Annotated in this window: 53 protein-coding genes, 1 other RNA gene, 2 pseudogenes and 1 other annotated feature; of the genes and pseudogenes, 17 read left to right on the top strand and 39 right to left on the bottom strand. The window is 55.1% G+C overall.

All coding sequences use genetic code 11. The annotated features are described in order from the left end of the window. Positions 1–43: 43 nt before the first annotated feature. The 6 genes from htpG to GM298_RS11205 form a co-directional block, all read right to left on the bottom strand. A complete protein-coding gene (gene htpG / locus GM298_RS11230) occupies positions 44–1,918 on the bottom strand; it encodes a molecular chaperone HtpG (RefSeq protein WP_045286616.1) in 1,875 nt (624 codons plus the stop codon). A 110-nt stretch (positions 1,919–2,028) separates the two neighbouring features. Further along, positions 2,029–2,634 (bottom strand): recombination mediator RecR, encoded by a 606-nt coding sequence (gene recR, locus GM298_RS11225; RefSeq protein ID WP_006809843.1) that lies wholly within the window; start codon positions 2,632–2,634, stop codon positions 2,029–2,031. Continuing rightward, positions 2,634–2,966, bottom strand: coding sequence for a YbaB/EbfC family nucleoid-associated protein (locus tag GM298_RS11220; RefSeq protein WP_266154118.1), 333 nt, complete (start codon positions 2,964–2,966; stop codon positions 2,634–2,636). Before GM298_RS11220 ends, recR begins: the two co-directional genes overlap by 1 nt. A gap of 54 nt (positions 2,967–3,020) precedes the next feature. Continuing rightward, positions 3,021–4,946 carry a DNA polymerase III subunit gamma/tau gene (gene dnaX / locus GM298_RS11215; RefSeq protein ID WP_047957906.1) on the bottom strand — a complete coding sequence of 642 codons (1,926 nt, stop codon included), beginning with the start codon at positions 4,944–4,946 and terminating at the stop codon, positions 3,021–3,023. Further along, positions 3,627–3,691, bottom strand: a sequence feature (DnaX frameshifting element). It overlaps the preceding gene by 65 nt. Before the next feature lie 88 nt (positions 4,947–5,034). Then, on the bottom strand, positions 5,035–5,586 hold the full coding sequence (apt, locus tag GM298_RS11210) for an adenine phosphoribosyltransferase (protein ID WP_000127359.1): 552 nt from the start codon (positions 5,584–5,586) through the stop codon (positions 5,035–5,037). A gap of 150 nt (positions 5,587–5,736) precedes the next feature. Continuing rightward, on the bottom strand, positions 5,737–6,114 hold the full coding sequence (locus tag GM298_RS11205; protein WP_095449314.1) for a DUF454 family protein: 378 nt from the start codon (positions 6,112–6,114) through the stop codon (positions 5,737–5,739). Positions 6,115–6,164: 50 nt separating this feature from the next. On the opposite strand from GM298_RS11205, the gene priC reads away from it, so the two are divergent. Together priC and rsmS are read left to right on the top strand one after the other, a co-directional pair. Next, positions 6,165–6,692, top strand: coding sequence for a primosomal replication protein N'' (gene priC / locus GM298_RS11200; RefSeq protein WP_266154117.1), 528 nt, complete (start codon positions 6,165–6,167; stop codon positions 6,690–6,692). A 14-nt stretch (positions 6,693–6,706) separates the two neighbouring features. Beyond that, positions 6,707–6,880, top strand: coding sequence for a pleiotropic regulatory protein RsmS (rsmS, locus tag GM298_RS11195; RefSeq protein ID WP_032672412.1), 174 nt, complete (start codon positions 6,707–6,709; stop codon positions 6,878–6,880). A gap of 32 nt (positions 6,881–6,912) precedes the next feature. Here the strand turns inward: rsmS and mscK are convergent, their stop codons facing one another. Together mscK and acrR are read right to left on the bottom strand one after the other, a co-directional pair. Continuing rightward, positions 6,913–10,269 (bottom strand): mechanosensitive channel MscK, encoded by a 3,357-nt coding sequence (gene mscK / locus GM298_RS11190; RefSeq protein ID WP_059385619.1) that lies wholly within the window; start codon positions 10,267–10,269, stop codon positions 6,913–6,915. A gap of 113 nt (positions 10,270–10,382) precedes the next feature. After that, a complete protein-coding gene (gene acrR, locus GM298_RS11185; RefSeq protein ID WP_025756150.1) occupies positions 10,383–11,036 on the bottom strand; it encodes a multidrug efflux transporter transcriptional repressor AcrR in 654 nt (217 codons plus the stop codon). 141 nt (positions 11,037–11,177) lie between these two features. Between acrR and acrA the strand changes: the two genes are divergently transcribed. The 6 genes from acrA (at position 11,178) to GM298_RS11155 (ending at position 18,023) form a co-directional block, all read left to right on the top strand. Next, entirely contained in the window at positions 11,178–12,371 is a 1,194-nt protein-coding gene (acrA, locus tag GM298_RS11180) for a multidrug efflux RND transporter periplasmic adaptor subunit AcrA (protein ID WP_262784073.1), read from the top strand. A gap of 22 nt (positions 12,372–12,393) precedes the next feature. Further along, entirely contained in the window at positions 12,394–15,540 is a 3,147-nt protein-coding gene (gene acrB, locus GM298_RS11175; RefSeq protein WP_047957901.1) for a multidrug efflux RND transporter permease subunit AcrB, read from the top strand. 511 nt (positions 15,541–16,051) lie between these two features. Beyond that, positions 16,052–16,426, top strand: a complete 375-nt coding sequence (tomB, locus tag GM298_RS11170) for an Hha toxicity modulator TomB (RefSeq protein ID WP_008499288.1) — start codon at positions 16,052–16,054, stop codon at positions 16,424–16,426. A 33-nt stretch (positions 16,427–16,459) separates the two neighbouring features. After that, positions 16,460–16,678 (top strand): HHA domain-containing protein, encoded by a 219-nt coding sequence (locus tag GM298_RS11165; RefSeq protein ID WP_008499287.1) that lies wholly within the window; start codon positions 16,460–16,462, stop codon positions 16,676–16,678. Positions 16,679–16,886: 208 nt separating this feature from the next. After that, positions 16,887–17,438, top strand: coding sequence for a maltose O-acetyltransferase (gene maa / locus GM298_RS11160; RefSeq protein WP_047957900.1), 552 nt, complete (start codon positions 16,887–16,889; stop codon positions 17,436–17,438). A gap of 117 nt (positions 17,439–17,555) precedes the next feature. After that, complete coding sequence (locus tag GM298_RS11155) at positions 17,556–18,023, top strand: YlaC family protein (RefSeq protein WP_266154116.1); 468 nt, start codon at positions 17,556–17,558, stop codon at positions 18,021–18,023. Here the strand turns inward: GM298_RS11155 and GM298_RS11150 are convergent. Then, positions 17,995–19,455, bottom strand: coding sequence for a PLP-dependent aminotransferase family protein (locus tag GM298_RS11150; RefSeq protein WP_266154115.1), 1,461 nt, complete (start codon positions 19,453–19,455; stop codon positions 17,995–17,997). The genes GM298_RS11155 and GM298_RS11150 overlap by 29 nt on opposite strands. Before the next feature lie 101 nt (positions 19,456–19,556). Here GM298_RS11150 and GM298_RS11145 point away from each other — a divergent pair, with 101 nt between their 5' ends. Continuing rightward, a complete protein-coding gene (locus tag GM298_RS11145; RefSeq protein ID WP_025756156.1) occupies positions 19,557–20,267 on the top strand; it encodes a GNAT family N-acetyltransferase in 711 nt (236 codons plus the stop codon). Here the strand turns inward: GM298_RS11145 and ykgO are convergent. Next, the gene (gene ykgO, locus GM298_RS11140) at positions 20,264–20,404 is read right to left on the bottom strand and encodes a type B 50S ribosomal protein L36 (protein WP_003859006.1); all 141 of its coding nucleotides are present in this window, start codon (positions 20,402–20,404) and stop codon (positions 20,264–20,266) included. The genes GM298_RS11145 and ykgO overlap by 4 nt on opposite strands. A 2-nt stretch (positions 20,405–20,406) precedes the next feature. Beyond that, positions 20,407–20,667: a type B 50S ribosomal protein L31 gene (locus tag GM298_RS11135; protein ID WP_259565834.1), complete on the bottom strand. Its 261-nt coding sequence runs from the start codon at positions 20,665–20,667 to the stop codon at positions 20,407–20,409. 219 nt (positions 20,668–20,886) lie between these two features. Here GM298_RS11135 and GM298_RS11130 point away from each other — a divergent pair, with 219 nt between their 5' ends. Then, positions 20,887–22,452, top strand: a complete 1,566-nt coding sequence (locus GM298_RS11130; protein ID WP_266154114.1) for an EAL domain-containing protein — start codon at positions 20,887–20,889, stop codon at positions 22,450–22,452. Here the strand turns inward: GM298_RS11130 and GM298_RS11125 are convergent. Next, positions 22,445–22,717 carry a metal/formaldehyde-sensitive transcriptional repressor gene (locus tag GM298_RS11125; protein WP_045285236.1) on the bottom strand — a complete coding sequence of 91 codons (273 nt, stop codon included), beginning with the start codon at positions 22,715–22,717 and terminating at the stop codon, positions 22,445–22,447. The two genes, GM298_RS11130 and GM298_RS11125, sit on opposite strands and share 8 nt — an antisense overlap. A gap of 136 nt (positions 22,718–22,853) precedes the next feature. On the opposite strand from GM298_RS11125, the gene GM298_RS11120 reads away from it, so the two are divergent. Further along, positions 22,854–23,675: a nickel/cobalt efflux protein RcnA gene (locus GM298_RS11120; RefSeq protein ID WP_266154113.1), complete on the top strand. Its 822-nt coding sequence runs from the start codon at positions 22,854–22,856 to the stop codon at positions 23,673–23,675. 35 nt (positions 23,676–23,710) lie between these two features. Here GM298_RS11120 and GM298_RS11115 read toward each other — a convergent pair whose 3' ends face one another. From GM298_RS11115 to GM298_RS11105, 3 genes are all read right to left on the bottom strand, one after another. Beyond that, complete coding sequence (locus GM298_RS11115; protein WP_266154112.1) at positions 23,711–26,797, bottom strand: beta-galactosidase; 3,087 nt, start codon at positions 26,795–26,797, stop codon at positions 23,711–23,713. 103 nt (positions 26,798–26,900) lie between these two features. Further along, entirely contained in the window at positions 26,901–27,971 is a 1,071-nt protein-coding gene (locus tag GM298_RS11110; RefSeq protein ID WP_266154111.1) for a LacI family DNA-binding transcriptional regulator, read from the bottom strand. Between the two features lie 77 nt (positions 27,972–28,048). Beyond that, complete coding sequence (locus GM298_RS11105; RefSeq protein WP_025756161.1) at positions 28,049–28,660, bottom strand: YczE/YyaS/YitT family protein; 612 nt, start codon at positions 28,658–28,660, stop codon at positions 28,049–28,051. Between the two features lie 86 nt (positions 28,661–28,746). On the opposite strand from GM298_RS11105, the gene GM298_RS11100 reads away from it, so the two are divergent. Next, positions 28,747–30,168: a PLP-dependent aminotransferase family protein gene (locus tag GM298_RS11100; RefSeq protein ID WP_259565499.1), complete on the top strand. Its 1,422-nt coding sequence runs from the start codon at positions 28,747–28,749 to the stop codon at positions 30,166–30,168. Between the two features lie 81 nt (positions 30,169–30,249). Here the strand turns inward: GM298_RS11100 and GM298_RS11095 are convergent, their stop codons facing one another. From GM298_RS11095 to ffs, 6 genes and pseudogenes are all read right to left on the bottom strand, one after another. Continuing rightward, a complete protein-coding gene (locus tag GM298_RS11095) occupies positions 30,250–30,465 on the bottom strand; it encodes a hypothetical protein (protein WP_023334722.1) in 216 nt (71 codons plus the stop codon). Beyond that, positions 30,462–30,713 (bottom strand): hypothetical protein, encoded by a 252-nt coding sequence (locus tag GM298_RS11090; protein ID WP_025756163.1) that lies wholly within the window; start codon positions 30,711–30,713, stop codon positions 30,462–30,464. Before GM298_RS11090 ends, GM298_RS11095 begins: the two co-directional genes overlap by 4 nt. Positions 30,714–31,119: 406 nt before the next feature. After that, on the bottom strand, positions 31,120–31,728 hold the full coding sequence (locus GM298_RS11085) for a hypothetical protein (protein ID WP_266154110.1): 609 nt from the start codon (positions 31,726–31,728) through the stop codon (positions 31,120–31,122). After that, positions 31,725–32,341 (bottom strand): annotated as a pseudogene (locus tag GM298_RS11080) (N-acetylmuramidase domain-containing protein). The gene GM298_RS11085 and the pseudogene GM298_RS11080 overlap by 4 nt, the downstream one beginning before the upstream one ends. A gap of 168 nt (positions 32,342–32,509) precedes the next feature. After that, positions 32,510–32,773, bottom strand: a complete 264-nt coding sequence (locus tag GM298_RS11075) for a hypothetical protein (RefSeq protein WP_229235364.1) — start codon at positions 32,771–32,773, stop codon at positions 32,510–32,512. A gap of 162 nt (positions 32,774–32,935) precedes the next feature. Beyond that, positions 32,936–33,032: signal recognition particle sRNA small type (gene ffs / locus GM298_RS11070), an RNA gene on the bottom strand. Between the two features lie 84 nt (positions 33,033–33,116). On the opposite strand from ffs, the pseudogene GM298_RS11065 reads away from it, so the two are divergent. Beyond that, a pseudogene (locus GM298_RS11065) lies at positions 33,117–33,514 on the top strand (MGMT family protein). Positions 33,515–33,547: 33 nt separating this feature from the next. On the opposite strand, the gene GM298_RS11060 reads toward GM298_RS11065, so the two are convergent. Further along, the gene (locus GM298_RS11060; RefSeq protein WP_025756165.1) at positions 33,548–34,075 is read right to left on the bottom strand and encodes a YbaY family lipoprotein; all 528 of its coding nucleotides are present in this window, start codon (positions 34,073–34,075) and stop codon (positions 33,548–33,550) included. A 203-nt stretch (positions 34,076–34,278) separates the two neighbouring features. Between GM298_RS11060 and tesB the strand changes: the two genes are divergently transcribed. Beyond that, positions 34,279–35,139, top strand: a complete 861-nt coding sequence (tesB, locus tag GM298_RS11055) for an acyl-CoA thioesterase II (RefSeq protein ID WP_045285231.1) — start codon at positions 34,279–34,281, stop codon at positions 35,137–35,139. A 167-nt stretch (positions 35,140–35,306) separates the two neighbouring features. Here tesB and amtB read toward each other — a convergent pair whose 3' ends face one another. From amtB to GM298_RS11030, 5 genes are all read right to left on the bottom strand, one after another. Further along, entirely contained in the window at positions 35,307–36,593 is a 1,287-nt protein-coding gene (gene amtB / locus GM298_RS11050) for an ammonium transporter AmtB (RefSeq protein WP_025756166.1), read from the bottom strand. A gap of 35 nt (positions 36,594–36,628) precedes the next feature. Beyond that, a complete protein-coding gene (gene glnK / locus GM298_RS11045) occupies positions 36,629–36,967 on the bottom strand; it encodes a P-II family nitrogen regulator (protein WP_008503304.1) in 339 nt (112 codons plus the stop codon). Positions 36,968–37,187: 220 nt separating this feature from the next. Then, positions 37,188–38,969 (bottom strand): SmdB family multidrug efflux ABC transporter permease/ATP-binding protein, encoded by a 1,782-nt coding sequence (locus GM298_RS11040; RefSeq protein ID WP_266154109.1) that lies wholly within the window; start codon positions 38,967–38,969, stop codon positions 37,188–37,190. Continuing rightward, positions 38,962–40,734, bottom strand: coding sequence for a SmdA family multidrug ABC transporter permease/ATP-binding protein (locus GM298_RS11035; RefSeq protein WP_095449299.1), 1,773 nt, complete (start codon positions 40,732–40,734; stop codon positions 38,962–38,964). Before GM298_RS11035 ends, GM298_RS11040 begins: the two co-directional genes overlap by 8 nt. A gap of 30 nt (positions 40,735–40,764) precedes the next feature. Then, the gene (locus GM298_RS11030; RefSeq protein WP_008503307.1) at positions 40,765–41,223 is read right to left on the bottom strand and encodes an Lrp/AsnC family transcriptional regulator; all 459 of its coding nucleotides are present in this window, start codon (positions 41,221–41,223) and stop codon (positions 40,765–40,767) included. Between the two features lie 115 nt (positions 41,224–41,338). On the opposite strand from GM298_RS11030, the gene GM298_RS11025 reads away from it, so the two are divergent. After that, positions 41,339–42,385 (top strand): PLP-dependent cysteine synthase family protein, encoded by a 1,047-nt coding sequence (locus tag GM298_RS11025; protein ID WP_126800436.1) that lies wholly within the window; start codon positions 41,339–41,341, stop codon positions 42,383–42,385. Between the two features lie 41 nt (positions 42,386–42,426). Here GM298_RS11025 and cof read toward each other — a convergent pair whose 3' ends face one another. Continuing rightward, positions 42,427–43,245 (bottom strand): HMP-PP phosphatase, encoded by an 819-nt coding sequence (cof, locus tag GM298_RS11020; protein WP_266154108.1) that lies wholly within the window; start codon positions 43,243–43,245, stop codon positions 42,427–42,429. A gap of 101 nt (positions 43,246–43,346) precedes the next feature. On the opposite strand from cof, the gene GM298_RS11015 reads away from it, so the two are divergent. Beyond that, entirely contained in the window at positions 43,347–45,047 is a 1,701-nt protein-coding gene (locus GM298_RS11015; protein WP_266154107.1) for an SgrR family transcriptional regulator, read from the top strand. 65 nt (positions 45,048–45,112) lie between these two features. Then, the gene (gene queC / locus GM298_RS11010) at positions 45,113–45,808 is read left to right on the top strand and encodes a 7-cyano-7-deazaguanine synthase QueC (RefSeq protein WP_025756172.1); all 696 of its coding nucleotides are present in this window, start codon (positions 45,113–45,115) and stop codon (positions 45,806–45,808) included. A gap of 2 nt (positions 45,809–45,810) precedes the next feature. Here the strand turns inward: queC and GM298_RS11005 are convergent, their stop codons facing one another. The 11 genes from GM298_RS11005 to bolA all read right to left on the bottom strand — a co-directional run bounded on the left by GM298_RS11005 (position 45,811) and on the right by bolA (position 56,885). After that, positions 45,811–46,140 carry an addiction module antidote protein gene (locus GM298_RS11005; RefSeq protein ID WP_025756173.1) on the bottom strand — a complete coding sequence of 110 codons (330 nt, stop codon included), beginning with the start codon at positions 46,138–46,140 and terminating at the stop codon, positions 45,811–45,813. After that, positions 46,112–46,477, bottom strand: coding sequence for a type II toxin-antitoxin system RelE/ParE family toxin (locus tag GM298_RS11000; RefSeq protein WP_025756174.1), 366 nt, complete (start codon positions 46,475–46,477; stop codon positions 46,112–46,114). The genes GM298_RS11005 and GM298_RS11000 overlap by 29 nt, the downstream gene beginning before the upstream one ends. Positions 46,478–46,525: 48 nt before the next feature. Beyond that, a complete protein-coding gene (locus tag GM298_RS10995; RefSeq protein WP_025756175.1) occupies positions 46,526–46,924 on the bottom strand; it encodes a YbgC/FadM family acyl-CoA thioesterase in 399 nt (132 codons plus the stop codon). Between the two features lie 97 nt (positions 46,925–47,021). Beyond that, a complete protein-coding gene (locus tag GM298_RS10990; protein WP_266154106.1) occupies positions 47,022–47,402 on the bottom strand; it encodes a helix-hairpin-helix domain-containing protein in 381 nt (126 codons plus the stop codon). 147 nt (positions 47,403–47,549) lie between these two features. Further along, positions 47,550–49,421 carry a peptidylprolyl isomerase gene (gene ppiD / locus GM298_RS10985; protein ID WP_025756177.1) on the bottom strand — a complete coding sequence of 624 codons (1,872 nt, stop codon included), beginning with the start codon at positions 49,419–49,421 and terminating at the stop codon, positions 47,550–47,552. Between the two features lie 212 nt (positions 49,422–49,633). Beyond that, positions 49,634–49,906 (bottom strand): nucleoid-associated protein HU-beta, encoded by a 273-nt coding sequence (hupB, locus tag GM298_RS10980; RefSeq protein ID WP_002444653.1) that lies wholly within the window; start codon positions 49,904–49,906, stop codon positions 49,634–49,636. A 210-nt stretch (positions 49,907–50,116) separates the two neighbouring features. Further along, complete coding sequence (gene lon, locus GM298_RS10975; protein WP_023334706.1) at positions 50,117–52,471, bottom strand: endopeptidase La; 2,355 nt, start codon at positions 52,469–52,471, stop codon at positions 50,117–50,119. Between the two features lie 182 nt (positions 52,472–52,653). Continuing rightward, positions 52,654–53,928 (bottom strand): ATP-dependent protease ATP-binding subunit ClpX, encoded by a 1,275-nt coding sequence (clpX, locus tag GM298_RS10970; RefSeq protein WP_008503316.1) that lies wholly within the window; start codon positions 53,926–53,928, stop codon positions 52,654–52,656. A 127-nt stretch (positions 53,929–54,055) separates the two neighbouring features. After that, a complete protein-coding gene (gene clpP / locus GM298_RS10965; protein ID WP_008503317.1) occupies positions 54,056–54,679 on the bottom strand; it encodes an ATP-dependent Clp endopeptidase proteolytic subunit ClpP in 624 nt (207 codons plus the stop codon). Positions 54,680–54,938: 259 nt separating this feature from the next. Continuing rightward, complete coding sequence (gene tig / locus GM298_RS10960; protein WP_008503318.1) at positions 54,939–56,237, bottom strand: trigger factor; 1,299 nt, start codon at positions 56,235–56,237, stop codon at positions 54,939–54,941. A gap of 330 nt (positions 56,238–56,567) precedes the next feature. After that, positions 56,568–56,885: a transcriptional regulator BolA gene (bolA, locus tag GM298_RS10955; protein WP_013095855.1), complete on the bottom strand. Its 318-nt coding sequence runs from the start codon at positions 56,883–56,885 to the stop codon at positions 56,568–56,570. Positions 56,886–57,036 lie beyond the last annotated feature (151 nt).

Genomic DNA, 57,036 nt, shown 5'->3' with positions numbered 1-57,036 from the left:
TCTCACCTTTGGGGAGAGGGCTGGGTGAGGGGCAGGTGTTTAGCTACGCCAGCAGCAGCGCATTCACACGTTTAATGAACAGGTTAGGATCTTCCAGCGTGCCGCGTTCGGCCAGCAGAGACTGGTCCAGCAGCAGCTCAACCCACTCAGCAAAGCGGGCTTCGTCCTGGGTATCCGCCGCGCGTTTCACCAGAGGATGATCCGGGTTCAGCTCGAAAATATATTTCACTTCCGGCACCGCCTGGCCCGCAGCCGCGAACAGCTTCGCCATCTGGGTGCTCATTTCATCGGCATCGGTGGTGACAATGGCCGGAGTGTCGGTCAGACGGTGAGTGAAACGCACCTCTTTTACGCGCTCGCCCAGCAGCGTTTTCACGCGCTCAATGAACGGCTCCAGCGCCTTCTCGGCTTCTTTCGCATTTTCATCCACTTCATCTGCCAGCTTGTCGATGGACTCGTCTGCCTTCGCAACAGACTGGAACGCCTTACCGTCGAACTCGGTCAGGTAGTTCATCATCCATTCGTCTATGCGGTCGGACAGCAGCAGTACTTCGATACCTTTCTTGCGCAACAGCTCCAGGTGCGGGCTGCTCTTCGCTGCGGCGTAGCTATCGGCGGTGATGTAGTAGATCTTCTCCTGCCCTTCTTTCATGCGGGAGATGTACTCTTCCAGCGACACGGTCTGCGCGGAGGAGTCGGTATGCGTAGAGGCAAAGCGCAGCAGTTTAGCGATGGTTTCAACGTTCGCCATGTCTTCAGCCGGGCCTTCTTTCAGCACCAGACCGAACTGTTTCCAGAAGGTCTGATATTTTTCCGCATCGTCTTTCGCCAGTTTTTCCAGCATCTGCAGCGCACGTTTGGTCAGGGCGTTGCGCAAGTTACGGGTGACGGTGCTGTCCTGCAGAATTTCACGGGAGACGTTCAGCGGCAGATCGTTGGAATCTATCAGGCCGCGCACAAAGCGCAGGTAGTTCGGCATGAACTGCTCGGCGTCGTCCATGATGAAGACGCGCTGCACGTACAGCTTCAGGCCATGCTTGTGATCGCGGTTCCACATGTCCCACGGCGCCTGCGCCGGGATGTACAGCAGGCTGGTGTACTCCTGCTTACCTTCCACGCGGTTGTGGCTCCAGGTCAGCGGGTCGGTAAAGTCGTGGGCGATATGCTTGTAGAACTCGTTGTACTCGTCGTCCTTGATTTCAGCCTTGTTGCGCGTCCACAGCGCCTGCGCCTTGTTGATTTTCTCCCAGGAAACGATGGTTTCACCGTCTTTCTCTTCCTGTTTTTCAATCTCAACCGGCAGCGCGATGTGATCGGAGTACTTGCTGATGATGGAGCGTACGCGCCAGTCGTTCAGGAAATCATCTTCCCCTTCACGCAGGTGCAGGGTGATTTCGGTCCCGCGATCCGCTTTGGTGATGTCATCAACGGTGTATTCGCCTTCACCTTTCGATTCCCACAGCACGCCATTCTCCGCGCTGTCGCCCGCCGCGCGGGTGCGCACGGTGACTTTGTCCGCCACGATGAACGCCGAGTAGAAACCCACACCGAACTGACCGATCAGTTGGCTGTCTTTCGCCTGGTCAGAGCCCATGGACTCGAGGAACGCTTTGGTGCCGGATTTGGCGATGGTCCCGAGGTGGTCGATCACCTCGTCGCGGTTCATCCCGATGCCGTTATCGGCGATGGTCAGAGTGCGGTTCTCTTTATTGAAAGAGACGCGCACGCGCAGCTCACCGTCGCCTTCGTACAGATCCGGGTTAGACAGTGCGCGGAAGCGCAGCTTGTCCGCCGCATCGGAGGCGTTGGAAATCAGCTCACGCAGAAAAATTTCTTTGTTGGAATACAGGGAATGGATCATCAGGTGCAGAAGCTGTTTTACTTCTGACTGGAAACCACGGGTTTCTTGTCCTTTCATCTATGTCGACCTCAACAATGCCATTTAATGGGGTTTTAAAACGTTGAGGGAGAGATGGGGATAAGGGGGGAAATTTTCAAGCGAAGGCGGCAAACGCCACCTCCGTTTGGTCAGAAAATAATCTTGTGACGTCCTGCCAGAGAGTGGGACAGCGTAGTGCCGTCCACCATCTCCAGCTCGCCGCCGACCGGCACGCCGTGAGCGATGCGGCTGGCGTCAACGCCATACTGCGCGCACAGCTCGGCGATGTAGTTGGCAGTAGCTTCTCCTTCCACCGTGGGGTTGGTGGCGAGGATCACCTCTTTGATCGTTTCGGACTCAAGACGCTGTTCAAGGCGGTCAAGACCGATATCGTCCGGGCCAATACCGTCCAGCGGGGAGAGATGCCCCATCAGCACGAAATAGCGGCCAGAAAACTGCCCGGTTTGTTCGATGGCGTAGATGTCCGCCGGACTCTCCACCACGCAAATCTGACCGTTTTCCTGACGACGCGGGTTCGTGCAGATGTTACAAACATCCTGCTCGGTAAAGGTACGGCAATCCGCACAGTGACCAATTTCTGACATGGCGCGGGTTAAAGCCTGCGCCAGGCGCATCCCGCCGCTGCGGTCGCGCTGCAATAGCGTAAACGCCATGCGCTGCGCTGACTTCGGGCCAACGCCCGGCAGGCAGCGCAGTGCTTCCATTAACTGCGTGAGCAGCGGACTGGTTTGCATCAGAATGGCATCTTGAAGCCAGGCGGCAGTTGCATACCGCTGGAAACGGAGGCCATTTTATCTTTCTGAGTTTCGTCGATACGGCGCGCAGCATCGTTAAACGCGGCAGCAACCAGATCTTCCAGCATCTCTTTGTCGTCTTCGAGCAGGCTCGGGTCGATTTCAACGCGACGGCAGTTGTGCGCACCGTTGATGGTCACTTTGACCAGACCGGCACCGGATTCACCCGTGACTTCCAGCTGAGCGATCTCTTCCTGCATCTTCTGCATTTTTTCCTGCATCTGCTGAGCCTGCTTCATCAGGCCACCCAGACCGCCTTTTCCACCAAACATAGGCTTCTCTCTTCTTTCACGTTTAAGGATTACAACCGTAAGTCAGACTCACGATCAAATGGGGCGAATACTCTCTTCATCCAGATCGGCGTCGAAGAACCGGCGCAGGGTCTGAATGTTGTTATCCGCAATAATCGCCTCGCGCGCCTGCGCGAGCTTCTCTTCATAAATGGCCTGGCGCCACTCCAGCGGCGTTTTCACCGCCGGATTATCATCTTCAATGATAGTCAATTCAACCGGTGAACCCTGTAAAGCGGCCAGCGCCTCGGCCAGCGCCTTTTGCGCACCGGGTGAATTCAGGTGGCGTTGACCCGGACGCAGGTGCAAACGCACCTGATTGCCGTCCTGCTCTTTCCAGGCATTCAGCGCGACCTGCTCGACCAGCTTCGGCAACTGGAGCTGGCTGACCTCAGCGGCCCAGGCGTCGCGCGCAATAGCCTCTTCGGCAAGCTTCGCGGCCAGCTCCGGCGTTTTTTCATGCTCCAGCGCCTTTTTCAGCGCTTTCGGCGTGGCAACCACTTCCTTGACCGTTTCGACAACGGTGGTCGCCTTCCAGCGGTAAGCCTCTTCTTTCACCGGGGCTTTCTGCTCGAGCGCGGACGGTGCCGGACGCGACTGTACGCGCTCCGTTACCGAGGCCAGTCGTTCAAGCGCGGCGTTGTTCACCGGCCGCGCTCTTCCTGGCGCTGCCGGTTCACTCTTTTTTGGTTTGGTTACTCCCTGGGCACGCTGCAGTTGGCTGCGTGCGGCAAGCACCGAACTGGTGGCGTCCGACAGCGGCACGTTCTGCGCCGGCGGTGTCGGCTGCGGCGGTACCTGCTGCGGCGACATCACCGCCGTTGGGGCGACCGGGGCGAAAGACTGCCGTGGCGCCTCAGGCTCCGGCAGCGGCATGCGCGGGTGGAACGCCAGCGCGCGCAGCAACGTCATTTCAACGCCCATTCTCGGGTCCGGCGCGAACGGTAACTCTTTACGGCCAATCAGCAGCGTCTGGTAGTAGAGCTGCACGTCGGCAGGCGGCACGGTGCGGGCTAGTTCACGCATCCGCTGTTCAATGGCGGCCATATCGGCGCCAATGGCCGACGGAGAAAGCTGCAGCATTGCCACGCGGTGCAGCAGGCTAAGCATCTCAACCAGCAGCCCTTCCCATTCAATACCCCGTGCGGCTGCGGCATTCACCAGCGACATTACGCGTTCACCGTTGGCGGCAATCATCGCCTCAATAAGCGAAAGCGCCTGATCGTCATCCAGCGTACCGAGCATGGTGCTGACCGCGTCAGTCGAGAGCTTGCCGTCACCGCTGGCAATCGCCTGGTCGGTGAGGCTTAACGCATCACGCAGGCTGCCGTCTGCCGCGCGGGCCAGCAGCTGCAGGGCGCGCGGTTCGTGGACAATCTTCTCTTCGTCAAGAATGTGCTCAAGCTGCGTGCGGATCTGCTCAACGTCCAGCGCCTTCAAATGGAACTGCAGGCAGCGGGACAAGATGGTGACCGGCAGCTTTTGCGGATCGGTGGTCGCCAGCAGGAATTTCACGTGCGCAGGCGGCTCTTCCAGCGTTTTCAGCAGGGCGTTGAAGCTGTGGCGGGACAGCATGTGCACTTCATCGATCAGGTAGACCTTGAAGCGGCCGCGCGCCGGGGCGTACTGGACGTTGTCCAGCAGGTCGCGGGTATCCTCAACTTTGGTGCGTGAGGCGGCGTCGATCTCGATCAGATCGACAAAACGCCCCTGCTCGATCTCCCGGCAGTTATCACACACGCCGCAGGGGGTGGCAGTGATCCCGGTTTCGCAGTTGAGACCTTTTGCCAGCAAACGGGCAATAGAGGTCTTACCGACGCCGCGGGTGCCGGAGAAAAGATAAGCGTGATGGATGCGACCTAGCGACAAGCCGTTCGCCAGGGCCGTCAGCACATGCTCCTGACCGACAACGTCAGCAAAGGTTTGTGGTCGCCATTTACGGGCTAACACCTGATAACTCATGGGCAGGCTCTGCAACGCTGGAAGGTGAATTTATGGAGGGGAATGCTATCACAACCTCACCCATTGAGCGAGGTTGTGAAAACCGGGATTAATGACCCGGGAAAGGCACCAGGCTGTAGCTGGTAATGCCCTGTTTTTCCAGGCGCTGCTCACCGCCGAGATCGAACAGGTTGATGATGAAGGCCGCGTCGGTCACTTCGCCACCCAGACGACGAATCAGCTTCACCGTTGCTTCGATAGTGCCGCCGGTTGCCAGCAGGTCGTCAACCACCAGCACTTTGTCGCCAGGCTTGATCGCATCAACGTGGATCTCCAGCTGATCGGTGCCGTACTCCAGCTCATAGCTCTCGGCGATGGTTTCACGCGGCAGCTTGCGCGGTTTACGCACTGGCACAAACCCAACGCCCATCGCCAGCGCAACCGGTGCGCCAAACAGGAAGCCGCGGGCTTCAGTACCTACTACTTTGGTGATCCCGGCGTTTTTATAACGCTCGACCAGCAGTTCAATGCTGAGCGCGTACGCTTTCGGGTCTTCCAGCAAGCTGGTGACATCACGGAAAAGAATGCCAGGCTTTGGATAGTCCTGGATGCTTTTGATGCTGTTTTTCAGATATTCAAGCTGCTGTGCAGTTGCGGTCATCGGTTTTGCCTAAATGAAACAGTGTTACTCACGGCGCGCAACGAGTCGGCCAAGGCAACAATTGTTTAACCTTTGACCAGGCGCACCTGTGCTCGAAAACGGTCGAATTTACTGGCTGCGCGTGATAATTGCAACAGCCATGATGAGGCTTCAGTGCTTTTGTTGCTTTTCATCAACCACGGGGATCCGCCACATGAAGATGAGCAGACAGGTGAGAATGACCAGCAACAGGATCCGCACCCACAGCATTTTCACCAGCCATAATGATATCGCGAAGGTGATGAGGATCACCGCAATCGCGCGCGGCTTCGCACCGGGCGGCATGGCCCGGTGTTTTTGCCAGTGCCGCAGATAGCCGCCAAACCACGAGCGATACAGCAGCCAGTGGTGAAAACGCGGTGACGAGCGGGCGAAGCACCAGGCCGCCAGCAGAATAAACGGCGTGGTTGGCAGCAGGGGTAAAACCACACCCAGCGTGCCAAGCACTACCGCGAGCCAGCCAATGATGATTAAAATAGTACGCTGCATAATGCGAATCGTTATCAAACTGAATGGCTACTTTACCACTGGAGAGCGCCTTGAAAACAGACTTGCTTCTGGAGATGCTGCAAAAACAGCTGACCACCCTGCGAGCCGAGGCCACCCCTCTGCTGGGGCACGCCACGCTGAAGCCGCGCTTTGACCGGCAGCTTTTTCGTACCCGCAGCACGGTAATCGAGGAGTATATTGCGGAAGCGCAGACGAATCTCGACGAGTTGCGCCATGCCGTTGAGCGTGAACAGCCTGAACAGGTGGCGTGGCTCGCTGAGCATCTCACTGAGCAGATTACCGCCCTGCACCGCGAAATTGCCGCCTGGCCGCTGCGCGCCTGGGACAGCGCCTCGCCGGGGCTCGGCAAATGGCAGCGAAAGCGGCTGGAAAATCAGGAGTTTGAACGCCGGCTGTTTGAGATGAAGCGCGAACGCGAAGTGCGGCTGAACAACAGCGAAACGCTGGAAGAGCAGCAGCTATTGATGCGCGAGATTGGCGCGCTGGAAGGTCGCATCGTCCGCTGCCGTCAGGCGCTGGAGGAGATTGAGCACGTCATTGAACGTTTGACCCGTTAACAGGAGCCATACTTATGTCACTGGAAAATGCACCCGATGAGGTCAAACTGGCCGTCGATTTGATTATGCTGCTGGAGAATCATGAGATCCCTGCAGAAACGGTACTGAAGGCGCTGGAGATTGTGCGTCGGGATTTTGAGGGAAAACGTTCCCCTCACCCTACCCTCTCCCCAGAGGAGAGAGGGTAAAAGCAGCCCGCACCAGATTATTCCCTCTCCCTTCAAGGGAGAGGGTTAGGATGAGGGTCGTCTCCCTTAATCTCGCGCTTCACTTCCGTATGCTCATCACCTTTTTCATTACGCAGGTGAACCTCAAGCTGGTTGAAGGCGATATTTATATCGTTTTCACGACACAGGCGATCGATAGAACGGTTCAGCTCATCCACCGTGTAGCTGCGGTCACGCAGTTCACGCACGTATAAACGCAGCTCGTGATCCAGCGTGCTCGGCCCAAAGGTGGTGAAGAACACCGCCGGGGCCGGATCGTGCATCACTTTCGGATGTTCCGAAGCCGCCTTGAGCAGCACCTCTTTCACCTTCTCCAGATCCGATCCATACGCCACGCCCAGGCGGATCACCACGCGCGTCACCGTGTCGGAGAGCGACCAGTTGATCAGACGCTCGGTCACAAACGCTTTGTTCGGGATGATCACCTCTTTACGATCGAAGTCGGTGATGGTGGTAGCACGAATACGGATCTTGCTGACCGTACCGGAGAAAGTGCCGATGGTGACGGTATCGCCGATACGCACCGGACGTTCGAACAGGATAATCAGGCCAGAGACAAAGTTACCGAAGATCTCCTGCAGACCAAAACCCAGACCGACCGAGAGCGCGGCCGCCAGCCACTGCAGTTTGTCCCACGACACGCCAAGCGAGCCAAAGACCGTCATCGCCCCCACAATAATGATGACGTAGTTGAGGATCGTGGTAATGGCGTACGAGGCCCCCTGGCGCAGATTCAGACGCGACAGAACCAGCACTTCCAGCAGGCCCGGCAGGTTGCGAATCAGCGCCCAGGCCACGACCGACGACACCAGAGCAAACAGCAGGCTACCCATGGTCACGCTTTTCATGACCGCCGCACCGGCTTCGGTTCCGTTGTATTGCCAGAGGGTAATACTGTCGAGATAGGCGAAAACGGTAATAAGATCGGACCAGATTGCCCAGAACATCACGGCGAACAGCGCGATCATCACCAGCATGGTGATACGCAGCGTCTGCTGGTTAACCTGCTCCAGCGCGATGGTCGGCTCTTCCTGTGGCTCAGCCCCTTCGGCCCCCTCTTTCACCTGATGCTGACGACGCGCGATGGCGCGGCGATAGGCAATGCGACGGGCCGCTACGCTCAGGCCGCGCAGCACGGTCTGGTAGAGCAGGTTCCAGACGATCACCAGATAGACCGTTTCAATCCAGCGTCCGGACAGGCGCAGCGTGGTATAGAAGTAGCCCGTCGCCGTAAGCACCATCAGCGCCAGCGGAATGATCGCCAGCACCGTCACGGTGGCCAGACGAATATTGTGGGACTCTTTATCACGCCAGCTGTCGCGGCACATCGGCCACATCAGGATAGCAATCAGCAGCAGGTTCAGCAGTATGACCAGCTGGCCCAGCACATCATCCATCAGATGCAGCGGGGAAAGTTCAGAGACAACCGACCAGAAGTGCAGCGGCAGGAGCGCCAGGCTGATGCGCACAATTTGACGACGCCAGTGGCTGGTCAGCTGGGCAGGCATGTTGAAATGACGCACGGCCACGCCGTCTTTTTCCAGCACCTTCCAGCACACGCCGAACACCAGCCAGAACAGCGCCAGTTTTTTACTGAACGCCCACAGCAGATCGCTGACGTTAAGCTGCATGGTGAGCAGGATCAGGCCCACCGCCAGAATAATCAGGCATACCGGCAGGGCACGAATGAGGTCGATCAGAATCGCTTTTGGCGTATGCAGCTGGCTATCGTTTCGCAGTTGCCCCACTTCAGACGCCAGTTTGGCCTGGTATTTTTTCAGCCAGCCCAGACGCCAGCGAATCAGACCCGCGATCAGTAGCAACGGTAACCCCGCCAGGAAGGCAATCATCACCGCAGGCCAGGCTTTCTCCCAGTTCACGGTGATTTTCATGCTCTTGATCTGCGTTTTCAGCGTCTCCGGGAAGGATTTCACCCAGTCCCAGTCCATCGGTTTGTTGCTGTTTACCCAGAAAATCTGCTGGGTCAGGATCTCCTGCAGGCTTTTCGAGACGCTCACCAGCTGCTGCTGGTTGATTTGCAGGTTAATGGCCATCATTAGCTGGTTGCCCAGCTGTTTGTTGAGCTGGTCCAGCAGCTCGCGACGCATATCAACAACCTGGAGCAGCGCATCGTGCACTTCAGGATTCACGTCACTGGAATGGCCCTCTTCAATTTTGGCGACAAAGGCATCGCTCTGGAACAGGGCATCGCGCTGCTGGTTAACGTCGAATTGTTCCAGACGTAAATCCGCAATGCGGTTGGTCATGTCCTCCAGCTCATCGGCGGACGGGAGCGTCTGCTGCTGCTGGTAGAGAATACGCGACAGCAGGAGGCTGCCTTTGAGGACCGCGATCTGCTCTTTGATATTGCGTTCCGCCTGCAGCGCACGATCCAGCCAGTTTTTAACTTTGATATTTTGCTGAACCAGCGAGTTGCCGTTTTCTGTCGCCAGTATCAGGCGCTGACTAAGCTGATGGTTAGCCTCAAGCTCCTGCTTCACCAGCGGGTTCGCCTGGATGCGGGCGGTTTCGTCAGGTGAGACGGCCTCCTGGGCGGTTTTTTCCGTCAGCGTCAGACGCTTGCTGTTAACCGCCTCCTGCAACAGCTGAAGCTGGTGTTCCAGGCGATTAATATTTGCGGTGACGTAATCACGCTGCTTCTGCAGCGTATCCTGCAGCACCGTGTTCCCTTCCAGGCTTTTACGCTGCTGTTCGATCTGCGCATTGAGCAACGTCTGCTGCACCAGCAGCAGGGTTTGCTGGGTCGGGCGCAGTGTGCCTTCCCCCACCGTCGTGCCATTCAGACGGTTGCGGATTTGCTGCAGCTGCTGAGACGCGGCGTACATCGCGTTTTGCACACGCTCGGGCTGGGTCTGCAGGGAGACCAGCTGGCTGTTATAGGTTGCGAGATCGGATTGCGCGGTTTGCAGGTCGTCGAGTAACTGCGCAACGCGCGATTCCAGCTGACGCAGGGAGAGCGTCGAGAGCGTTTTGCGCGTTTCGTCGTCGTTATCGACGTCACTCAGGGCATTCAGCGATTCCGTCGCTTTACGCATATTTTCAGGGGCCTGCGCCACCTTCTGACGAAGCTGGGCGGTTTCGGCTTTAACACGCTCAATTTTATCCAGCGTTTCCAGCGTTTCCGTCAAATCCTGCTGGGTAAGCTTATCCTGAGGCGAGAGGTCTTTCTGTTTGTTCAGGGTGTCGAGTTGCGACTGAACATCGGCACGCGAGGGGATATCATTGCTGTTATCGGCGCGGGCCCATGTCAGCGGCGCCGTAGCGAAGAAAAACAGCATCGCAAAGAGCAATGCAAAAACAGGATGTTGCGAGCGATTGATGGGCAGCATAATTGTGAATGATGTCAGAAGATGACCGAAAATAGTCCGGCGTGAAGAATATCACGCTCGCCTGAAGCAGAATAGCGCGAACGTTATCCTCTGAGATAAATCCTGGAAAGGCCTCAGGCAGTTAGCGGAGGCGCATCGCTGCGCAGCGTCGGACAGAGCTGTAGCATTTCCAGTAAAATCGCGACGTAGCTGCGGGCTTCCGCTTTGAGGTCAAAGGATTGCGGCGCAAAGAGCCAGTTTTCCATCAGACCGGAAATGTAGCTACGCATCAGGATAGCCGCCCGGCGGGTGAACAGATTGGCCGGTAACAGTTTTGCCTCCATGCACAGCCGCAGGTTGTGCTCAATACGGTCATAGCTCTCCAGGCTAAGGCTGCGCTGCGCCTGCTGCACCACCGCCATCTCGCCCACGAACTCGCATTTATGGAAGATAATTTCCATCATTAGCCTGCGACGTTCTTCAACTACCGTCGCTTCAAGGATATATACTAATATTTCTCTTAATACTGAGAGTGGATCGTCAGGGAATTTTGCCCGATACTCACTCTCGAGATCGCTAATGCTGGACTCTGAAAGCTCCCAGATTTCACTGAACAGATCTGACTTGTCTTTAAAATGCCAGTAAATCGCTCCCCGCGTCACACCGGCAGCCTGAGCAATTTGAGCCAGCGAGGTGGATGACACCCCCTGCTGGGAAAACAAACGTATTGCCACATCCAGAATGTGTTGTCGGGTTTCCAGCGCTTGTTGTTTGGTTTTTCGTGCCATAGGTGAGTGAATTTACAGGAGTCAGATTTACATACATTTGTGAATGTATGTACCATAGCATGACGATAATATAAACGCAGCAATGGGTTTTTGGACTCAGGACCATTGATCAATTTGAAATCGGACACTCGAGGTTTACATATGAACAAAAACAGAGGGTTAACGCCTCTGGCGGTCGTTCTGATGCTCTCAGGCAGCTTAGCGCTAACAGGATGTGACGACAAACCGGCTCAACAAGGAGCTCAGCAGGCGCCAGAAGTAGGCGTCGTGACGCTCAAATCTGAACCTCTACAAATCACCACCGAATTACCTGGCCGTACAAATGCTTACCGCATTGCGGAAGTGCGTCCTCAGGTTAGCGGCATTATCCTGAAACGTAACTTTACTGAAGGCGGTGATGTGCAGGCCGGTGAGTCTCTGTATCAGATTGATCCCGCAACCTATCAGGCAAATTATGAAAGCGCCAAAGGCGACCTGGCGAAAGCGCAAGCCGCGGCCAAAATTGCCCAGTTGACGCTGAACCGTTACCAGAAACTGCTCGGTACCAAGTACATCAGCCAACAGGATTACGATACTGCCCTGGCGGATGCCCAGCAGGCGAACGCGGCTGTGGTGGCAGCGAAAGCGGCCGTTGAAACCGCGCGCATCAACCTGGCCTATACCAAAGTGACCTCCCCTATCAGCGGTCGTATTGGTAAGTCTTCCGTGACGGAAGGAGCGCTGGTGCAGAACGGTCAGACCACGGCGCTGGCGACCGTACAGCAGCTTGACCCGATCTACGTTGACGTTACGCAGTCCAGCAACGACTTCCTGCGTCTGAAACAGGAGCTGGCTAACGGCACCCTGAAACAGGAAAACGGCAAAGCCAAAGTGGAGCTGATTACTAACGACGGTATCAAGTTCCCGCAGGAAGGTACCCTGGAGTTCTCTGATGTGACGGTCGACCAGACCACCGGTTCCATCACCTTACGTGCGATTTTCCCGAACCCTGACAAAAATCTGCTGCCAGGAATGTTTGTTCGCGCACGTCTGGAAGAAGGAACGAATCCAACCGCCCTTCTGGTTCCACAGCAGGGTGTGACCCGTACGCCACGCGGCGATGCGAGCGCACTGGTTGTTGGGGCAGATGACAAAGTCGAAATGCGCAATATCACCGCAACCCAGGCGATTGGCGATAAATGGCTGGTGACGGAAGGTCTGAAAGATGGCGATCGCGTGATTGTTACTGGTTTGCAAAAAGTTCGTCCTGGCGCGCAGGTTAAAGCACAGGAAGTGAAATCTGACGATAAACAACAAGCTTCGGCCGCTGGCCAGTCAGAACAAACCAAGTCTTAACTTAAACAGGAGCCGTTAAGACATGCCTAATTTCTTTATCGATCGCCCCATATTTGCGTGGGTGATCGCCATTATCATCATGCTGGCTGGGGGACTTGCGATCCTGAAGCTGCCTGTCGCGCAATATCCAACGATTGCGCCACCGGCGGTGACAATTTCCGCAACCTATCCAGGGGCTGATGCGAAAACGGTGCAGGACACCGTCACGCAGGTTATCGAACAGAACATGAACGGTATCGATAACCTGATGTACATGTCCTCAAACAGTGACTCCACCGGTACCGTGCAGATCACCCTGACCTTCGAATCAGGTACGGATGCTGACATTGCGCAGGTTCAGGTGCAGAACAAGCTGCAGCTGGCGATGCCATTGCTGCCGCAGGAAGTGCAACAGCAGGGCGTGAGCGTTGAGAAATCGTCCAGTAGCTTCCTGATGGTTGTCGGCGTTATCAACACCAACGGCACCATGACGCAGGAGGATATTTCCGACTACGTAGGCGCCAACATGAAGGACGCCATCAGCCGTACCTCCGGTGTGGGTGACGTGCAGCTGTTCGGTTCCCAGTACGCGATGCGTATCTGGATGGATCCGAACAAACTGAACAACTTCCAGTTGACCCCGGTTGACGTGATTAACGCCATTAAAGCGCAGAACGCCCAGGTGGCAGCCGGCCAGTTAGGCGGCACGCCGCCGGTGAAAGGCCAGCAGCTTAACGCCTCGATCATCGCGCAAACCCGTCTGACCTCCGCTGATGAGTTCAGCAAAATTCTGCTGAAAGTGAATCAGGACGGCTCGCAGGTTCGCCTGCGCGACGTGGCGAAAGTTGAGCTGGGCGGTGAGAACTACGACATCATCGCGAAGTTCAATGGTAAACCAGCTTCGGGTCTGGGTATCAAACTGGCGACAGGCGCTAACGCCCTGGACACCGCCACGGCGATCCGTGCAGAACTGAAGAAAATGGAACCGTTCTTCCCGTCAGGTCTGAAGATCGTTTATCCGTACGACACCACACCGTTCGTTAAAATCTCGATCCACGAAGTGGTGAAAACGCTGGCAGAAGCAATCATTCTGGTCTTCCTGGTAATGTATCTGTTCCTGCAAAACTTCCGTGCAACGCTTATCCCCACTATCGCCGTTCCGGTCGTTCTGCTGGGGACATTTGCCATCCTCGCGGCCTTTGGCTTCTCGATAAACACCCTGACGATGTTCGGGATGGTGCTCGCCATCGGCTTGCTGGTGGATGACGCCATCGTGGTGGTAGAAAACGTCGAGCGTGTCATGGCGGAAGAGGGTCTGCCGCCGAAAGAAGCGACCCGTAAATCAATGGGTCAGATCCAGGGCGCGCTGGTCGGTATTGCGATGGTTCTGTCTGCGGTATTTATCCCGATGGCCTTCTTCGGGGGCTCTACCGGTGCGATTTACCGTCAGTTCTCGATTACCATCGTCTCGGCGATGGCGCTGTCGGTGCTGGTGGCGTTGATCCTGACGCCTGCGCTGTGTGCCACGATGTTGAAGCCGATTCAGAAAGGCGGCCATGGCGAGCACAAAGGATTCTTCGGCTGGTTTAACCGCATGTTTGATAAGAGCACGCACCACTACACCGACAGCGTGGGTAACATCCTGCGCAGCACCGGTCGTTATCTGCTGCTCTATATCATCATCGTGGTAGGCATGGCTTTCCTGTTCGTTCGTCTGCCAAGCTCGTTCCTGCCGGATGAAGACCAGGGCGTGTTCCTGACGATGGCACAGCTTCCGGCGGGTGCGTCGCAAGAGCGTACCCAAAAAGTGCTGGATGAAGTGACGGACTACTACCTCACCAAAGAGAAAGCCAACGTTGAGTCCGTGTTTGCGGTTAACGGCTTTGGTTTTGCGGGTCGTGGTCAGAACACCGGTATCGCCTTCGTCTCTCTGAAAGACTGGGCGGAACGCCCGGGTAAAGAGAATAAAGTTGAGGCCATTACCGGCCGTGCAATGGGCACCTTCTCGCAGATTAAAGATGCGATGGTCTTCGCCTTCAACCTGCCAGCGATTGTTGAACTGGGTACCGCGACCGGTTTCGACTTCCAGCTGATCGACCAGGGCGGTCTGGGTCACGAAAAACTGACGCAGGCGCGTAACCAGTTGTTTGGTGAAGTCGCGAAACATCCTGACCTGCTGGTCGGCGTGCGTCCAAACGGCCTGGAAGATACGCCGCAGTTCAAAATCGATATCGACCAGGAGAAAGCTCAGGCGCTGGGCGTGTCCATCAGTGACATCAATACCACGCTGGGTGCAGCCTGGGGCGGTAGCTACGTTAACGACTTCATCGACCGCGGTCGTGTGAAGAAAGTGTACGTGATGTCAGAAGCGCAATACCGTATGTTGCCGAACGATATCAATAACTGGTTCGTGCGTGGCAGCAACGGTCAGATGGTGCCGTTCTCGGCGTTCTCTACGTCGCGCTGGGAGTATGGTTCACCGCGTCTGGAACGCTATAACGGTCTGCCATCTATGGAGATCCTGGGTCAGGCCGCGCCGGGCCGAAGCACCGGTGAAGCCATGAACCTGATGGAAGAACTGGCAAGCAAACTGCCTTCGGGTATCGGCTATGACTGGACCGGTATGTCCTATCAGGAACGTCTGTCCGGTAACCAGGCCCCTGCTCTGTACGCCATTTCACTGATTGTGGTCTTCCTGTGTCTGGCGGCACTGTATGAGAGCTGGTCGATTCCGTTCTCGGTTATGCTGGTGGTGCCACTCGGGGTTATCGGTGCGCTGCTTGCGGCGACGTTCCGTGGACTGACCAACGACGTGTACTTCCAGGTAGGCCTGCTGACAACCATTGGCTTGTCGGCGAAGAACGCGATACTTATCGTCGAATTCGCCAAAGATCTGATGGAGAAAGAAGGCAAAGGTCTGATTGAGGCGACGCTGGAGGCGGTTCGTATGCGTCTGCGCCCTATCCTGATGACGTCCCTGGCGTTTATCCTCGGCGTACTGCCGCTGGTTATCAGCTCCGGTGCGGGCTCCGGCGCGCAGAACGCGGTTGGTACAGGGGTTATGGGCGGTATGATCACCGCGACCGTACTGGCTATCTTCTTCGTACCGGTGTTCTTCGTGGTGGTTCGCCGCCGCTTCAGCCGTAAGAATGAAGATATTGAGCACAGTCATTCGGTAGAACCTCACTGATACCGGTTCCACATGATAAAAAGGCCGCATTCGCGGCCTTTTTCATTTTCAGAAAAAATCATAAATTACGCTTATTGTCGTTCCATTTATTTTCTGCCATCTTAATTAGACATATCATAATTAACGGATAACTTAATCGGTGAATTCAGGATTTTTTTAATTTCATTTCCCCGCTTAAGTTGTTAGGAATATTCCTAATAAGAAGTTCTGACAAAGAGAACTCCGGAACTGAACTTTTCTCGTTGTTTACGCTAAGCCAATGAAAGGTAAGGAAGCGATAAAAAGCCAGTGTTAATTGGGTTCAAAAAGTTCTCTTCTGGAGGAACAATTGCGTTAACGCTCGCAGTCTGCAGTTTTATTTGTAATTTTTCGTAATAGCGCGATGAAATCCTGATGAGAGTGGCTTATAGTTAGAGTTATCAGGAACACCGCACCCGTGTGGCTAAGTATGTTGTATCCATCCCGACAATGATGTTCGGTGAGTAAGAAATCACTCAGAAGGGGATGCGCTATGGACGAGTACTCGCCAAAAAGGCATGATATCGCGCAGTTGAAATTTCTCTGCGAATCCTTGTACCATGACTGCCTTGCCAACCTTGATGAAAGCAACCATGGCTGGGTAAACGACCCAACGTCTGCCATCAATTTACAGTTGAATGAGCTGATAGAGCATATCGCAACCTTCGCACTTAATTATAAAATTAAGTACAATGAAGATAATAAGCTCATTGAGCAAATTGATGAATACCTGGATGACACCTTTATGTTGTTCAGCAGTTACGGCATTAACGCCCAGGATTTGCAAAAATGGCGTAAATCGGGAAACCGGCTATTCCGCTGTTTCGTCAACGTGAGCAGAGCTAACCCGGTTAGTCTTTCCTGTTAAAATTATTACAATTACTAATACTAAGGTGAATTTATGTCTGATAAACCACTCACTAAGATCGATTATTTGATGCGCCTGCGACGTTGTCAGTCAATTGACACCCTCGAACGCGTCATTGAAAAGAATAAATACGAGCTTTCTGATAATGAACTGGCGGTATTTTATTCAGCCGCTGACCATCGTCTTGCTGAGCTGACCATGAATAAGCTGTATGACAAAATCCCAACGTCGGTATGGAAATTTGTCCGTTAATCATTGAAAGGTGTCTGTAGAGTTCTACGCCACGTTCTGAACGATATTTACCTGTCCCGTTAGACCTCCTGTGCGTATGCCAGGTCTCCGTGTAAAACGTGTTCATCAGCAACAATGTTGTGACTACAGTCACACCAGCTTGTCGGGAACGTTCCCCTTCTGGTCTGTTCCGATTACCCTGCGGTAATGACATCCAGAGAGGTTTCCCATGAGCTTAGAAAAACAGAAGATGATTGCCGGTGAACATTACCGCCCCGGTGATGAGACGTTACGGGCCGACCGACTGCGAGCCCGCCATCTGATTTATCGCTATAACCACACCGCGCCGGATGAAAAAACAGAACGCCAGAACATTCTGGCGGAACTTCTGGGGCAAAGCGAAGGGGCTTATATTGAACCGAGCTTCCGCTGTGACTATGGATATAACATTTATCTCGGCAAAAACTTTTACGCTAACTTCGATTGCGTGATGCTGGATGTCTGCCCCATTCATATTGGCGATAACTGCATGCTCGCACCGGGTGTGCATATTTATACGGCTACCCATCCCCTGGACGCGGAAGCGCGTAATAGCGGCGTGGAGTTTGGAAAACCCGTCACCATTGGGAATAATGTCTGGCTCGGTGGTCGGGCGGTCATTAACCCTGGCGTCACGATAGGGGATAATGTGGTGGTGGCCTCCGGTGCCGTCGTGACGAAAGACGTTCCGGCTAACGTCGTCGTGGGCGGTAACCCGGCAAAAATCATCAAAACGCTGTGAGGGTCTGGGGAGCCAACTGTTATGGTCTTTTAGCGCCAGACTGTTACTTTTTTCAGCCTGATGGCTCCCCTAAAATTGGCGGTCACCCTGTATTGTCAACTCTCATGAAGGCAAAAAATGACCGAGATACAGCGCCTGCTCATCGCCACCATCGACGATCTTAACGTCCGCGAAAAGCGCGATAATCGCCCGCGCTTTAGCATTAGCTTTATCCGCAAACATCCTGGCCTGTTTGTCGCCATGTATGCCGCCTGGCTGGCGACGCTTATTGTGATGCTCCAGTCCGAAACGCTGGTGGACTCCGTCTGGCTGCTGGTGGTGCTGTTTGTCGTCTTTAATGCCTTTTTCTTTTTTGACGTGAACCCACGCTACCGTTACGAAGATATCGATGTCCTCGATTTCCGGGTCTGCTACAACGGCGAATGGTACAACACGCGTTTCGTACCAGGGGAGCTTATCGACAGCATCATGCGCTCTCCGGCAGTGGAAACCGTGCAAAAAGAGAAGCTGCAGAAAATGGTCTCCACTAAAGGCCAGCTCTCTTTCTACGATGTTTTTACCCTTTCCCGCCCTGCTGCTGCGTAATGAGCGCCTGAATACGTCGGATCCCCGACACAAACTGCGAAGCAGAGGTATTGCCGTAACCTAACACCAGACCGGTTTTCCCCTGCTTCGCCTCCAGGTAATACCCGCTCAACGCAGCGGGTGCCAGCTGAAACGCCCTCGCCTGCTCCACCAGCTTCTGGTCGTCAATCCCGTCTATCGCCAGCGTCAGATGCATGCCGCCTTCACCCGCCAGAATGCGGTGCGGGGTATGAAGCTCTGTAACCAGCACTTCCCGCAACTGGCGGTAGCGTTTGCGATAGAGCCGACGCATGGCGGCGAGATGGCGGGCATAATGACCCTCTTCAATAAACAGCGCCAGGGTACGTTGCTCCGCGCGATGCCCTCCGCGCAATAGCGAGCCAATGGCCGGACGAGCCGCTGTCGCCAGCGCTGGCGGCAACACCATGAATCCCATTCTGAGCGACGGAAACAGCGTCTTACTGAACGTTCCCAGATAGACCACGGGAGCATTCGCCACCATTCCCAGCATCGCCGGTACGGGCTCACCGGCATAACGGAATTCGCTGTCGTAGTCGTCCTCAATAATCCAGGCGTTATGCTCTCTGGCCAGCGCCAGCAGGGCCAGACGCCGCCGGGCACTGAGCACGCTCCCGTAAGGAAACTGATGTGAGGGTGAGGTAAAAATTAACGCGGGAGAAGGCGCATTCAGTCCCTCCCAGCACATTCCCTCGTCATCCACCGGAATGCCCCTCATCGTCAGGCCGGTTTTAACAAACGCGCTTTTTGCCCCACTGTAGCCGGGGTTTTCTACCCAGGCGATATCCCCCGGCTCGCTCAACAGCATCGTGCACAGGTTGACGCCCTCAAGCGCGCCTTCAGTGATCACTATCTGGCTGGCGTCACAGTCAATGCCGCGGGACAAGGCAAGGTGCCGGGCAATCGCTGCCCGCAGCGACGGCTCGCCGGCGGGGTCGCCGTAGCCTAACAGGGCGCTTCCCTCCTCCCGCATCACGCGGTCATACAACCGCCGCCATAGCGGCAGAGGGAAATAGTTAATGGCGGGTGTCCCCGGCGTAAAGGCAAGAACCGGGGTATCCCGCGGCACCGGTGGAGGCAGCAGGCTGACCCGTCTGGCAAGCGTGATGGCAGGGTCCGGCAATGACCTCGGGACAGCACGCTGAGCAAACAGTGTTACCCGCGTTCCCTGGCGATTACGCTGCAGATACCCTTCGAGGGTGAGCTGGTCCAGCGCCGCATTGACGGTATTGCGGGAAAGGGAGAGCTGCCGGGCCAGCGTGCGCGAACCGGAAAGCTGGCAGCCGGAGAGGAGTCTTCCGCTCAGAATGGCCTCCCGCAAAGCCAGATAGAGCGTACGCTGGAGCGTCTCCTCGCCACGTTTTTTCAGCGCTGCATTGAGCAAGGTATACAGTTCATCACCCGGAATATTCATCTCACCTCCTCGTGGCACCATCAAAACATAACCTGGTGGTTCTTTTTAAGGAACCAGCAATTCATTAGTCTGGAACTCTTTTCAACGTCACGGAGATGAAGATGAAGACAATCAATCAGTTTGGGCAGCCCGTGGGCGAACCGCTTATCGACTGGCAACCCCGTCCACATCCGTCCCGGGTGGTACTTCAGGGTCGTTACTGCCGGCTTGAGCCGCTGCGGGTGGAGCATGCTAACGCGCTGTTCTGCGCGTATGCGCAGGCCGAAGATACCCGCAGCTGGACGTGGCTGCTGCGTGAGCCCGATGCCACCGCAGAGGCGTTCGCCGGATGGGTCGCGAGCGTGAGTGAGTTATCCGATCCCATGCACTTTACCGTCATCGATAACCAGACCCAATCTCCGGTCGGCACGCTGGCCCTGATGCGGATCGATCCTAAAAACGGCGTTGTGGAAGTGGGGCACGTTCACTTCTCTCCCCTGTTAAGCCGCACGCCTATGTCAACAGAAGCGCAATATCTGCTGATGCAGTATGTTTTCGATACCCTCGGTTACCGGCGTTATGAATGGAAATGCAATAGTCTGAACGAACCGTCCCGCAAAGCGGCCCTGCGTCTGGGTTTTCAGTTTGAGGGGCGTTTTCGCCAGGCGCTGGTGACAAAAGGACATAACCGGGACACCGACTGGTTTTCAATTCTCGACAAAGAGTGGCCGGCGCTGGCAAGCGCCTTTGAAGGCTGGCTTGCCACCGACAATTTTACTGCCGATGGCAAACAGAAAAGATCCCTGGAAAGCTGGCGAGAAACACGCGTCTAGCGTCTTTTTTTACGTCCCTGAACCGCCTTAAAACGCGGATTAGATTTGCAAATCACATATAAGCGTCCCTTGCGTTTGACTATCTGGCAATCCGGGTGACGCTGTTTTGCGCTACGTAATGAGTTAAGTACCTGCATGATTAGCCCCGCTTCGCATTGATAAAACCGCCATAACGCTTACGGAAGCGCGCTGCGCTGCCATCCGTGGAGAACGTTTTCTGCTTGCCGGTATAAAACGGGTGCGATTTTGACGAGACATCAAGGGTGACGTACGGATACGTTTCACCATCGAGCTCAATTTCACGGTCGGTGCTAATGGTTGAGCCAATTTTAAAATATTCATTGGCGCTGGTGTCGTGGAAGACCACGATACGATAAGCAGGATGGATATCTGGTTTCATCATAAACCTCATATGTTTTGTTATAACATAACAAAATAATATCCAGGCCAGGCTGTAAAAACAACCCCTCTATCAGGGTGATATTTTCGGGTTTCCCTGACATAAAATGAAAACCATGCCACCCACGTGCTATAACTATATCATTTCGCGGTAAAAACTTTCTCTTCAGGCAGGGAACTCAGTGCTCAGGAGCGGGCATACGAGGAAGGAAACGACAGCATGAAAACCCGACATCTGGTCAGTCTGGTGACCGGCATACTTATCTTTTCTGTGCTGGCCCCCATTTGCCTGAGCATCTGGCTGGCTCATCGCCAGGCAGAAGATAAATTTGTCGATGCCCTGGATAACTATGCCTCACGCGTGCTGATACGCACCGACAGGGTCGTGGATCAGGCGAAAGAAGCGCTCGATCACCTGCAGGCCTTTGAGGGCGTGCCGTGTAGCCCGTTGCAGTTAAGGGAGATGCGACGGGTCGCTTTCTCGTGGCGATATATCCAGGAAGTGATTTATATCGACAGCCTCAAACCGCTCTGCTCCTCCCTGGAGCAAACCAGTCATGCATCCCCTTTCCCGCCGCCGATGCGCATTACCGAAGATGGTTACAGTGCATGGCTGACCACCCAAAACGATCTTGGGTTTAATCACTACATGGCTGTGCTGGGTAAAGGGCATTATCTGGTCATGGTCGATCCGGCTTCGCTGGTGGATGTGATCCCTTTCGGTGAGATAGCGATTGATGCCGCCCTGGTCGGAAGTGCAACACGCCGCATCTTCGCCAGCAGCAATACGCTCGATCCGCACATCCGGGACATGATCAAGGGTCAGGAGATGACCAGCGTACAGTACGACGGTTCGATGTATGTGATGAAGCCCGTCCCCGAACTGGGGTTTACCGTTGTCGCATGGGCGACGCTCAAACCGCTGGCTGAAACCTGGCACCGGCAGCTGCTGTTCTGGCTGCCCTTCGGCATCCTGATAAGCCTGCTTGCCGCGCTTTTTGTCCTGCGGATACTGCGTCGCATCCAGTCGCCGCGCAATCGCCTGCTTGACGCCATTAACAGCCGCGATTTTGTGGTTCACTATCAGCCCATCGTGGCGCTGTGTAGCGGGAAAATTGTTGGCGCAGAAGCGCTGACGCGCTGGCCCCAGCCAGACGGAAGCAGTCTTTCTCCTGATATCTTTGTGCCGCTGGCCGAGCAAACGGGGCTCATTTCGCAGCTGACGCAGTTGGTCATCGAAAAAGTATTTGAAGACATGGGCCACTGGCTGCATCTGCACGGCGACCAGCACATCTCCATTAACCTTGCCCCCGCCGATTTGATCTCCGGCACGCTGCCGCCGCTGCTGAGCCACTTGCTGAATAAGTGGCAAGTCCATCCCAGACAGATCGCCCTTGAGTTAACCGAGCGTGGCTTTGCCGATCCTCAAATTAGCGCGCCGGCTATCGCCGCATTCCGCCGGGCGGGCCATCCTGTCTATATTGATGATTTTGGAACGGGCTACTCCAGCCTGAGCTATCTGCAGGACCTTGATGTCGACACGCTCAAGATTGATAAATCATTCGTGGATGCGCTGGAGTATAAAAACGTGACGCCGCACATTATTGAAATGGCGAAATCGCTGAAGCTGGCGATGGTCGCGGAGGGAGTCGAAACCGCAGGGCAACTCGCCTGGCTGCACCGACACGGCGTGCAGTATGGACAGGGGTGGTACTACAGCAAAGCGCTGCCCAAAACGGAATTTATTCTCTGGGCAGAACACAACCTCGAAACGTACGCTACTTAAGATAAGATTTGATCACCTGCAACACCACGCCAAGATCGGCTTCACGCTGCGCTTCTTCGGGCTCTTTCACCACGTGATCGGTTAAATGCCCTTCGATCACCTGCATCATCATGCCGTTAACCGCGCCACGGATCGCCGCCAGCTGCTGTAGCACCTCGGCGCATTCGTGATCGCTGTTCAGCATTTTCTCCAGAGCATTACTCTGCCCCTGAATTTTCTTCAGGCGGTTCAATAACATTTTCTTGTCGCGAACGGTATGTGACATCGGACGATCCCTTCTCTTCTTTGGCATTCAAAGCATATCACGCTCTACTCCCCCTGAGTATTTTTCTACTGGGGGGTAGTATTAATCTACTGGGGGGGAGTACTATCTGAGCACGCTTTCCACTCCGGAATTTCCCATGAACGATTTTGCTTCACTTCTGCAGCAGGGCAATGCCTGGCTGTTTGTTCCCAGCGCTATTCTGCTCGGCGCGCTACACGGCCTGGAGCCGGGCCACTCAAAAACGATGATGGCGGCCTTTATTGTGGCCATCCGCGGCACGCTGAAGCAGGCGGTGCTGCTCGGTCTGGCAGCCACACTTTCCCATACGGCAGTAGTCTGGGTTATTGCCATGGCCGGATTATGGTTTGGTCGGGGCTGGGATGCGCATACTTCAGAGCCGTGGTTCCAGCTGATCTCGGGAGTCTTGATCGTCCTGATCGCCCTGTGGATGGCATGGCGGACCTGGAAAGAGAGCCAGCCGCACGATCATCATCATCACCACCATCATCACGACCATGACCATGACCATGACCACCAGCATGATCACCACCACGAACATCCGCTGGTTGATGAGGAGTGGCAGGACGCTCACCAGCGCGCCCACGCGCAGGATATTAACCGGCGCTTCAGCGGCCAAAACGTCACCACCGGACAGATCGTGGTGTTTGGCCTGACCGGCGGGCTCATCCCCTGCCCGGCATCCATCACCGTTCTTCTCATCTGCCTGCAGCTCAAGCATTTTGCCCTTGGCGCGACGCTGGTCTTCAGCTTCAGTATTGGTCTGGCGATCACCCTGGTCGCTTCCGGCGCGATTGCCGCCTTAAGCCTCAAACATGCGACAAAACGCTGGCCCGGGTTTAGCGAACTTTCCCGAAAAGCGCCGTGGATCTCCGCTGCGCTGATTACTGTTGTAGGGATTTACATGAGCCTGCACGGCCTGAGCGGGATTCTGGGGTAAGCAGGCGGCCACGCCCTGTGGCCGCCTCTCACGGGTCAGTTAAGCGTCTGCCGCCAGCTGAAGGTATAACGCAGCTGGCGTTGCTGGAGAATAAATTCCGGCGAGACGCTGGGGCTCCAGGAGTCGTCGCCACCCACGCCCATATGGAATGCATCAAGATTGAGCCAGCATCCGGGCTCTGCACGCAGCAGATGCTGATGGGTTGTCTCTCGCAGCTGCTGCTGGCTGTAGCGGCTCACCGAGAAATGGAAGCGGCCATCCAGCTGATGCGTTCCCAGCACCAGCTCGCGGGTATCACAGCGCAAGCCATTTTCCGTCGGGAAGATATACGGCGTATGCATGGCCTCCAGGGGCACTCTCCAGCGCCCCTGCTGTGCCGCCAGCTTTCGGTCCGGATAGTTTTCATGCGGGCCCAGCCCCAGCCAGCGAACGTTGTCCGGCGTTTCGGCGAGATGCACGCACAGGCCAACGCGCGCGGGTTCCGGGATATCGGACGCAATATCCACCTGAATATCGCCGTGCAACCTCCCCTGGCTGTCCACTCGCCACACCTTACGGCTCAGGAACAGCGCTTTTCCGCGATATTCCCAGGCATGCAGCGTCGTCACTACAGCCTCATTGGCACGCTGCTCGCCTTCACAATGCAGCACCCGCGGGGTTAAATCGTACATTCCCGCCGCCTTCCAGCGCTCAACCCATGCATCAGGATCAATTCGCGTGGCCTCGCTTACGCCGATATCATTATCCAGCGGCGCGCGGGTAAAGTTATCCCTCAGCGGTGAACGCAGCGTTTCAACGCCATTGTTCAGCCACTGCGTCAGGTTTCCTGAAGCACGATCGAAAAGCCATCGCTGCTGCCGGTGCGTCAGGATCAGCATGGCGTCGCTTTGCGTCAGCACCGGCGGCTCACCCACCGGGTCAGACTGTGCAATAAACAGCGGCGTCGGGAGCTGCCACTGCGCCCAGGCACAGCGATGGTTGGCAGGTGACCACGGCGTCGCCCGCGGCTGATAAACCTCAACGTTCAGCCAGACTTCACCCGGTTCAGCCTTTATCTCTGGCAGGGCGATCTCCAGACGCTGAGCGCCTTCAGGCGCCATCGCGAGCGTCACCTCGCCCGAAGCCAGCACCTCCCCGTCCCGGGCAACCGTCCATCTCAGCACCTCGTTATCGGTGTGACGGAACAGGTAGCCGCTTTGCACCTCTATCACCAGCGGAGAGGTGCTGACCCGCGTAAAGGTGAAGAATTGCTGTGCGCGTTGCGCCTCATACAGCGCCGGATGCGGTGTACGATCGGGGAACACCAGCCCGTTCAGGCAGAACTGCCGGTCATTCGGTTTATCGCCAAAATCACCGCCATAGGCCCAGAAGGCGTTGCCCTTTTCATCTTTCTTCGTCAAAGCCTGATCGACCCAGTCCCAGACAAACCCACCCTGCAGGCGAGGATGGCTGCGAAACGCCTGCCAGTATTTCGCGAACCCGCCGAAGCTGTTACCCATCGCATGTGCGTATTCGCAAAGGATCAGCGGCCGCGTTTCATCCGGCATGCCGATCCATTTCTTGATCGACCATTTCGGCACCGCCGGGAAAGGCTGATCCTGATCGACACGGGCGTACATCGGACAGACGATATCCGTCGCCGCTGTATTCGCCCCACCGCCTTCGTATTGTACCGGGCGCGTCGGGTCCGTGGATTTCACCCAGCGATACAGTGCGTCGTGGTTTGCGCCGTGCCCGGACTCATTGCCCAGCGACCAGATGATAATGGAGGGGTGATTACGATCGCGCTGCACCATGCGGGTCACACGCTCGCTCATGGCGGGCAGCCAGCGCGGATCGTCAGTAAGACGGCTCATCGGCACCATGCCGTGGGTTTCTATATTGGCTTCATCAACAACGTACAGGCCATAGCGATCGCACAGCCGGTACCACAGGGGGTGGTTCGGGTAGTGCGAGCAGCGCACGGCGTTGAAGTTGTGCTGTTTCATCAGTTCGATATCGCGACGCATCGTCGCTTCGTCCATCACCTGGCCGTTTTCCGGATGATGCTCGTGCCGGTTAACCCCGCGGATCAGCAGGGGTTTACCGTTGAGTTTCAACAGGCCGTTGCTGATTTCAACCCGGCGGAAGCCAACGTCGCAGGCTTCACTCTCCAGCACGTTGCCCTGCGCATCGCGAAGCGCGATCGTCAGGCGATAGAGTTCCGGCGTTTCCGCACTCCATAACGCGGGGGACACCACGGGGATTACCGCCGTTAACCGCTCGGCCCAGTTTCCGCGTTCATCCACAATGGCAGAGCCAGGCTGTTGGGTGACGCTTGCACAGCGCTCACCGTTGCGCCACAAGCTAATCGCCACGTCGCACGCCGCGAAGTCAGCGCCCGCCAGCGCGACCTCCACGTTCAGCACCGCGCGGTCCAGATCCGCGTTCAGGTCGGTAACAACATGGTAATCCGCAATGTGCGTCTCAGGCTTATGCAGCAAGGACACATCGCGGAAAATACCGCTCATGCGCCACATGTCCTGATCTTCCAGATAACTGCCGTCGCACCAGCGCAATACCATGACCGCGAGGCGGTTCTGCCCGGGGCGTAATGCCGTTGTCAGGTCAAATTCAGCGGGCAGTCGACTGTCCTGCGAATACCCTATCCACTGCCCGTTGCACCACAAATGAAACGCCGCGTTCACGCCGTCAAAAATAATGCGGGTTTGCCCGGCCTGTAAGACATCCATGTCAAATGTGAGCGAGTAACAACCGGTAGGATTTTCTTGCGGAACAAAAGGCGGGTTAACCGGTATCGGATAAGTCACATTGGTGTAGACGGGTGTGTCAAATCCCTGCATCTGCCAGTTAGACGGCACGGGCATGGCCACAGCATCTGCGCAATCTTCGGTGACCCATGCCTGAGGAACCTGCTCGGGGGCAGCAAAGTAGCTGAACCGCCACATCCCGTTGAGGCAGCGCCTGCTGACAGATCCGGCGTCATCCCGGGCGGATTGTTCATCACGCCAGCTGTATAACGGCGTGTGTGCCGCCAGACGGTTCCACTGGGTAACCCCCGGGTTTTCCCAGTCACGTCGGGCGAGAATGGCACTGAGGGTCAGCGATGAAGAATGGGACATAGTAACCTCTTTGCGAAGCGCTCACAATTTTAGTTAACATGCCCTGGCATCCGATAACGGTAAAGCGATCGTTTGCGGGGTAGCGAGTCAGATCACAAAAGTCTTACTTGCGGGCCAGCTGCTCCGCCAGTAGTGCCAGGCTTCTGAGCTGTTGCGCCAGCGTCTCGTGCTCCGCCTGCAGGGGGGTGTGGCGCGCGCTGGAGTGGCGGGTCACCAGCGTCACCGGCAGCTGAACCTGCCAGCACGCTTCGTCCCCGGTAGGCGCCAGCAACCACTCCACGCTGCGTTCGCCTGCCTCGCGAAACGCCTGGCGAATGGTCGTCAACGGTGGGGAAAACCAGGCGCTGTCCGCCGTATCGTCGAACCCGACCACGGATATCTGACCCGGGATCGCGATCCCTTTTTCCGCGCAGGCGCGCATAACCCCGAGGGCCATTTGATCGTTGGCCACCAGAATCGCATCCGGTAATGCCGGCGCAGATAACAGCAAATGCCCCTTCTCATATCCGCTGGCCGCGCTCCAGTCACCGTAGGCCACGGCGGCGGCGTCAAGACCCGCCCTTGCCAGGGCCGCTTTCCAGCCCGCCAGACGTGCCCGTGCGGAGACCGAACTTTCCGGCCCGCTCAGCAGGGCAATGCGCTGATGCCCCAGCGAAAGCAGATGCTCAACGCCCAGACGTGCGCCCTCCGCGGCATTAAAGACGAGACTATTGACCTGCGCTGAAGGGGAGACATCGAGAAACAGCACCGGGACAGGCAATGCCAGCGCCCTGAGCTGTTCGGCATCCGGATCGTCAAGCGGAACATTCACCAGCAGCGCTTCCACGCGCTGCGCCAGCAACGCCTGAATCGCGGCCTGACACTGGTGCGGCTGTTCCACCATCGAAATGAGGACGCTCGCCCCCTGTTCTGCCGCCCGGGATTTCACCGCCGAGACAATTTGCGAAGGGGCGTGCAGGGCCAGATCGGTGGTGATGAGCCCCAGCGTGCGGGTGCGTTTCCCCGCCAGCTGCTGTGCCCGAAGGTTAGGCACGTAGTGCAGCTCCGCCATCGCCTGCTGCACCTTTTCCCGGGTGCGGGCAGACACATGTTCCGCGTCGTTAATGACGCGGGAAACGGTCTGATAAGAAACCCCCGCAAGGAGGGCGACATCATAGAGTGTGATTGCTTTCATGCATGCTGGCATCGCGTGTTTCGGAGGTCCTATTCTGGCACAGCGACGCCCTGAAAAACATGTGAGCGCTTCGCAAATTAAACAACCCGCTCCGGCTGGGGGATGTCCTCAATCCGCGGCTTCTGACGGAACCAGGGCAGACAGAGCTGGATAAGCGGGCCAATCGTCAGGGCATACAACACGGTTCCCACTCCAAACGTGCCGCCAAGCACGCAGCCAATCAGCAGGACAGAGACCTCAATGGAGGTACGCACGCTGCGAATAGACCATCCCATCCGGGCATGAATGCCGGTCATCAGGCCATCGCGCGGGCCCGGGCCGAAACCGGCTCCGATGTACATGCTGGTCGCAATCGCGTTCATCACAATCCCGCCCACCAGCAGCGTGAGTCGAATGGGCAACGAAATCACCTCCGGGATGAATGCCATGCTGGCATCCGCCGCCAGACCAATACAAATCACGTTACTGATTGTGCCGAGCCCCGGCATCTGACGCAGGGGGATCCACAGCAGCAGCACCGCGGCGCCGGTTAAAATGATCACCGTCCCGATACTCATCCCCAGCTGCATCCCTACCCCAAGGTGAAAAACATCCCAGGGATCGACCCCTAAATCGGAACGAATAAACATCGCGGTGGAAAGACCATACAGCCCCAGACCGACATACAGTTGTAGCAGACGACGTACCATTTTTCGCTTCTCCAGTGAACCAGGCTTTCATCCTGACCTAAAATGGCACTATGATTAATGTCCAGTTTTCAAATAGTGGACTGCATATGTCATCACGCCGCTTCGGAAGCCAGTCTCTGATACGCCTGTTAGGCCACTGGCAGCAAACCTCTTCCCGTACCCCACTCTGGCGTCAGCTGGCCGATGCATTGCGTCTGTTAATCCTTGATGGCCGGCTGGCACTGAATACGCGGCTGCCGGGCGAGCGCGAACTGGCCTCTGCGCTGGACGTAAGCCGAACCACCATCAGCAGCGCCCTCGCCCATCTGCGTGAAGAAGGTTACCTGGAAAGCCGTCACGGCAGCGGGTCACGCGTGATCCTCCCGGATACACGCGCCGTTCCCACCCTCTCAGCGGCGAGCGCCGCACTGGATCTCTCCACCGCCGCCCTCAGCGCCGGACCAGAGATCCACCAGGCGTATACCCATGCGCTCACGGCCATTACGCAGCACCTCGCGCTGACGGGCTACGACCAGCTGGGGCTGCCGGCACTGCGGGAAGCCATTGCTGCGCGCTATACCGCGCGGGGTCTTCCCACCCGTGCGGATGAAGTGATGGTGGTGAATGGCGCCGTCAGCGGCTTTGCGCTGGTGCTGCGGATGATGACCGGACCGGGGGATCGCATCGTGGTTGATCATCCCACCTATCCACTGGCGATTGCCGCCATCCAGGGGGCACAGTGTCGGCCCGTGGGGGTGTCGCTGCCGGAAACGGGCTGGGATACGGACGGCTTCGCGGCAACGCTTGCCCAGACAGCGCCGCGGCTGGCGTATCTGATGCCAGACTTTCATAACCCGACCGGGCGATGTATGGATAGCGCCACCCGTCAGGCCATTACCGATATTGCCGCACAAACCCGTACGGCACTGGTGGTGGATGAGACGATGGTGGATCTCTGGTTTGATTCGCCTCCCCCACCGCCGCTGGCCGCCTTTAACCCGCAGGCCACCGTCATCACGCTGGGCTCTGCCGGAAAAAGTTTCTGGGGCGGGCTGCGTCTCGGCTGGATCCGCGCCTCCTCGCGTACTATCGCCACGCTTGCCCAGACGCGGGACACGCTGGATTTAGGATCGCCGCTGCTGGAGCAGCTGGCGACGCTGTGGCTCATGAACAACAGCGAGACGTTTCTGCCCGCACGCCGGAAGATGCTGGCGGAGCGACGCGATCGTTGCGGTGACCTTTTGCGTGAACATTTCCCGGAGTGGACATTTCATGAAGCGGAAGGCGGGCTTTCTTACTGGATAGAACTCCCGGGCATGCTGGCAACGCAGCTTGCTGCGCGAGCCGAGATTCTGGGGATTAACCTGGGGACCGGAACGCGATTTGGTTTATCGGGCGCGTTTGACCGCTACTTACGCATGCCCTTCTCGCTCGAACCGACAGAACTTGAGCAGGCATTGCTGCGGATCAAACCGCTATGGCTTGCTCTGAATAAAAACGTGCCGCCGGTGAAACGCAGCGTCATTTAATATTTAAAAGTTTGAAGCAGATCATAAAATAAAAACTGCTGACTGTAACAGATGCAGTCAGCAGTTTTCACCGTTTAGTCGTTAATGCTGAGCAGGAATAGGAAAACCTTTCAGTGAAATAACGAAGCTTTCACCGTCTTTCTTTATTTTTGCGCCCGTATCACACCAGTCAGACGCAATACGAAAGAACTCATCACTTCCGACATTCCAGCCAAGACGTACATGCTTCACGTAGCCTGAACGCAACAGATCGCAGGCCTCTTTGTAGTCACTGGCAGTTGACAGTTGTTGTTTCATTTTCTCTTCTTCAGCAGTTTACGTAGAGCTTTGATTTCTTTAGGAGTAAAAGGAGAAACACTCTCTTCTTCCGTATGCTGATTATCAATATCCTCTTCCGATACTCCCGCCTCTTCTACTGCTTCAAACGCCAGCAGCAGCAGTTTCTCTGTCGTCACGCTTAAATTCTCGTTATTGTGTTCCGCATAGTGGCGAAGTCTTTCTTTTAGCGCGTCATCGATCTTCACATTTAATACTGCAGTAGCCATGTTTGTCACTTCCCTTCGGAATAAGTACTTTATTTAATACACGAAGTTAACAACGTTATCCAGATATATATTTTTTTGAATTATGTTAGAAAAAAGACATACGATTCTAAAATGCCAGTCTATTATTACAGGTTTATGACAATAATATTTCAGCGCGATGAAATATATATTACATGCTATAAGCTTAGTCTTAATGGGGATTAACATCTCAGAAAGAGACAAAAAACAGGGGAAGAACGCCGGGAGCCACAAATGGGTGGGCCCCTGACGGCTAGCTATAACTCTTATTTTCAGTGACATAGGGTGCGGTCATGCGGGGAAAATAGCGTTACGGATTAGCTTAATGAGATTGCCGATGCGAAAGCATCGCCCGGCAATATTGAATTCAGGGGGAGAAATAAACCGATCAGGATGCAGGAGGCGTTAACGGCTGAACGTCATTGCTATTCACCCAGCCGTGTGTCGTTTTTCCGCTACGGGCGACAAACTCTACCTCTGCCCAGCCAGCCTGGGTTTGTATTACCCCTACTACGTCTCCTTTAACGATCCAGGCTTTACGCCGGGTCGCGGCATCAGGCGTGGAGCTCAGATAAGCCCGCGGGCTGCTTACCTTCATCAGCGTTTGCCACTGTGTCTGCCGCGTCCTCTCCAGTTCCAGACCTGTCGCAATTTCAGGCATCAGCACATTCATACACCCAGCATGGTTTTGCCCATCAGGAATGGCTAATGTGACACCCGCGGTATTCGCGGCAATATGGCCCGCGAGCACAGATGAAGACCATGAAGTGATGGTGTCTGGCTGTTGCGCTGAAACATGGCCTGTCAGAAAGAAAGTGCAGGTACGTTTTACGCTGTCTTCAGCCGATTCAGAGTAATACCCGGTGATATTGCCCGTCGGTGAGACGGCGAGTAACAAACCTTCATATACGCCAGACTGTAGCGTCGTGGCATACGAAGAAAACGCCGCGATTAAGGCTGAAAAACCGCAAACTATGCGCATCATTTTAATTTTCATCTCCGCCCCTTCTCCAGACTTTCATAAGTTCTACGAATTTTAACGTCATAATCACCGAAATCGCTTCCGTTATAGTTGAATGCCATATTATAAAAGTCCTTATTTACCATTGCCGACAGTAGTGAGCTGTTCTTATTGCACAAATGTAAAAAAGCATTTAATTGCTTACCGGTATTAGACTTCATATCTTTTAAAAATGTGCCGAGATCTTTATAACCGCACGATTCGTAATTAAACCCATAATCTGGAACATCCCCCATGAACACGATTTTATCGCAGCTTCGGCATCAAGTGCGTAAGCCTTCGCCAGGGTATTCCATGCAGAAAGCTGGTCGATATTGTTTTTTTGCCATTTCGGACCCGCTTTCTTTATATCTTTATAAGACAAAAAAGGGTGGGTTTGATCGTATTTCCTTTTGGTGTATTTACGGAAAATATGCCCTTCATACGCAATAATCGGTAGATTTAAAGCATTAAACCCAGATCGTCCGCCCGACTTCACAATAGAAAAAGCTTTGATGATATTCAGTTCTACCCGACGATTAAGATTTTCCCAGGCTTCAGTAAATTCCTGCTCCGTCAGCGATACAGCCCCATCAATTCCAGGTGCCATCAGCTTGCTTCGCTCAAGGGTTTCATCTGCTACGTTGTAGCGCTCTTTTCTCAGATAATCGTTAACCAGCTGACGGACGCTATTTTCATTGGCAGAAGGTTGCCTAAAAAATGAAGATGTGAAAGACGATTGTTGGGACGCAAGGGGATATTTCATCGCAGCAGCAACTCATCCACGGAAAGTCTTCCCTTCTGGCTCAATAACCCCATCGGGATGCTGGAAACGCAAATGAATGGACTGAAACTGGCTGATGGTTCTGATCAATGTCGGGGAAATAATCCCATCTTCTGGGATGTCATACTGGATGATAGGCTTAATGAGATTAAACAGGTATTGCACGATAATCACGTCGCGCTGAAAGTTTCCTGCTTTACCTGGCGTTCCTACGGCACTTTTCAATAAAGGTGGCAAACGTCTGAGAGAATTATCCATTTCTGAGTACTCATAAATGAAAAAATATACGGTTAGTGGGAAACCGCACCTCGTAATCGACAGCATAAAGCTGCTCACATCCAGCAGGCATTGATACGCCACTTGCGCAGCACCAGGTAAACACTGAAAACAAGAATTATTGGGAGCACAAATGGGTGGGGGCCCTGCCAGCTACATCCCGGCACACACGTCGTCTGCCCTGGCTGCTTCCTTCCGGACCTGACCTGGTGAACAGAGTAGCGTTGCGGGAGAACCAACAGAGCCCCCATTGAGAGCGTTGATAACCAACGCGCTGGCGCATTATCCCTGTGCTAACGTCCAATTGCAAGCCGCCAGAAACCGGATGCTGTTTTCTTGCGCAAACAGGCGCAGCAATCATGACCATCTTCGTTTACCATGGTTGCCCAGAACATCCCCACAGGTGAAGGTATGGACGAACACGACTCCTTTCCACAGCGTGTATGGCAAATAGTGGCCTCTGTTCCGGAAGGCTATGTCACTACCTATGGTGATGTGGCGCGTCTGGCGGGTTCCCCTCGTGCGGCACGACAGGTTGGCGGCGTCCTCAAACGGTTACCGGAAGGCAGTACGTTGCCCTGGCATCGGGTGGTGAATCGACACGGCGCCATCTCGCTCACCGGGCCAGATCTTCAGCGCCAGCGTCAGGCGTTACTGTCAGAGGGTGTGCAGGTTTCCGGGTCGGGGCAGATCGATTTGCAGAAATACCGCTGGGTGTACTGACCCCTCTCCCGCAGGAGAGGGGAAATACACTCATTACATCTGAGTGGGTGGGGTTGGCAGGGACGGCTGACCGGTCGCCGGGGCGACAGGCACTTCAGTCTGCTGCACAGGAACCAGGTTCAGGTCGATTTTTGTCCCACCGTTGTTGATCGCTTCCTGGACCGTATCGGTGATAAAGACCAGCTTACCGTTAATCGTTACCGCGGCACTCAGTAGAATACGGGCATTCGGCTGCACGTCCGATGGGTTATACGGTAACACGAAGCTAAACGGCGCCTGTTTGCCCTCAGTTCGGACGGCACGCTGAGCCACAACCTTCGATGGTGCGTCGGCCAGGGAAGCATCCGACAGGGTCACCGTTAACACCGCATCCGGCGGTAACGCCACTTTCTGTTTAATCCAGATAGTACCGGAAACGTTAGGCTGCTGAATGGATTGCTGCGAAAGGGTATTGATCCCGTTCGGATCTGCCGCTGGCACTGGCACCTGGGCGCTCTTACCGGCACAGGCGGACAACGCCACCGCAATAGCTACACCACTTAGCATGGGCACGAGTTTCATTGAAGTCTCCTTATCATCAATGCACCAGCGGGATCGATCCCATCCGATGTCGTTTCAATCACATAACGCATATAAGTGTGGCACAAATCACTGATTAATGCCTGAAATCGTCCCGATATTCAGATTAATCTACCCATCGGACCACTTTCATTTCTGCGTTATACTCAGCCTATCTTTCGCTACGGCGTTTATTGAGGACAACTATGAGTCAGGCACTGAACAATCTGCTGACATTACTGAACCTGGAAAAAATTGAGGAAGGACTCTTTCGCGGACAGAGCGAAGATCTAGGCTTACGCCAGGTCTTCGGTGGGCAAGTCGTAGGACAAGCGCTGTACGCTGCAAAGGAGACAGTCCCGGCAGACCGTCTGGTGCATTCATTCCACAGCTACTTCTTACGTCCTGGCGATAGCGCGAAACCGATTGTGTATGATGTTGAAGTCCTGAGAGATGGCAACAGTTTCAGCGCACGACGCGTCGCGGCCATCCAGAACGGAAAGCCCATCTTTTACATGACCGCCTCTTTCCAGGCACCGGAGCCTGGCTACGAACATCAGAAAGAGATGCCTCCGGCCCCGTCCCCCGACTCGCTGCAATCAGAGACCGATATCGCCCGTGCGCTGGCGCATCTGCTTCCGCCACAGGTTAAAGAGAAGTTTCTCTGCGATAAACCGCTTGAGATCCGCCCCGTCGAGTTCCACAACCCGATGAAAGGTCACACCGCGGAACCGAAGCGCCAGGTCTGGATCCGCGCTAACGGTACCGTACCAGAGGACTTCCGCGTTCATCAGTATCTGCTGGGTTATGCGTCAGATTTCAACTTCCTGCCGGTGGCGCTGCAGCCACACGGCGTCGGCTTCCTCGAAAAAGGGATGCAGGTTGCGACGATTGATCACTCCATGTGGTTCCACCGTCCGTTCAATATGAACGAGTGGTTGCTCTACAGCGTGGAGAGCACGTCGGCATCAAGCGCGCGTGGGTTTGTGCGTGGAGAGTTTTATACGCAGGATGGCGTGCTGGTGGCTTCAACGGTGCAGGAAGGGGTGATGCGTAACAGAGGGTGATTTGGCCCTCTCCCACAGGGAGAGGGAATAAATACAAAAAAACGGCAACCGAGGTTACCGTTTTGCTTTTACCTTGTGCGGCCTGATGCCCTCACCCTGACCCTCTCCCACAGGGAGAGGGAACAAACACTAAAAACGGCAACCGAAGTTGCCGTTTTGCTTTTACCTTAGGCGTTATACGCATTCTCGCCGTGACTGTTGACGTCCAGACCTTCGCGTTCCTGCTCTTCCGGTACGCGCAGGCCGACCGTCATATCCGCCAGTTTGTAGCCAATGAAAGCGACAACGGCAGACCATACAACGGTGATCGCAATACTTTCCAGCTGCACCAGCACCTGATGAACCATGGTCACGCCTTCCGCATAGCCCACACCACCCAGTGATTTCGCCGCGAAGATACCGGTCATGATACAACCGATAATGCCGCACACGCCGTGCACACCAAACACATCGCAAGGGTCATCCACGCGCAGAAGACGTTTCAGCGCCGTCACGCCCCACAGACCCGCCAGACCCGACACCAGGCCGACCAGCAGCGCGCCGCCGACACCGACATACCCACACGCAGGGGTGATACCGACCAGACCGGCAATCGCACCCGAGCAGGCACCCAGCAGGGAAGGTTTACCGCGCACCGCCCACTCGCCGAAGACCCAGGAGAGGATCGCACCCGCCGTGGCCACAACGGTGTTCACAAAGGCCAGCGCGGCAATTTCGTTCGCGGCACTTGCTGAGCCTGCGTTAAAACCAAACCAGCCAAAGTAGAGGATCGCTGTACCGGTAAAGACCATCGGCAGGTTGTGCGGTTTGAACGCTTCTTTACCGAAGCCCACGCGTTTGCCAATCAGGTAGGCACCCACAAGACCCGCTACCGCGGCGTTAATGTGCACAACGGTACCGCCAGCGAAGTCCAGCGCACCGTGCGTCGCCAGCAGACCGCCACCCCAGACCATGTGCGCAATCGGCACATAGGAGAGCGTCAGCCAGACCACCACAAAGATCAGGACGGCAGAGAAGCGAATACGCTCGGCGAGTGCGCCCACAATCAGCCCGACGGTAATGCAGGCGAACGAGCCCTGGAACGCCACGTGAATATACTGATAGAAGCTGCCCATCAGCGCGGTCAGTTCAATATTTTTCAGCATCACCCAGTCGAAGTTACCGAAGAATGCGTTGCCGGTGCCGAAAGCGAGGGAGTACCCGTAAACCACCCACAGCACGCAGACCAGTGCGAAGGTCACGGCAACCTGCGTCAGCATGGAGAGAACGTTTTTGCCACGGATCAGGCCGCCGTAGAACAGCGCAATGCCCGGAATGGACATGAACAGCACCAGCGCGGTGCTGATCATCATAAAGGCGTTATCGGCTTTGTCTGCCACCGCAGGCGCAGCCAGCGCCAGGCCCGGCAGCAGCGCCAGCGAACCCAGACCCGTTTTAAGTGTTGCTATCTTCATTTTCTCGATCCCTATCACTGTGTGCCAGGCGTTAATTACAGTGCCGCTTCGTCAGATTCGCCGGTACGGATGCGAATGACGCGCTGCAGTTCGGCAACGAAAATTTTGCCGTCGCCAATTTTGCCGGTGTAGGCCGCTTTGCTAATGACATCAATGACTTCATCAAGCTGATCGTCAGCAATCGCGACATCAATTTTTACTTTTGGCAGAAAGTTAACGCTGTATTCCGCCCCGCGATAAAGCTCGGCATGACCCTTCTGACGACCAAAGCCTTTCACTTCGGTGACAGTCAGTCCCTGAATACCCATTGAAGACAGCGCTTCACGCACGTCTTCGAGTTTGAATGGTTTGATTACAACCGTAACCAGCTTCATAGATCCCCTCCAGTCAGAATTCGGTAATGGCCGCAGCTTACGCAGAAGCTATTGCAAGGGGTGTGCCAGAAATGAAAACCGGAGGGAACAGCGGTGTGATGAGCATTACACGGTCCTGATTAACGAACCGGCGAAAAAAAACGCACCATGCCGGTGCAGGGTGCGTTTCAGTTTTGCACCAACAGGAATGACTGTTAGCGCATCGCCTCATTTTAGTGCATCAGGCGCTAAGCGACTCTTCATCGCGCACGCTGGCTGCCAGCTCTTCGCCCGCCAGCTGCAGCTGGTACATCTGCCAGTAACGCCCTTTTGCCTCCAGAAGTTCGCGGTGCGTACCGCGCTCAACGGCGTGTCCGCGATGCAGCACCAGGATCGTGTCCGCATCGACGATGGTGGACAGGCGGTGGGCAATCACCACCAGCGTGGTATGGTCGCGTACGGCAGCCAGTGCCTGCTGGATGGCCTGCTCGGTGCCGGAGTCAATGCTGGCCGTCGCTTCATCCAGAATCAGGATCTGCGGCGTTTCAATCAGCACGCGCGCCAGAGCCAGAAGCTGTTTTTGTCCAACAGAAAGATTGTTGCCCTGCTCGCCCAGTTTCGTCCTGATGCCGTCGCTAAACCCGCGCGCCAGCGCTGCCAGCTGCACTTTTTCCAGCACGTCCCAGACCTGCTCCTCAGTGTAGTCTCGCCCCAGGGTTACATTGGCGTAGAAGGTATCGGCCAGGACGACCGGATCCTGCTGCACCATCGCAACGCCTTTGCGTAACACGGTGTGGCTGAGAGACGCCAGCGGGCGTCCGTCGAGGCGAATTTCACCGCGGCTGACCGGGTAATACCCCATTAACAGGCTGGCTAGCGTGCTCTTACCGCTGCCGGTATGCCCCACCAGCGCCACGAACCCGCGTGACGGAACAGCAAGCGAGATATCCTGCAGTACCAGCTGGTCGTCGCGGTAGGCAAAGGAGACGTTATCAAAGGCAATCGCCCCGCTTTGCAGAGGACGATCATCGTTACCGTAGGTCTGACGCGGCCTGTCCATCAGCTCGAAGACACGCTCCCCTGCCACCACCGCCTGCTGGAGCATAGACTGCTGCGTCGTCAACTCGATCAAGGGTTCGTTCAGGCGGCCAAGGTAGCTGATAAAGGCGTATAACACGCCCACCTCAATGGTCCCTTGTGTGCTCAGGCCAAAAAGCATCAGCAGCCCGCAAAGCACCAGCGCGGAGAAAAGGCTCAGCAGCGGGCGCAACAGGAACCCATCAAGCCGCAGCGTCTGCATGCGCGCCATATAGTGCGAACGGCTGGCTTCCCCCATCCGCTCACCAAAACGTGCCTGCTGGCGGAACTGCTGGATGACGCTCATGCCGTTGATCACTTCGTTGAAGCCATCATTGATGTCGGCCAGGTAAGTGCGCACCCGACGCACAATCGGCGTGCTGTAGCGTTGATAGATAACCATCACGATCAGCACTGCCGGGAAGATAGTGATGGCCACCAGCGCCATGCGCCAGTCGAGACTGAACATCGCCACCAGCATCGCACCAATCAGCGCTGCGCTTCGCAATACGGTTGCTACCACGGTCACGTACAGATCGCGGATCACCTCGGTGTCGTTGGTCACGCGCGAAATCACCTGCCCGACGGGCTGGATATCAAACTCGCTGAGCGGCTGGCGAAGCGCGGCGTCCATGACGTCCGTGCGCAACTGCTGTACGACGCCCACGGCGGCCCGGTTAAACAGCAGCGACTGGGCATAGTGGAGACCGGCGGCCGCCAGTTGCAAACCTACGTAGGCTACGCCCAGGCCCGCCACCAGCCCCAGTGGCAGGTAGCTTTTGGCAACCATATTGTCGATGAAGTAGCTGATGAGCAGCGGGCCGCTCACTTCAGCCACTGCAGCAATCCACAGTAAAAGCACGGCCACGGAAAGCGGTTTACGCCACGGCGAGCCATAGGCCAGCAGACGTTTCAGCGTCGGCCACATTGTTCCGAGCTTACGCATTGTCGGCCTCCTCAGCGTGTTCTGGCGCATCGTCCAGCGCCGCTTCAAGCTGTTGATAGCGATACATATCTCGATACCAGCCTGGTTGCTCCGCGAGCGTTTCGTGCTGCCCGCGCTGGGCAATATGCCCATGTTGTAATACCAGAATTTCGCTGGCTTCCGTCAGCGCCGACAAACGGTGGGCGCTGATAATCACCGTGCGCCCGTCACCCCACTGGCGCAGGTTATGCAGGATCTGATGTTCGGTACGGCCATCCACGGCGGAAAGGGCATCATCCAGGATCAGGATTTCCGCATTCAGCAACAGCGCACGCGCAATCGAGATACGCTGTTTTTGTCCCCCGGACAGCATCACGCCCCGTTCCCCGACTTCCGTTTCGTAGCCCTGCGGCAGGCGCAGAATGTCATCATGTACGCTGGCTAACCTCGCCACATGCTCAATCTCTTCCTGCGTCGCCCTTGGGCGTCCAAGGGCAATGTTGTTTGCCACGGTGTCTGAAAACAGGAACGGCGTCTGGCTGACGACCGCCAGTCGGCCTCGCCACTCATCCAGCACCAGCCTGGTCAGGGGAATATCATGGAAGCGAATATCGCCCTGCGTAACGTCAAAATGGCGCTGGAGCAGTGAGAGCACGGTACTTTTGCCGGATCCTGTCGGGCCACAGATGCCCAGCATCTGGCCGGGCTGAAGGGTAAAACTGACGTTCTCCAGTACCGGATGTTCCGTTTGCGGATAGACAAACTGGCGGATGTCGACTTTCATGACGCCGCGCCCTTCTGGTACCACTTCACTACCGTCATTGACCACCGGCGCTTCGGCCAGCATGGCGCGAATGCGGCTATAGGCAGCGCTGCCGCGCTCCACGATGTTAAACATCCAGGCCAGCGCCAGCATCGGCCAGATCATCAGCCCCAGATACATGGCAAAGCTGGTCAGTTGCCCCAGGGTTAACGTCCCCTGAACCACCATCCAGCTTCCGCCGCCAATCGCCAGCAGGTTGGCCATGCCAATCGCGATATAGATGGTCGGGTCAAACCGGGCGTCAATACGCGCCACGCGCATGTTCTTCGCCCCCGTGTCGGCGGCATCGGCCGCGAACAGCGCCGATTGTCTGTCTTCCAGGCCAAACGCTTTGATCATCCGGATGCTGGTCATGCTCTCCTGGGTGCGGTCGTTTAGCGACGAAAACGCCGCCTGCGCCAGCTTGAAACGCTCGTGCAGTTGTTCGCCGTAGCGGTTGATCGCCAACGCCATGAGCGGCATCGGCAACAGGGCAAGCAGGGTTAACTGCCAGCTGATCTGTGTGGACATGACGATCAGCACCGCACAGCCCATCACCAGCGAGTCCACCAGCGTCAGCACCCCTTCCCCGGCGGCAAAGACCACGCGATCGACATCGTTAGTGGCGCGCGCGATAAGATCCCCGGTACGATGGCGCAGATAAAATTCGGGATGCTGCCGGCTCAGCTGGTGATAAAAATCCTCACGCAGCTCTACGGCCAGCTGGTAGGACGCGCCAAACAGCAGCACGCGCCAGACGTAGCGCAGCAGATAAACAATGACGGCCGTCAGCACCAGCGTGCCAACCCACATCAGCACCCGTGCGGTGGTGTAATGCTGTTCGGTGACGCCATCCACGACGTATCCCACCACTTTCGGCGGGATCAACTGCAAAATGGCAATGATAATAAGCAGGCATACGGCGCCGAGGTAGCGTTGCCACTCCCGACGAAAGTACCAGCTTAGTTGGGCAAATAATCGCACGCGGTTTGTTCCTGAAGGTATTTTACGAAGTTATTCAATAGGTAACGCTGTGGTGTATTTAATCTGTTCCATGGCGAAGCTCGAGGTGACGTCCGATAATCCCGGTACGCTGTTCACCAGCCGTTTGTAGAAGTCATCATAGCGCTTCATGTCGGCCACCTGAACGCGCATCAGGTAATCGTACTCGCCGGCCATTCGCCAGAAACCGAGCACCTCCGGCATTTCCGAGACCTGCGTGACAAAGCGGCAATACCATTCGCTGCTGTGATGCTGCGTTTTTATCAGGACAAAAGCCGTCAACCCAAGCCCCAGTTTTTCGGGATCTAATAACGCGACGCGTCCCAGAAGAATACCGTCATCCTCAAGCTTCTTCAGGCGCTTCCAGCACGGCGTGGTGGTCAGATTAACGGCATCGGCCAGCGCCTGCAAAGAGAGGGTACAGTCACTCTGCAGTAACGACAGGAGCTTACGGTCAATTTTATCTAGCATACCCACCTCACAGAGAAAATTTTTCTCCCTTGATTCTATTTTAAAGGCCAGATAGCAACAATTTTTTCTGTGCTTTTCGCTATGCTAGGCACAAAATGACAAACGGATAACTACGATGAATAGCACCTGGGTTAAACATGCGATCAGCGAAATCAATGCCGACTATCAGCGCTCGGCGGATACGCACCTGATTCGCCTTTCCCTGCCGGGATTTGACGGCATACAGCTCTATCTGAAAGATGAAAGCACTCATCCCACCGGTAGCCTGAAGCATCGCCTGGCGCGCTCGCTGTTTTTATACGGTTTATGTAACGGCTGGATTAAAGAAGGCACCACCATTATTGAATCCTCATCCGGTTCAACGGCGGTGTCCGAAGCCTATTTTGCCCGCCTGTTGGGCCTGCCGTTTATCGCGGTAATGCCGTCCTGCACCGCAAAACGCAAAATCGAACAGATCGAATTTTACGGCGGTCGCTGCCACTTTGTGGAAAGCGCCTGCGAAATCTACGCCGCCTCTGAAATGCTGGCCCGTGAGCTCAACGGTCACTATATGGACCAGTTCACCTTCGCCGAGCGCGCGACGGACTGGCGCGGCAATAACAACATTGCCGACAGTATTTTCCGCCAGATGACCCACGAACCGCATCCGGTTCCCTCCTATATCGTCATGAGCGCCGGTACCGGCGGCACGTCAGCCACGATCGGACGCTACATTCGCTGTCAGGGCTACGATACCCAACTGATGGTGGTGGATCCGCAAAACTCCGTATTCCTCGACTACTGGCAAAACCGCGATGCCAGCCTGCGCAGCCCGGTGGGGAGCAAAATTGAAGGGATTGGCCGCCCGCGCGTGGAGCCGTCGTTCATCCCGGATGTGGTGGATGAAATGCTCCGCGTGCCGGATGCCGCAAGCGTGGCAACGGCGCACTGGCTGGAGACGCAACTGGGTCGTAAAGTCGGCGCATCGACGGGCACAAATATGTGGGGCGCACTGCAGCTTGCCGCACGCATGCGCGACGCGGGCCGCACGGGTTCTGTCGTCACGCTGTTGTGCGACAGTGGCGAGCGCTACCTTGAGACCTACTACAATGCGGAGTGGGTGCAGGCCAACATCGGCGATATCGCCCCGTGGAAAGCGCAGATTGCGCAGTTGCTGAAGTAAAAAAAAGCCAGACCGAAGTCTGGCTTGCTGGAAGGGTCTCACTATTCGGGGGAATATGGGAGGGTGTTATTGTCCAGCCAATGCATCAAAAAATGGGACACCGCTTCGTTGCGGCAATGTCCTATAACCGGCAGATGAGGAAGCGCCGCTTTTAGCTGCGCCATCGCATTCCCCATAATCAGACCGCGGCCTACGCTGCCCAGCATCTCCCGGTCGTTCATGGCATCGCCAAACGCCATGCAATCCTGAAGCGTTAAGCCCAGGTGGTCGCTCAGTACCGCCAGGGCTGAACCTTTGTTACAGCCCACAGGCAACACCTCCAGACAATCCACTGCCGAGAAGGTCAGATGCGCCCGGTTACCCAGCACCTCATTGAGCTGAACGCGTAAACGGCACAGATCGTCATGATCGCCACAGAAACAGATCTTGGTCACCGCATGGGCGGGGATCTTACGCAGATCGATAAGCTGGTATCTAAAACCGCTGTAGACATGCGCATGCAGTAACGCAGGAATATCACGCCCGGTAAACCAGCCCTGATCGTTAAAGACGTGAATGCTGGCCTGCGTGTCCCAGGTACTGTGCAGCACGATATCTGCCACTTCCGGGTCGAGATCCTGACAGTGCAGTACCTCCCCTTCTACAGAGTGAATTCGCGTCCCGTTGCCGGTGATCAGAAAGGCATCGAGGGAAAAGGCGCCCAGCAGATGACGCATTTCCAGCACATGACGGCCAGTGGCAAAGGTCAGGGTGACGTTACGCTCGTGCAGGCGCTTTAGCGTGTTCAGGGTTTTCTCCCCTAAACGGTGATCCGGCATTAACAACGTACCGTCCATATCAAATGCAGCGAGCCGAGCCATGGTTACTCCCGAAATGTGATGCGGTTAACTTGTGCATCAGTATCGTGTGAGATATACGGAAGTAATAGTGAATAGATGATTATTATTGTTCCGGGTTTTTTATGCGCCAGCTCAACCGACTCAATCAGTATCACCGCCTCTGGCAGCCTTCAAAGGGTGCAACGCAGCAGGTCACCATCAGCGAACTGGCTGCCCGCTGTTTTTGCAGCGAACGACATGTCCGCACGCTGCTGCGTCAGGCCCAGGACGCGGGCTGGCTGAGCTGGCGAGCGCAGTCGGGTCGCGGCAAACGGGGAGAGCTGACGTTCCATGTCGCCCCGGAGTCACTGCGTAATGCAATGATGGAAGAGGCGCTGAAGCGCGGACAGCAGCACAACGTGCTGGAACTGGCCCAGCTTGCCCCCGAAGAACTGCGGTCTTTGCTGCACCCGTTTTTAGGCGGGCAGTGGCAAAACGACACGCCGACGCTGCGTATCCCCTATTACCGTACACTGGATCCGCTTCATCCCGGTTTTCTGCCCGGTCGTGCGGAGCAACATCTGGCAGGACAGATTTTTTCCGGGCTAACGCGTTTTCATGGCAACTCCAGTGAACCCACAGGCGATCTCGCCCATCACTGGGCGGTGTCGGAGGACGGTCTGCACTGGCATTTTTATATTCGCTCCACCCTGCACTGGCATAATGGCGATAAGGTCGAAACCGGGCAGCTTCAGCAAAGCCTGAACGCGCTTCTTGCCCTGCCTGCCCTGCGTAAACTGTTCCAGAGCGTCTTGCGTATTGACGTCACTCACCCTCAGTGTCTGACATTTACTCTGCACAAGCCGGATTACTGGCTGGCACACCGCCTGGCCACTTATTGCAGCCGCCTTGCCCATCCCGAACAGCCCATGACGGGCTGCGGCCCTTTCAGGCTCAGCGTGTATGAACCCGATCTGGTTCGCCTGGAGAGCCATGAACAGTACCATCTCAGCCACCCGCTGCTTAAGGCTATCGAATACTGGATCACCCCGACGCTATTTGACTCTGAGCTGGGTACCAGTTGTCGTCATCCTGTGCAGATCGCCATTGGCGAACCGGATGAACTTGAGAGTCTGCGTCTGGTCACTAACAGCACCAGTCTGGGCTTTTGTTATCTCACCCTGAAGCAAAGCCCACGCCTGAGTGAAATGCAGGCGCGACGACTCATTAATATCATTCATCTCTCATCGCTTCTGCATACGCTCCCGCTCAATGAAGGGCTGATTACCCCAACAGAGGAGTTACTGCCCGGCTGGGCAATTCCTCAGTGGCCGGATTTAACCCATGTCCCTCTGCCGGAGAGGTTAACCCTGCTGTACCATTTGCCCGTCGAGCTACACACGATGGCGCGCCAGCTAAAACAGTACCTTGCCCAGCAGGGCTGCGCGCTTACGGTTATCTTTTATGATGCGAAAACCTGGGACGGATGTCAGCAACTGGCGGACGCGGACATCATGATGGGCGACAGACTGATTGGCGAAGCACCGGAATACACGCTTGAGCAGTGGCTGCGTTGTGATGCCCTCTGGCCACACCTGCTGAGCGCGCCGCAATATGCTCATCTGCAGGCGACGCTGGATGCGGTCCAGACCCAGGCTAATGAACAGGACCGGCATGCGGGCCTGAAGGCGATATTTAGCCGGCTGATGGAGAACGCGGTCATCACCCCACTGTTCAATTATCAATACCAGATCAGCGCCCCGCCGGGGGTCAACGGCATACGCCTTAACACCCGCGGCTGGTTTGACTTTACCGAAGCCTGGCTGCCCGCCCCCAAATCGTGAAGAAGCTGGTCGCCGTCGTGGTCAGACGGTAACATAGCGTTTTTACGTAACTGTCGAGATGATTTATGAAACGTGCCGTCGTCGTGTTCAGCGGAGGACAAGACTCTACTACCTGCCTGGTTCAGGCCCTTCATCAGTACGATGAAGTTCACTGTGTCACTTTCGATTATGGTCAGCGCCATCGCGCTGAAATCGACGTTGCCCGTGAACTGGCCCTCAAACTGGGCGCACGCGCGCACAAGGTGCTGGACGTTACGCTGTTAAATGAACTGGCCGTCAGCAGCCTCACCCGGGACAGTATTCCCGTCCCGGACTACCAACCTGACGCCAGCGGCATTCCGAACACCTTCGTTCCTGGCCGAAATATCCTCTTCCTGACCCTGACGGCAATCTACGCCTACCAGGTACAAGCCGAAGCGGTGATAACCGGCGTATGCGAGACCGACTTCTCCGGCTATCCGGACTGTCGCGATGAGTTCGTGAAAGCGTTAAACCACGCCGTCAATCTGGGCATGGCGAAAGAGACGCGCTTTGAAACGCCGCTGATGTGGCTGGATAAAGCCGAAACCTGGGCGCTGGCGGACTACTGGGGCAAGCTGGACCTGGTTCGCAGTGAAACCCTCACCTGCTACAACGGCATCAAAGGTGACGGTTGCGGCCAGTGCGCCGCCTGCAACCTGCGCGCTAACGGGTTGAATCACTATCTTGCCGATAAAGCCGGCGTGATGGCCGCTATGCAGAAAAAGACCGGGCTTAAATAGGGTTATTTGACCGTGCTGTCGAACAGTTTGACACCGGCAGCACGGGTCACTTTCATCAGGGTTGTCAGCGTTGGGTTGCCATTGTCAGACAAGGTTCGGTATAGCTGCTGACGGGATAAGCCTGCTTTGGCAGCAATTTCACCTATGCCACCGCGGGCTTCGATAACGCGTCTTAACGCGATTAAATATGCAGGGATTCCCTGATCTTCATAAATCTCATCTAACGCAACCTGCAGGTATAGCTGAGCGTAGGAAGGGTTTTCACGAAGCATTTTTACAACGGCTTCATCATGGCTGACGGAACTAGAAAATTCTTGTTGGCTTTTGCTCATCGGATTTATCCTTTTGATGATCATTCCAGTAATCTATTGCCAGCTTAACATCCGTCTTTTGACTCTTTTTGTCACCGCCGATCAGCAACAACAGGATCTTCCGATGGTGAAGCGCAAAATAGATTCGATAGCCGGGACCACAATCAATTTTCAATTCCCAGATCCCCTCTCTGAGGTATCGGTAATCGCCGAAATTCCCTTTCTCAGCACGGTCAATTCGCAGAAGGATCCGAAACGCTAACTCCGGATCCTTTCGCTTCATCTTCGCTACCCACTCCTCAAACGGCACTTTTCCGTCGCGGGTCCGGTAACGTTCAACAACGTAGTCCCTGTCCATTATTCTATCCCTGAAAAAACTTTTTGTCTTTTATAAAAGACAAAATTCCTACGCGATCATCAACTCCAGCTTTTCCCGCAACTCCCCTTCAAGCGGCAGCGCTTTCTGCGTTTTCAGATCGATACAGACGAAGGTAATTAGCGCATCAGCCACCACCTGCCCTTCAGGATCCAGCGTGACAACCTGACTGAGGACACCACTCTTCCCGTTTAGCTGTTGTACCTGGCTGGTCACGGTGAGCACATCACCCAGTACGGCCGGACGGCGGTAGTTGATGTTGATGTTGACGACCACGAACGCGATGTTATGCGCGGTCAGCCACTGAAAGCTTTCGCTGTTTTCCAGCCCGTCCCAGCGCGCTTCTTCAAGAAACTCAAGATAGCGTGCATTGTTCACATGCTGGTAAACGTCGAGGTGAAAACCGCGTACTTTGATTTTTGTCTGCATAGCGCAATAGCCTTTCGTTGTTATAGGATCAGAGGTCATCACTGGTATGACCTCTTTATCCTGGCAAATTATCGCCGCAGTGCAAGTAATTGTGAGATTACAGCGTCAGGTGTGAGAGGTTGCGTTCAACCAGCGCGCTTCCCATCCCCGGAACCTGTTTGAGATCGTCGACGGTTTTGAAAGGTCCGTACTCTTCGCGGTAGCTGACGATAGCCTGCGCTTTTTTCAGGCCGACACCGTTCATCGCGCGGGCCAGATCTTCCGCCGATGCCGAATTGATACTCACCCGCGTACCGTCATCGTCCCCATTTTTACCGGCATCCGTCGCTTTGGTTTGCCCCTGCACTGGCGCAGCGGCGTCGGTCTTACTCTGTACCGTCTGTGGTTTAGCAGCAGGCGTCGCCGCCTGCGTGCCAGCGCTCATCCCGGTGGTGGCAATAGCCAACGTAATTAACAGTGCTTTGATTCCACGTTTCATGCTGTATCTCCTTGTTTGTTGACAGCCCCGTCACGATAGCCATCGATGAAAACAGGCACAAACGGCAGATTGCAGAAATGGAAAAGGCCGCGAAAGCGGCCTTTAGTTTTTGCAGAGCGTTACGAAAATCTGCGAGCAGATACGTAATTATTGCTGCTGAGTCATCACATCGCCCAGCTTGATTTTGGCATCTTTACGCAGGTTGCTCATCATCGCTTCGAAAGCAATCTGGGCATTGTTCTGGGTAATGCCCTGAACCATCGCTTTCTTCTGCGCTTCTGGCAGAGTGCCGGCTTTCACTTCATCGAGCGCCAGCAGAACGACGTTACCCTGCATATCAGTCGTGGAGCCGAAGCTCGGTTTATCCTTCGCAGGCAGGCTCAGGCCAAATGCAGCCTGGCTGACAGGATCCTGACCCGTACGGCTCAGCGTTTTCGCCTCACCGAAGCTCAGGCCAGCCGCTTTCAACGCGTCCTCTTTACCCGCTTTCAGATCAACCAGAATCTTTTCAGCATCCAGTTTCGCCTGCTGTTCCGCTTTATTGTGCTTAACCTGGGCGACAACCTGATCCTTCACTTCCGCCAGCGGTTTGACCGCTTCTGGCTTGTGCTCGCTGACGCGCAGAACGAACGCACGATCGCCATCAACGGTAATGATGTCAGAGTTACTGCCTGGCGTGCCGTTCTCGCCGACCAGCCCACCGTTAAAGATGGCATCTGAAACTGGTTTGAAGTTCAGCTCTTCCGGCAGGTTATCACGGCCAAACCAGCCCGTTTCAACCGCTTTCACGCCAGCCGCCTGCTCTGCACCCGCCAGAGATTCGTTGTCGTTGCTGGCCGCATCGCTCACTTTCTGCTGCAGTGCGTAGTAGGCATCCAGCGCTTTTTCCTGCTTCACTTTCGCCGCGATGTCATCACGAACTTCAGCCAGTGGTTTGGTTTTCGCAGGGATGATGTCGTCCAGACGAACCACCAGGAAACCAACGGAAGATTTAACAACACCAGACAACTGGCCTTTGTCTTTCAGACCGGCATTTTTCAGTTCATCAGGGGTCGTTGCCTCTTCCAGCCAGCCCATATCCCCACCGTTTTTCGCGGAGATAATATCGGTGGATTTCGCTTTCGCAATGGTCGCGAAATCTGCGCCTTTATTCAGTTCATCCAGTACCGCTTTGGCATCAGCCTCGGTTTTGGTCTGAATCACGCTGTAGCGGTTGCGCTGCGGCTGAGTGAACTGATCCTGATGCTGATCGTAGTAAGACTGGATCTCCGCGTCAGACGCGCTTTCCTGCAATGCAGCCGCATCCAGCTTGATGTAGCTCACGCGGAACTGCTCCGGAGAAACAAAGGAATTCTTGTTCTGCTCGTACCAGGCGTTAACGTCAGCGTCGCTTACCTGCTGTTTCGCCGCCAGGGCATTTACGTCAATGGTCGCTTCACGCACAACGCGTTGCTGCGCTACCAGCGCGGCCAGTTCGTCCGTTTCACCTTTGAGCATGAAATCAGTACCCACAACAGCATTGATGAGCTGCTGGGTAGTCAGTTGGTTACGCAGCGCCTGCGCGTATTGATCGGCGGTCATGCCCATCTGGTTGACGATGCTGTTGTAACGCGCGTTATCGAATTTGCCGTTAGACTGGAAGGCTTGCGTGGAGAAAATGGCTTTTTTCACCTGCTCGTCGCTGATGCCGAGGCCCAGTTTTTTGGCGTACTGGTCCAGCAGCGCTTCGTCGATAAGACGGTTCAGCGTCTGTTGGCGCAGGGTCTTCATATACCCTTCGTTCGCCGCCAGCTCAGAGAATTGGTCGCCCAGCTGTTGCTGCATACGGTTACGTTCACCGGCAAAAGCATTCTCGAACTGACCACGACTGATCTCCTGGCCATTCACTTTTGCGGCATAGTTCGCGCCACCGCCAATAAGGTAACTGCTCACGCCGGTCAATATGAACGACACGATAATGATACCGAAAATAATCTTGAGCACGAGACTGTTAGCAGCCGTGCGTAAGCTGTCCATCATGGTGTAACAACACTCCGCTGTAGGTGACTGATTACCTGACGCTGACGGTAAATCCTGCCCGTCGCGCGTGAAGGCCTATTGTGACAAGAAAACGGGGCGATTGTCAGCCCACAACTCGCATAAACTCGTACAAATCAGGTCTGGACAAACAAAAAAGGCACATCAAACGATGCGCCCTTGTACTATCCGGCTTCCCTGAAACGGGAAAGCAATCAGTTTACTGCGTCTTTCAGCGCTTTACCTGCACGGAAACCCGGCACTTTAGCAGCAGCGATGGTGATCTCTTTACCGGTCTGAGGGTTGCGGCCAGTACGGGCAGCACGCTCTTTAACAGCAAAAGTACCGAAGCCTACCAGTGCAACGTCGTCCCCAGCCTGCAGAGATTCAGTAACAGAAGCAATTAATGCATCTAACGCACGTCCAGCTGCAGCTTTAGAAATATCAGCACCAGCAGCAATTTTGTCAATCAGTTGAGATTTATTCACTGTTCTCTTCCTCTCTTTATAATTTATATCGCGTCTGAATCCTTCACAACGCGACCGCGCAGCAGTTATATCAGGCCTGCCATGACCTTACAACACCCGTTGTTGATGGCTGACCTAATCAGCAATCTAAATTAGCTATACAAAAAAAGGCTGGCAAGTGCGAAATCACTTACCAGCCTTGTTTTTATTGACGCTCTTTGCGCGAGGTCACTATTTTGCGGTTACAACCTGCATTCCGGAAGGTTCATTCTGCAATGCGAGACTAAGAACTTCCTCAATTCGCTTAACAGGATGGATCTGCAGATCGGCAATCACGTTGTCCGGAATCTCTTCCAGATCGCGTTTGTTTTCGTACGGGATCAATACGGTTTTGATCCCACCGCGATGTGCCGCCAGCAGTTTTTCTTTTAACCCACCGATTGGCAGAACCTGACCACGCAGGGTGATTTCACCAGTCATCGCCACATCGGCGCGCACCGGGTTGCCGGTCAGACAGGAAACCAGCGCGGTACACATGGCAATACCCGCGCTTGGGCCATCTTTCGGCGTTGCCCCTTCAGGAACGTGGACGTGGATGTCGCGTTTTTCATAGAAATCCGGGTTGATGCCCAGTTTTTCTGCGCGCGCGCGCACCACGGTCAGCGCCGCCTGTATGGACTCCTGCATCACTTCACCCAGAGAACCGGTGTAGGTCAGTTTGCCTTTGCCCGGGACACAAGCGGTTTCGATGGTCAGCAGATCGCCGCCCACTTCCGTCCATGCCAGACCAGTCACCTGGCCCACACGGTTTTCGTTGTCCGCGCGACCGTAGTCGAAACGCTGAACGCCGAGATAGGCATGCAGATTATCGCCGTTAATCACAATGTGTTTCAGGCTCTTATCCAGCAGCAGCTGTTTCACCGCTTTACGACACAGTTTAGAGATTTCACGCTCAAGGCTACGCACGCCCGCTTCACGGGTGTAATAACGGATAATGCCAATAATCGCGCTGTCCTCTACGGTCAGCTCGTTGGCTTTCAGCGCGTTACGCTCTATCTGTTTCGGCAGCAGGTGCTGCTTAGCAATGTTCAGCTTCTCATCTTCGGTATAACCGGAGAGACGAATCACTTCCATACGGTCCAGCAGCGGGGCCGGAATATTCATGGAATTCGACGTCGCGACAAACATGACGTCGCTCAGGTCGTAGTCCACTTCCAGGTAGTGATCGCTGAACGCCACGTTCTGTTCTGGATCAAGCACTTCCAGCAGAGCCGAGGCCGGATCGCCACGCATGTCCGAGGACATTTTGTCGATCTCATCGAGCAAGAACAGCGGGTTTTTAACGCCCACTTTCGCCATTTTCTGAATCAGTTTACCCGGCATAGAACCGATGTAGGTGCGGCGGTGACCGCGGATTTCCGCTTCATCGCGTACGCCACCCAGCGCCATACGGATATACTTACGGCCGGTCGCTTTGGCAATGGACTGGCCCAGAGAGGTTTTACCCACCCCCGGCGGTCCTACCAGGCAAAGAATAGGGCCTTTAATTTTGTTCACACGGCTCTGTACCGCAAGGTACTCAAGAATGCGGTCTTTCACACGTTCCAGGCCGTAGTGGTCGGTATCCAGGATTTCCTGTGCCTGACGCAGGTCTTTTTTGACCTTGCTGCGGGCGTTCCACGGAACCTGTACCATCCACTCAATGTAGCCGCGCACCACGGTCGCTTCCGCCGACATCGGAGACATCATTTTCAGCTTCTGCAGTTCTGCTTCCGCTTTCTCTTTCGCCTCTTTCGGCATCTTCGCCGCATCGATCTTGCGCTTCAGCGCTTCGTTTTCGTCCGGCGCGTCGTCCATCTCGCCGAGCTCTTTCTGAATGGCTTTCATTTGCTCATTCAGATAGTACTCACGTTGAGATTTCTCCATCTGCTTTTTCACGCGGTTGCGAATACGCTTCTCAACCTGCAGCAGATCGATTTCAGACTCCATCATCGCCATCAGGTATTCCAGACGTTCGTTAACGTCGGACATTTCCAGCACGGACTGTTTGTCAGCCAGCTTCAGCGGCATATGGGCAGCGATGGTGTCCGCCAGACGCGCAGGATCGTCGATGCTGTTCAGCGACGTCAGCACTTCTGGTGGGATTTTCTTGTTCAGCTTGATGTAGCCTTCAAACTGGCTAATCGCGGTGCGCACCAGCACTTCCTGCTCGCGCTCATCCAGTTCGGGCGAATCAAGGTACTCTGCCTTCGCGGAGAAGTGTTCGCCATCGTCTGACAGAGTGGTAATACGCGCACGCTGCAGACCTTCTACCAGCACCTTCACGGTGCCGTCAGGCAGCTTCAGCATCTGCAAAATAGAGGCCACGGTCCCGACGGTGAAAAGATCGTTTACACCCGGCTCATCCGTTGATGCTTCTTTCTGCGCCACCAGCATGATTTTTTTATCATGATCCATAGCGGCTTCGAGGCAACGGATAGATTTTTCCCGCCCTACAAATAAGGGTATGACCATGTGCGGATAAACCACCACATCGCGCAACGGCAATACGGGGATTTCAATGCGTTCAGAACGCTCAGGATTCATAGAGCTCTCTCTTAGTTAGTGTCCGCCAGGTAAGCTGGTCATGTCACTGTGCTTCACATAACCATTAACATGTATCCAGTATATGGGGATGTTTCCCACACATTCAACGCTATGAATAAGGAAAAAGTAAAGGGGAGATAAAATCCCCCCTTTTTGATTAACTGCTTGTATGATTTGGTGAATTATTCGCCAGACGCCTGCTGTGCTTCCGGTTTACCGTAAATCAGCAGTGGCTTGGTTTGACCGCTAATCACGGACTCGTCAATCACCACTTTTTCCACGTCTTCCATTGAAGGCAGATCGTACATGGTGTCGAGCAGAGCCGCTTCAACGATAGAACGCAGGCCACGCGCGCCGGTTTTACGGCTCATTGCTTTTTTGGCAATCGCATCCAGCGCTTCGTCACGGAATTCCAGGTCAACGCCTTCCAGATTGAAAAGCGCCTGATACTGCTTGGTCAGCGCATTTTTCGGCTCTTTCAGGATCTGGATCAGCGCCTCTTCACTCAGTTCATTCAGGGTTGCCACCACCGGCAGACGACCGATGAACTCAGGGATCAGACCGAACTTGATCAGATCTTCTGGTTCAACCTGTGCCAGGAGCTCGCCTTCGTTCGGTTTTTCGGACGTTGATTTCACCGTTGCGCCAAAACCAATGCCGGAGCCGGTTTCAACACGGTGGGAGATGACTTTATCCAGACCGGCAAACGCACCGCCACAGATGAACAGGATTTTGGAGGTATCAACCTGCAGGAACTCCTGCTGAGGGTGTTTACGTCCCCCCTGCGGCGGAACGGCAGCAACCGTCCCTTCAATCAGCTTCAGCAGTGCCTGCTGTACGCCTTCACCTGATACATCACGGGTGATGGAAGGGTTGTCTGATTTACGGGAGATCTTGTCGATCTCATCGATGTAAACGATCCCGCGCTGGGCTTTCTGTACGTCGTAATCGCACTTCTGCAGCAGTTTCTGGATGATGTTTTCAACGTCCTCACCCACATAACCGGCTTCGGTCAGGGTGGTGGCATCCGCCATGGTGAACGGAACATCCAGCAGACGCGCCAGGGTTTCAGCCAGCAGCGTTTTACCGGACCCGGTTGGGCCGATCAGCAGAATGTTACTTTTACCCAGTTCTACGCCATTGCTGGTATCGCCGTTGCGCAGACGTTTGTAGTGGTTGTATACCGCTACCGCCAGTACTTTCTTGGCCTGCTCCTGACCGATGACATAGTCGTCAAGGTGATGACGAATTTCATGCGGCGTTGGCAGCGCGCTGCGTTCGCGGTGTGGCGCGACTTCTTTAATCTCTTCGCGAATGATGTCGTTACATAAATCGACACATTCGTCGCAGATATACACGGACGGCCCGGCAATCAGTTTACGCACTTCATGCTGGCTTTTGCCGCAAAAAGAGCAGTACAGCAGTTTGCCCGAACCATCTTTGCGTTTATCTGTCATGAGTCCAAACCTCTTTTTAAGTTCTTTGTGCCGCACATGACGACGCAAATGCTATTCTAAGACGCAAGCTGCTCTCAGGCAGAGTGCCGCCCTACCTTAGTATAGCGGCACACTCGCGTCGCGGGCATCAATTACGATGGGTCAACACGGAGTCGACTAAGCCGTACTCAACTGCTTCTGAAGCAGAGAGGAAGCGATCGCGCTCGGTATCGCGCTCGATCTGCTCGAGGGGTTGACCCGTATGCTGCGCCATAAGTTCATTCATGCGCGCTTTTACTTTCAGGATTTCGCGGGCGTGGATTTCAATATCCGTCGCCTGCCCCTGGTAACCGCCCAGCGGCTGGTGAATCATCACGCGGGAATTCGGCAAGCAGAAACGCTTACCCTTAGCCCCTGCTGTTAACAGGAACGCGCCCATAGATGCAGCCTGACCCATACAGATAGTGCTTACATCAGGCTTGATGAATTGCATGGTGTCATAAATGGACATACCTGCTGTAATCACGCCACCCGGGGAGTTAATGTACAGGTAAATGTCTTTTTCCGGGTTTTCCGCTTCCAGAAACAGCATCTGCGCCACGATCAGGTTAGCCATATGGTCTTCCACCTGGCCTGTCAGAAAGATAACGCGTTCCTTGAGCAGACGGGAATAGATATCAAAAGAACGCTCACCACGTGAGGTCTGTTCAATAACCATTGGCACCAGAGCCATATGGGGTGCAAAGTTATCTCGTTCGCCACTGTATGACATTTCCGTCTCCTGGATCAAAATTGAAAACACCTGCTGTACTGATTGTAACCTTACGGACGGATTATCAGCCAGTCTCATTCATCATGATTACGTACTTATGGGGTTCACAGTGCCCTATTTCAAGCATAACAACCTTTTGTTGTTACGCTAACACCGAAAGGGCGTTTTAGCACTCTTCCTGGGCTAAGCTGCGATAAAAAAAACCCGCTGCCGCAAGGCAACGGGTTTTCTGTTCAAACTTTAAACCGTCAGGGCGAAATTACGCCTGCTGGTTCATCAGTTCGTTGAAAGAGGTCGCTTTTTCGGTCACTTTCGCTTTCGCCAGTACCGCTTCAACAGCCTGCTCTTCCAGGGCAACGTTGCGCATGTTGTCCATCAGCTCTTTGTTCTTACCGTAGAACTCGATCACTTCTGATGGATCTTCGTATGCAGAAGCCATCTCTTCGATCAGGCCTTTCACACGCTCTTCGTCAGCTTTCAGCTCGTGGGTACGAATCACTTCGCCCAGCAGCAGGCCAACAACAACGCGGCGTTTTGCCTGCTCTTCGAACAGTTCGCGTGGCAGTTCCATCGCTTGCTGCTGGTTGCCACCGAAACGCTGTGCAGCCTGACGGCGCAGCACGTCGATTTCGCTGTCGATCAGGGCAGCTGGCACGTCGATTTCGTTCGCTTTCACCAGACCTTCGATCGCCTGAGATTTAACACGGTTACGCACCGCGCCATTCAGCTCGCGCTCCATGTTTTTACGCACTTCGGTACGCAGGCCCGCGACAGAACCATCTTCCACGCCGAAACGCTTGATGAATTCTTCAGTCAGTTCTGGCAGTTCGCGCTCTTCAACTTTCTTCAGGTTGATAACGAACTTCGCCGCTTTACCTTTCAGGTTTTCAGCGTGGTACTCTTCCGGGAAGGTCACGTCGATGGTGAACTCTTCGCCCGCTTTGTGACCTTTGATACCGTCTTCGAAGCCTGGGATCATACGACCCTGGCCCATCGCCAGTACGAAGTCAGACGCTTTGCCGCCTTCGAACTCTTCGCCGTCTACAGAACCGGTGAAGTCGATGGTCACACGGTCTTCCGCGTCAACAGCGCCTTCTTTCTCTTTCCAGTTCGCCTGCTGCTTACGCAGGGTGTCCAGCATGCCGTCAACGTCTTCGTCAGTCACGGATACAATCGGTTTTTCAACTTCGATAGATTCCAGACCTTTCAGCTCGACTTCCGGATACACTTCGAACTCTACAGAGTAGGTGAAGTCTTCGCCCAGTTTGTATTCGCCTGGAACGTAGTTCGGCGCGCCGGCCGGATTGATTTTTTCTTTGATGATCGCATCAATAAAGTTACGGCTCATCAGCTCACCCAGCACATCCTGACGCACAGAAGCGCCATAACGCTGAGCAACAACATTCATTGGTACTTTGCCCTTACGGAAGCCGTCAATACGTACTTTTTTTGCTACGTTGACCAGCTCGCTTTTCACAGCAGTTTCGATGCTGTCAGCAGCGATAGTAATCGTTACACGGCGGCCAAGGCCTTGAGTGGTTTCAACTGAAACTTGCATCTTGTTACCTCAAAAAAATCACAGTGCTCGGTCAACTCTGAATCTGTCTGTTATACCGGGATGCTCTCTTAGTGCAGATTCACATTCCCTGTCGCCAGAATCATCCCGAAGACATTCATTAAGACGCGGCATTATAGCGGCATCACTTAGGTGAGTCGAGAACGGTTGGGGCATGTTGCTGCGGCTTTTTTCACACTTTAAGGCTATTTTTAGCCTTAAAAACGCACCATCCGCTCAAAACTCAGACAAAACAAAACGGCCCGGAGGCCGTTTTGAGGAAATCTGTAAGCAACATACTGGAAAAACTCCAGCCGTTGCAAATCCGATTTATCAAGCGATGGTGCCTGCTCCCCGGCAAGGTGGGGAGGCAAAAACCGTATCCTGCAAGCCTTCCCACTCCTTAATGGTGTAGGTATGCAACGCCAGGGCATGTACGGTTGTGGAGAGTTCTTCCGTCAAGGTGCTGTAGATCAAGCGGTGTCGGTTCAGGAAACGTTCTCCCGTGAAGCGATCGCTAACCAGAACCACTTTGAAGTGGCTTTCAGAACCTGCCGGTACGTTATGACGATAGCTCTCGTCGACGACTTCGAGGAACACAGGGTTGAACGCTGCCCTTAATTTATCTTCTATCTGCTCACGTATCATCATGAAATTACTCCTCCGACAACGCCAGGATGTCACCCATCCCTTTAAATATTAGCCGCTTTTACCGTTTCCATTACACCTTGACAACAAATATTTAGCTTTCGTCTTATTTTCTCACCCAAACGAATGAAGTTTACTGTGTGGCTCATACGTT

Source organism: Enterobacter sp. HSTU-ASh6, from assembly GCF_026319105.1.
Taxonomy (GTDB): Bacteria; Pseudomonadota; Gammaproteobacteria; order Enterobacterales; family Enterobacteriaceae; genus Enterobacter; species Enterobacter sichuanensis.
Note: the sequence above shows the minus strand (reverse complement) of the source record. Positions and strands in the feature narration are given on the sequence as shown.

Excerpts from the sequence above, each read along its gene's own strand:
- tesB (WP_045285231.1), top strand. The coding sequence starts at position 34,279 with ATGAGTCAGGCACTGAACAATCTGCTGACATTACTGAACCTGGAAAAA.
- GM298_RS10995 (WP_025756175.1), bottom strand. The coding sequence starts at position 46,924 with ATGCAGACAAAAATCAAAGTACGCGGTTTTCACCTCGACGTTTACCAG.
- htpG (WP_045286616.1), bottom strand. The coding sequence starts at position 1,918 with ATGAAAGGACAAGAAACCCGTGGTTTCCAGTCAGAAGTAAAACAGCTT.
- GM298_RS11030 (WP_008503307.1), bottom strand. The coding sequence starts at position 41,223 with ATGCTAGATAAAATTGACCGTAAGCTCCTGTCGTTACTGCAGAGTGAC.
- GM298_RS11115 (WP_266154112.1), bottom strand. The coding sequence starts at position 26,797 with ATGTCCCATTCTTCATCGCTGACCCTCAGTGCCATTCTCGCCCGACGT.
- GM298_RS11025 (WP_126800436.1), top strand. The coding sequence starts at position 41,339 with ATGAATAGCACCTGGGTTAAACATGCGATCAGCGAAATCAATGCCGAC.
- GM298_RS11110 (WP_266154111.1), bottom strand. The coding sequence starts at position 27,971 with ATGAAAGCAATCACACTCTATGATGTCGCCCTCCTTGCGGGGGTTTCT.
- tig (WP_008503318.1), bottom strand. The coding sequence starts at position 56,237 with ATGCAAGTTTCAGTTGAAACCACTCAAGGCCTTGGCCGCCGTGTAACG.
- GM298_RS11100 (WP_259565499.1), top strand. The coding sequence starts at position 28,747 with ATGTCATCACGCCGCTTCGGAAGCCAGTCTCTGATACGCCTGTTAGGC.
- lon (WP_023334706.1), bottom strand. The coding sequence starts at position 52,471 with ATGAATCCTGAGCGTTCTGAACGCATTGAAATCCCCGTATTGCCGTTG.
- GM298_RS11145 (WP_025756156.1), top strand. The coding sequence starts at position 19,557 with ATGAAGACAATCAATCAGTTTGGGCAGCCCGTGGGCGAACCGCTTATC.
- rsmS (WP_032672412.1), top strand. The coding sequence starts at position 6,707 with ATGTCACTGGAAAATGCACCCGATGAGGTCAAACTGGCCGTCGATTTG.
- ppiD (WP_025756177.1), bottom strand. The coding sequence starts at position 49,421 with ATGATGGACAGCTTACGCACGGCTGCTAACAGTCTCGTGCTCAAGATT.
- GM298_RS11220 (WP_266154118.1), bottom strand. The coding sequence starts at position 2,966 with ATGTTTGGTGGAAAAGGCGGTCTGGGTGGCCTGATGAAGCAGGCTCAG.
- bolA (WP_013095855.1), bottom strand. The coding sequence starts at position 56,885 with ATGATGATACGTGAGCAGATAGAAGATAAATTAAGGGCAGCGTTCAAC.
- GM298_RS11000 (WP_025756174.1), bottom strand. The coding sequence starts at position 46,477 with ATGGACAGGGACTACGTTGTTGAACGTTACCGGACCCGCGACGGAAAA.
- GM298_RS11130 (WP_266154114.1), top strand. The coding sequence starts at position 20,887 with ATGAAAACCCGACATCTGGTCAGTCTGGTGACCGGCATACTTATCTTT.
- maa (WP_047957900.1), top strand. The coding sequence starts at position 16,887 with ATGAGCTTAGAAAAACAGAAGATGATTGCCGGTGAACATTACCGCCCC.
- ykgO (WP_003859006.1), bottom strand. The coding sequence starts at position 20,404 with ATGCAGGTACTTAACTCATTACGTAGCGCAAAACAGCGTCACCCGGAT.
- glnK (WP_008503304.1), bottom strand. The coding sequence starts at position 36,967 with ATGAAGCTGGTTACGGTTGTAATCAAACCATTCAAACTCGAAGACGTG.
- GM298_RS11085 (WP_266154110.1), bottom strand. The coding sequence starts at position 31,728 with ATGAAAATTAAAATGATGCGCATAGTTTGCGGTTTTTCAGCCTTAATC.
- GM298_RS11060 (WP_025756165.1), bottom strand. The coding sequence starts at position 34,075 with ATGAAACTCGTGCCCATGCTAAGTGGTGTAGCTATTGCGGTGGCGTTG.
- apt (WP_000127359.1), bottom strand. The coding sequence starts at position 5,586 with ATGACCGCAACTGCACAGCAGCTTGAATATCTGAAAAACAGCATCAAA.
- GM298_RS10990 (WP_266154106.1), bottom strand. The coding sequence starts at position 47,402 with ATGAAACGTGGAATCAAAGCACTGTTAATTACGTTGGCTATTGCCACC.
- GM298_RS11155 (WP_266154116.1), top strand. The coding sequence starts at position 17,556 with ATGACCGAGATACAGCGCCTGCTCATCGCCACCATCGACGATCTTAAC.
- acrB (WP_047957901.1), top strand. The coding sequence starts at position 12,394 with ATGCCTAATTTCTTTATCGATCGCCCCATATTTGCGTGGGTGATCGCC.
- GM298_RS11090 (WP_025756163.1), bottom strand. The coding sequence starts at position 30,713 with ATGGCTACTGCAGTATTAAATGTGAAGATCGATGACGCGCTAAAAGAA.
- cof (WP_266154108.1), bottom strand. The coding sequence starts at position 43,245 with ATGGCTCGGCTCGCTGCATTTGATATGGACGGTACGTTGTTAATGCCG.
- GM298_RS11165 (WP_008499287.1), top strand. The coding sequence starts at position 16,460 with ATGTCTGATAAACCACTCACTAAGATCGATTATTTGATGCGCCTGCGA.
- GM298_RS11120 (WP_266154113.1), top strand. The coding sequence starts at position 22,854 with ATGAACGATTTTGCTTCACTTCTGCAGCAGGGCAATGCCTGGCTGTTT.
- GM298_RS11095 (WP_023334722.1), bottom strand. The coding sequence starts at position 30,465 with ATGAAACAACAACTGTCAACTGCCAGTGACTACAAAGAGGCCTGCGAT.
- GM298_RS11205 (WP_095449314.1), bottom strand. The coding sequence starts at position 6,114 with ATGCAGCGTACTATTTTAATCATCATTGGCTGGCTCGCGGTAGTGCTT.
- clpX (WP_008503316.1), bottom strand. The coding sequence starts at position 53,928 with ATGACAGATAAACGCAAAGATGGTTCGGGCAAACTGCTGTACTGCTCT.
- queC (WP_025756172.1), top strand. The coding sequence starts at position 45,113 with ATGAAACGTGCCGTCGTCGTGTTCAGCGGAGGACAAGACTCTACTACC.
- GM298_RS11105 (WP_025756161.1), bottom strand. The coding sequence starts at position 28,660 with ATGGTACGTCGTCTGCTACAACTGTATGTCGGTCTGGGGCTGTATGGT.
- tomB (WP_008499288.1), top strand. The coding sequence starts at position 16,052 with ATGGACGAGTACTCGCCAAAAAGGCATGATATCGCGCAGTTGAAATTT.
- recR (WP_006809843.1), bottom strand. The coding sequence starts at position 2,634 with ATGCAAACCAGTCCGCTGCTCACGCAGTTAATGGAAGCACTGCGCTGC.
- mscK (WP_059385619.1), bottom strand. The coding sequence starts at position 10,269 with ATGCTGCCCATCAATCGCTCGCAACATCCTGTTTTTGCATTGCTCTTT.
- clpP (WP_008503317.1), bottom strand. The coding sequence starts at position 54,679 with ATGTCATACAGTGGCGAACGAGATAACTTTGCACCCCATATGGCTCTG.
- GM298_RS11075 (WP_229235364.1), bottom strand. The coding sequence starts at position 32,773 with ATGGATAATTCTCTCAGACGTTTGCCACCTTTATTGAAAAGTGCCGTA.
- acrA (WP_262784073.1), top strand. The coding sequence starts at position 11,178 with ATGAACAAAAACAGAGGGTTAACGCCTCTGGCGGTCGTTCTGATGCTC.
- GM298_RS11015 (WP_266154107.1), top strand. The coding sequence starts at position 43,347 with ATGCGCCAGCTCAACCGACTCAATCAGTATCACCGCCTCTGGCAGCCT.
- acrR (WP_025756150.1), bottom strand. The coding sequence starts at position 11,036 with ATGGCACGAAAAACCAAACAACAAGCGCTGGAAACCCGACAACACATT.
- dnaX (WP_047957906.1), bottom strand. The coding sequence starts at position 4,946 with ATGAGTTATCAGGTGTTAGCCCGTAAATGGCGACCACAAACCTTTGCT.
- GM298_RS11040 (WP_266154109.1), bottom strand. The coding sequence starts at position 38,969 with ATGCGTAAGCTCGGAACAATGTGGCCGACGCTGAAACGTCTGCTGGCC.
- GM298_RS11005 (WP_025756173.1), bottom strand. The coding sequence starts at position 46,140 with ATGAGCAAAAGCCAACAAGAATTTTCTAGTTCCGTCAGCCATGATGAA.
- amtB (WP_025756166.1), bottom strand. The coding sequence starts at position 36,593 with ATGAAGATAGCAACACTTAAAACGGGTCTGGGTTCGCTGGCGCTGCTG.
- GM298_RS11150 (WP_266154115.1), bottom strand. The coding sequence starts at position 19,455 with ATGAATATTCCGGGTGATGAACTGTATACCTTGCTCAATGCAGCGCTG.
- GM298_RS11125 (WP_045285236.1), bottom strand. The coding sequence starts at position 22,717 with ATGTCACATACCGTTCGCGACAAGAAAATGTTATTGAACCGCCTGAAG.
- GM298_RS11135 (WP_259565834.1), bottom strand. The coding sequence starts at position 20,667 with ATGAAACCAGATATCCATCCTGCTTATCGTATCGTGGTCTTCCACGAC.